The 55870-nt window shown below is 70.9% G+C and carries 52 protein-coding genes and 3 tRNA genes (2 of these 55 only partly in view); 21 read left to right on the top strand and 34 right to left on the bottom strand.

Going from position 1 to position 55870, the window contains the following annotated elements; translation table 11 throughout:
• From arc to CGQ25_RS07665, 4 genes are all read right to left on the bottom strand, one after another.
• Positions 1-1418: the 5' portion of a proteasome ATPase gene (gene arc / locus CGQ25_RS07680; RefSeq protein ID WP_208712536.1), read on the bottom strand. The gene continues 334 nt to the left of window position 1, outside the view; only the first 1418 of its 1752 coding nucleotides appear in the window; it begins with the start codon at positions 1416-1418; the stop codon falls past the left edge of the window.
• A 177-nt stretch (positions 1419-1595) separates the two neighbouring features.
• Positions 1596-2600, bottom strand: coding sequence for a tRNA (adenine-N1)-methyltransferase (locus CGQ25_RS07675; protein ID WP_208712535.1), 1005 nt, complete (start codon positions 2598-2600; stop codon positions 1596-1598).
• Between the two features lie 26 nt (positions 2601-2626).
• Entirely contained in the window at positions 2627-3766 is a 1140-nt protein-coding gene (locus CGQ25_RS07670; protein ID WP_208712534.1) for a site-2 protease family protein, read from the bottom strand.
• Positions 3763-4509 carry an HAD family phosphatase gene (locus CGQ25_RS07665; RefSeq protein WP_208712533.1) on the bottom strand — a complete coding sequence of 249 codons (747 nt, stop codon included), beginning with the start codon at positions 4507-4509 and terminating at the stop codon, positions 3763-3765. Before CGQ25_RS07665 ends, CGQ25_RS07670 begins: the two co-directional genes overlap by 4 nt.
• 59 nt (positions 4510-4568) lie before the next feature.
• Here CGQ25_RS07665 and CGQ25_RS07660 point away from each other — a divergent pair, with 59 nt between their 5' ends.
• Positions 4569-5474 carry a PAC2 family protein gene (locus CGQ25_RS07660; protein WP_208712532.1) on the top strand — a complete coding sequence of 302 codons (906 nt, stop codon included), beginning with the start codon at positions 4569-4571 and terminating at the stop codon, positions 5472-5474.
• 16 nt (positions 5475-5490) lie between these two features.
• Here the strand turns inward: CGQ25_RS07660 and mshC are convergent, their stop codons facing one another.
• The 3 genes from mshC to CGQ25_RS07645 all read right to left on the bottom strand — a co-directional run bounded on the left by mshC (position 5491) and on the right by CGQ25_RS07645 (position 7984).
• Positions 5491-6771 carry a cysteine--1-D-myo-inosityl 2-amino-2-deoxy-alpha-D-glucopyranoside ligase gene (gene mshC / locus CGQ25_RS07655; protein WP_208712531.1) on the bottom strand — a complete coding sequence of 427 codons (1281 nt, stop codon included), beginning with the start codon at positions 6769-6771 and terminating at the stop codon, positions 5491-5493.
• Between the two features lie 9 nt (positions 6772-6780).
• The gene (locus CGQ25_RS07650) at positions 6781-7620 is read right to left on the bottom strand and encodes an undecaprenyl-diphosphate phosphatase (RefSeq protein ID WP_208712530.1); all 840 of its coding nucleotides are present in this window, start codon (positions 7618-7620) and stop codon (positions 6781-6783) included.
• A gap of 64 nt (positions 7621-7684) precedes the next feature.
• Entirely contained in the window at positions 7685-7984 is a 300-nt protein-coding gene (locus CGQ25_RS07645) for a hypothetical protein (RefSeq protein WP_208712529.1), read from the bottom strand.
• Between the two features lie 111 nt (positions 7985-8095).
• On the opposite strand from CGQ25_RS07645, the gene CGQ25_RS07640 reads away from it, so the two are divergent.
• On the top strand, positions 8096-8329 hold the full coding sequence (locus CGQ25_RS07640; RefSeq protein WP_208712528.1) for a DUF5703 family protein: 234 nt from the start codon (positions 8096-8098) through the stop codon (positions 8327-8329).
• 32 nt (positions 8330-8361) lie between these two features.
• Here CGQ25_RS07640 and CGQ25_RS07635 read toward each other — a convergent pair whose 3' ends face one another.
• Together CGQ25_RS07635 and CGQ25_RS07630 are read right to left on the bottom strand one after the other, a co-directional pair.
• Positions 8362-9516 (bottom strand): acyl-CoA dehydrogenase family protein, encoded by a 1155-nt coding sequence (locus CGQ25_RS07635; protein ID WP_208712971.1) that lies wholly within the window; start codon positions 9514-9516, stop codon positions 8362-8364.
• A gap of 28 nt (positions 9517-9544) precedes the next feature.
• On the bottom strand, positions 9545-10885 hold the full coding sequence (locus tag CGQ25_RS07630; RefSeq protein WP_208712527.1) for a M20/M25/M40 family metallo-hydrolase: 1341 nt from the start codon (positions 10883-10885) through the stop codon (positions 9545-9547).
• 145 nt (positions 10886-11030) lie between these two features.
• Between CGQ25_RS07630 and CGQ25_RS07625 the strand changes: the two genes are divergently transcribed.
• From CGQ25_RS07625 to CGQ25_RS07615, 3 genes are all read left to right on the top strand, one after another.
• Positions 11031-11114: transfer RNA gene (locus tag CGQ25_RS07625), tRNA-Leu, on the top strand.
• A gap of 166 nt (positions 11115-11280) precedes the next feature.
• A tRNA-Leu gene (locus CGQ25_RS07620) sits at positions 11281-11364 on the top strand.
• A 126-nt stretch (positions 11365-11490) separates the two neighbouring features.
• Positions 11491-12444, top strand: coding sequence for a zinc-binding dehydrogenase (locus tag CGQ25_RS07615; RefSeq protein WP_208712526.1), 954 nt, complete (start codon positions 11491-11493; stop codon positions 12442-12444).
• A gap of 116 nt (positions 12445-12560) precedes the next feature.
• Here the strand turns inward: CGQ25_RS07615 and CGQ25_RS07610 are convergent, their stop codons facing one another.
• The 3 genes from CGQ25_RS07610 to CGQ25_RS07600 form a co-directional block, all read right to left on the bottom strand.
• Positions 12561-14057 carry an HNH endonuclease signature motif containing protein gene (locus CGQ25_RS07610; RefSeq protein ID WP_208712525.1) on the bottom strand — a complete coding sequence of 499 codons (1497 nt, stop codon included), beginning with the start codon at positions 14055-14057 and terminating at the stop codon, positions 12561-12563.
• A gap of 239 nt (positions 14058-14296) precedes the next feature.
• Positions 14297-14521, bottom strand: coding sequence for a hypothetical protein (locus tag CGQ25_RS07605; RefSeq protein ID WP_208712524.1), 225 nt, complete (start codon positions 14519-14521; stop codon positions 14297-14299).
• Positions 14522-14544: 23 nt separating this feature from the next.
• Positions 14545-15867 carry a hypothetical protein gene (locus CGQ25_RS07600; RefSeq protein WP_208712523.1) on the bottom strand — a complete coding sequence of 441 codons (1323 nt, stop codon included), beginning with the start codon at positions 15865-15867 and terminating at the stop codon, positions 14545-14547.
• A gap of 140 nt (positions 15868-16007) precedes the next feature.
• Between CGQ25_RS07600 and CGQ25_RS07595 the strand changes: the two genes are divergently transcribed.
• Complete coding sequence (locus CGQ25_RS07595; protein ID WP_208712522.1) at positions 16008-16616, top strand: dihydrofolate reductase family protein; 609 nt, start codon at positions 16008-16010, stop codon at positions 16614-16616.
• Positions 16617-16719: 103 nt separating this feature from the next.
• Here CGQ25_RS07595 and CGQ25_RS07590 read toward each other — a convergent pair whose 3' ends face one another.
• Genes CGQ25_RS07590 through CGQ25_RS07580 form a run of 3 tightly spaced genes read right to left on the bottom strand, consistent with a single transcriptional unit; the run spans position 16720 to position 20410 of the window.
• The gene (locus CGQ25_RS07590; RefSeq protein WP_255405654.1) at positions 16720-17646 is read right to left on the bottom strand and encodes a MaoC/PaaZ C-terminal domain-containing protein; all 927 of its coding nucleotides are present in this window, start codon (positions 17644-17646) and stop codon (positions 16720-16722) included.
• Complete coding sequence (locus CGQ25_RS07585; protein ID WP_208712521.1) at positions 17643-19046, bottom strand: 3-oxoacyl-ACP reductase; 1404 nt, start codon at positions 19044-19046, stop codon at positions 17643-17645. The genes CGQ25_RS07590 and CGQ25_RS07585 overlap by 4 nt, the downstream gene beginning before the upstream one ends.
• Before the next feature lie 26 nt (positions 19047-19072).
• Complete coding sequence (locus CGQ25_RS07580) at positions 19073-20410, bottom strand: acetyl-CoA C-acetyltransferase (protein ID WP_208712520.1); 1338 nt, start codon at positions 20408-20410, stop codon at positions 19073-19075.
• Between the two features lie 63 nt (positions 20411-20473).
• Here CGQ25_RS07580 and CGQ25_RS07575 point away from each other — a divergent pair, with 63 nt between their 5' ends.
• The 3 genes from CGQ25_RS07575 to CGQ25_RS07565 all read left to right on the top strand — a co-directional run bounded on the left by CGQ25_RS07575 (position 20474) and on the right by CGQ25_RS07565 (position 23851).
• Entirely contained in the window at positions 20474-21211 is a 738-nt protein-coding gene (locus CGQ25_RS07575) for a TetR/AcrR family transcriptional regulator (protein WP_208712519.1), read from the top strand.
• Positions 21208-23325 (top strand): acyl-CoA dehydrogenase, encoded by a 2118-nt coding sequence (locus CGQ25_RS07570; RefSeq protein ID WP_208712518.1) that lies wholly within the window; start codon positions 21208-21210, stop codon positions 23323-23325. The genes CGQ25_RS07575 and CGQ25_RS07570 overlap by 4 nt, the downstream gene beginning before the upstream one ends.
• Before the next feature lie 85 nt (positions 23326-23410).
• On the top strand, positions 23411-23851 hold the full coding sequence (locus tag CGQ25_RS07565; protein WP_255405652.1) for an Hsp20/alpha crystallin family protein: 441 nt from the start codon (positions 23411-23413) through the stop codon (positions 23849-23851).
• Between the two features lie 76 nt (positions 23852-23927).
• Here the strand turns inward: CGQ25_RS07565 and glgA are convergent, their stop codons facing one another.
• Positions 23928-25121: a glycogen synthase gene (gene glgA / locus CGQ25_RS07560; RefSeq protein WP_222703711.1), complete on the bottom strand. Its 1194-nt coding sequence runs from the start codon at positions 25119-25121 to the stop codon at positions 23928-23930.
• A 169-nt stretch (positions 25122-25290) separates the two neighbouring features.
• On the opposite strand from glgA, the gene CGQ25_RS07555 reads away from it, so the two are divergent.
• The gene (locus CGQ25_RS07555) at positions 25291-26670 is read left to right on the top strand and encodes a glucose-1-phosphate adenylyltransferase (RefSeq protein ID WP_369802306.1); all 1380 of its coding nucleotides are present in this window, start codon (positions 25291-25293) and stop codon (positions 26668-26670) included.
• Positions 26671-26751: 81 nt separating this feature from the next.
• Positions 26752-28215 carry an SDR family NAD(P)-dependent oxidoreductase gene (locus CGQ25_RS07550; protein ID WP_208712515.1) on the top strand — a complete coding sequence of 488 codons (1464 nt, stop codon included), beginning with the start codon at positions 26752-26754 and terminating at the stop codon, positions 28213-28215.
• 52 nt (positions 28216-28267) lie between these two features.
• Here the strand turns inward: CGQ25_RS07550 and CGQ25_RS07545 are convergent, their stop codons facing one another.
• The 3 genes from CGQ25_RS07545 to CGQ25_RS07535 form a co-directional block, all read right to left on the bottom strand.
• Positions 28268-29119: a transglutaminase family protein gene (locus tag CGQ25_RS07545; RefSeq protein WP_208712514.1), complete on the bottom strand. Its 852-nt coding sequence runs from the start codon at positions 29117-29119 to the stop codon at positions 28268-28270.
• Positions 29116-30042, bottom strand: a complete 927-nt coding sequence (locus CGQ25_RS07540; protein WP_208712513.1) for an alpha-E domain-containing protein — start codon at positions 30040-30042, stop codon at positions 29116-29118. Before CGQ25_RS07540 ends, CGQ25_RS07545 begins: the two co-directional genes overlap by 4 nt.
• Before the next feature lie 63 nt (positions 30043-30105).
• Positions 30106-31665 carry a circularly permuted type 2 ATP-grasp protein gene (locus CGQ25_RS07535; protein WP_208712512.1) on the bottom strand — a complete coding sequence of 520 codons (1560 nt, stop codon included), beginning with the start codon at positions 31663-31665 and terminating at the stop codon, positions 30106-30108.
• Between the two features lie 91 nt (positions 31666-31756).
• On the opposite strand from CGQ25_RS07535, the gene pepN reads away from it, so the two are divergent.
• Positions 31757-34369, top strand: coding sequence for an aminopeptidase N (gene pepN / locus CGQ25_RS07530; RefSeq protein ID WP_208712511.1), 2613 nt, complete (start codon positions 31757-31759; stop codon positions 34367-34369).
• Positions 34370-34418: 49 nt separating this feature from the next.
• Here the strand turns inward: pepN and CGQ25_RS07525 are convergent, their stop codons facing one another.
• Both CGQ25_RS07525 and CGQ25_RS07520 read right to left on the bottom strand, forming a co-directional pair.
• Positions 34419-35477 (bottom strand): biotin/lipoate A/B protein ligase family protein, encoded by a 1059-nt coding sequence (locus CGQ25_RS07525; protein ID WP_255405650.1) that lies wholly within the window; start codon positions 35475-35477, stop codon positions 34419-34421.
• 106 nt (positions 35478-35583) lie between these two features.
• Positions 35584-35841 carry a type B 50S ribosomal protein L31 gene (locus CGQ25_RS07520; protein ID WP_208712510.1) on the bottom strand — a complete coding sequence of 86 codons (258 nt, stop codon included), beginning with the start codon at positions 35839-35841 and terminating at the stop codon, positions 35584-35586.
• A 120-nt stretch (positions 35842-35961) separates the two neighbouring features.
• On the opposite strand from CGQ25_RS07520, the gene CGQ25_RS07515 reads away from it, so the two are divergent.
• Entirely contained in the window at positions 35962-37002 is a 1041-nt protein-coding gene (locus tag CGQ25_RS07515; RefSeq protein ID WP_208712509.1) for an AAA family ATPase, read from the top strand.
• Here the strand turns inward: CGQ25_RS07515 and CGQ25_RS07510 are convergent.
• From CGQ25_RS07510 to CGQ25_RS07500, 3 genes are read right to left on the bottom strand one after another with little or no spacing between them, the layout of a single operon-like run.
• Positions 36976-37848, bottom strand: coding sequence for an RNA methyltransferase (locus CGQ25_RS07510; RefSeq protein WP_208712508.1), 873 nt, complete (start codon positions 37846-37848; stop codon positions 36976-36978). The genes CGQ25_RS07515 and CGQ25_RS07510 overlap by 27 nt on opposite strands.
• A gap of 23 nt (positions 37849-37871) precedes the next feature.
• Positions 37872-38669: a sulfite exporter TauE/SafE family protein gene (locus tag CGQ25_RS07505; protein ID WP_208712507.1), complete on the bottom strand. Its 798-nt coding sequence runs from the start codon at positions 38667-38669 to the stop codon at positions 37872-37874.
• A 1-nt stretch (position 38670) separates the two neighbouring features.
• Positions 38671-39486 (bottom strand): ABC transporter ATP-binding protein, encoded by an 816-nt coding sequence (locus CGQ25_RS07500; RefSeq protein ID WP_208712506.1) that lies wholly within the window; start codon positions 39484-39486, stop codon positions 38671-38673.
• Positions 39487-39555: 69 nt separating this feature from the next.
• On the opposite strand from CGQ25_RS07500, the gene serB reads away from it, so the two are divergent.
• The gene (serB, locus tag CGQ25_RS07495; protein WP_208712505.1) at positions 39556-40431 is read left to right on the top strand and encodes a phosphoserine phosphatase SerB; all 876 of its coding nucleotides are present in this window, start codon (positions 39556-39558) and stop codon (positions 40429-40431) included.
• Positions 40432-40532: 101 nt separating this feature from the next.
• Here the strand turns inward: serB and CGQ25_RS07490 are convergent, their stop codons facing one another.
• Both CGQ25_RS07490 and CGQ25_RS07485 read right to left on the bottom strand, forming a co-directional pair.
• Complete coding sequence (locus CGQ25_RS07490) at positions 40533-41276, bottom strand: SDR family oxidoreductase (protein WP_208712504.1); 744 nt, start codon at positions 41274-41276, stop codon at positions 40533-40535.
• 56 nt (positions 41277-41332) lie between these two features.
• Complete coding sequence (locus CGQ25_RS07485; protein ID WP_208712503.1) at positions 41333-42058, bottom strand: beta-ketoacyl-ACP reductase; 726 nt, start codon at positions 42056-42058, stop codon at positions 41333-41335.
• Between the two features lie 132 nt (positions 42059-42190).
• Here CGQ25_RS07485 and CGQ25_RS07480 point away from each other — a divergent pair, with 132 nt between their 5' ends.
• From CGQ25_RS07480 to CGQ25_RS07465, 4 genes are read left to right on the top strand one after another with little or no spacing between them, the layout of a single operon-like run.
• Positions 42191-42658, top strand: coding sequence for a DUF3099 domain-containing protein (locus tag CGQ25_RS07480; RefSeq protein WP_208712502.1), 468 nt, complete (start codon positions 42191-42193; stop codon positions 42656-42658).
• A gap of 11 nt (positions 42659-42669) precedes the next feature.
• Complete coding sequence (locus CGQ25_RS07475; protein ID WP_208712967.1) at positions 42670-42894, top strand: acetone carboxylase; 225 nt, start codon at positions 42670-42672, stop codon at positions 42892-42894.
• A complete protein-coding gene (locus CGQ25_RS07470; protein WP_208712501.1) occupies positions 42894-43757 on the top strand; it encodes an SURF1 family protein in 864 nt (287 codons plus the stop codon). Before CGQ25_RS07475 ends, CGQ25_RS07470 begins: the two co-directional genes overlap by 1 nt.
• Complete coding sequence (locus CGQ25_RS07465; protein WP_208712500.1) at positions 43754-44236, top strand: YbaK/EbsC family protein; 483 nt, start codon at positions 43754-43756, stop codon at positions 44234-44236. Before CGQ25_RS07470 ends, CGQ25_RS07465 begins: the two co-directional genes overlap by 4 nt.
• Before the next feature lie 114 nt (positions 44237-44350).
• Here CGQ25_RS07465 and CGQ25_RS07460 read toward each other — a convergent pair whose 3' ends face one another.
• Together CGQ25_RS07460 and CGQ25_RS07455 are read right to left on the bottom strand one after the other, a co-directional pair.
• A complete protein-coding gene (locus CGQ25_RS07460) occupies positions 44351-45952 on the bottom strand; it encodes an ABC-F family ATP-binding cassette domain-containing protein (RefSeq protein WP_208712499.1) in 1602 nt (533 codons plus the stop codon).
• An 87-nt stretch (positions 45953-46039) separates the two neighbouring features.
• Complete coding sequence (locus tag CGQ25_RS07455) at positions 46040-47701, bottom strand: ATP-dependent DNA helicase RecQ (RefSeq protein ID WP_208712498.1); 1662 nt, start codon at positions 47699-47701, stop codon at positions 46040-46042.
• 191 nt (positions 47702-47892) lie between these two features.
• Between CGQ25_RS07455 and CGQ25_RS07450 the strand changes: the two genes are divergently transcribed.
• Positions 47893-48654, top strand: coding sequence for an energy-coupling factor ABC transporter ATP-binding protein (locus CGQ25_RS07450; RefSeq protein ID WP_208712497.1), 762 nt, complete (start codon positions 47893-47895; stop codon positions 48652-48654).
• Entirely contained in the window at positions 48654-49277 is a 624-nt protein-coding gene (locus CGQ25_RS07445) for an energy-coupling factor transporter transmembrane protein EcfT (RefSeq protein ID WP_208712496.1), read from the top strand. The genes CGQ25_RS07450 and CGQ25_RS07445 overlap by 1 nt, the downstream gene beginning before the upstream one ends.
• 52 nt (positions 49278-49329) lie before the next feature.
• Here the strand turns inward: CGQ25_RS07445 and selB are convergent, their stop codons facing one another.
• The 3 genes from selB to CGQ25_RS07430 all read right to left on the bottom strand — a co-directional run bounded on the left by selB (position 49330) and on the right by CGQ25_RS07430 (position 52592).
• Positions 49330-51126 (bottom strand): selenocysteine-specific translation elongation factor, encoded by a 1797-nt coding sequence (gene selB, locus CGQ25_RS07440; protein ID WP_208712495.1) that lies wholly within the window; start codon positions 51124-51126, stop codon positions 49330-49332.
• Between the two features lie 3 nt (positions 51127-51129).
• Complete coding sequence (gene selA, locus CGQ25_RS07435) at positions 51130-52461, bottom strand: L-seryl-tRNA(Sec) selenium transferase (RefSeq protein WP_208712494.1); 1332 nt, start codon at positions 52459-52461, stop codon at positions 51130-51132.
• A 36-nt stretch (positions 52462-52497) separates the two neighbouring features.
• A tRNA-Sec gene (locus tag CGQ25_RS07430) sits at positions 52498-52592 on the bottom strand.
• A gap of 62 nt (positions 52593-52654) precedes the next feature.
• On the opposite strand from CGQ25_RS07430, the gene selD reads away from it, so the two are divergent.
• Positions 52655-53659 carry a selenide, water dikinase SelD gene (gene selD / locus CGQ25_RS07425; RefSeq protein WP_369802323.1) on the top strand — a complete coding sequence of 335 codons (1005 nt, stop codon included), beginning with the start codon at positions 52655-52657 and terminating at the stop codon, positions 53657-53659.
• Positions 53660-53673: 14 nt separating this feature from the next.
• Here the strand turns inward: selD and nrfD are convergent, their stop codons facing one another.
• The 3 genes in view from nrfD to fdh are tightly spaced (each overlapping or abutting the next) and all read right to left on the bottom strand, a layout consistent with a single transcriptional unit that may run on beyond the window.
• Positions 53674-54765 carry an NrfD/PsrC family molybdoenzyme membrane anchor subunit gene (nrfD, locus tag CGQ25_RS07420; RefSeq protein WP_208712492.1) on the bottom strand — a complete coding sequence of 364 codons (1092 nt, stop codon included), beginning with the start codon at positions 54763-54765 and terminating at the stop codon, positions 53674-53676.
• Positions 54762-55772: a 4Fe-4S dicluster domain-containing protein gene (locus tag CGQ25_RS07415; protein WP_208712491.1), complete on the bottom strand. Its 1011-nt coding sequence runs from the start codon at positions 55770-55772 to the stop codon at positions 54762-54764. The genes nrfD and CGQ25_RS07415 overlap by 4 nt, the downstream gene beginning before the upstream one ends.
• Positions 55773-55870, bottom strand: partial view of a formate dehydrogenase gene (gene fdh / locus CGQ25_RS07410; protein ID WP_255405649.1) — the 3' portion only. 3247 nt of this gene lie beyond the right edge of the window; 98 of the gene's 3345 nt are visible here — the last part of the coding sequence; its start codon lies off the right edge, out of view — the gene reads right to left on this strand; it ends in the stop codon at positions 55773-55775. It lies immediately after the preceding gene.

Genomic DNA, 55870 nt, shown 5'->3' with positions numbered 1-55870 from the left:
TAGGTGACCTCGAGGTACTCGGTCGACTTGTCCGTCGCGTACATGGCCTCGACGGTGCGCTGGATCATCATCCCGACCGTGGCGTTGGCGTCGCCCCCGTGCTCGGCGAGGTCCTCGGCATGGATGGGCAGGTCGTCGGTCAGGTACTTCGAGAAGATGTCTGCCGCCGCCTCGGCATCCGGCCGGTGGATCTTGATCTTCACGTCGAGCCGCCCGGGCCGCAGGATCGCGGGGTCGATCATGTCCTCGCGGTTGGACGCGCCGATGACGATGACGTTGTCGAGCCTTTCGACGCCGTCGATCTCGCTCAGCAGCTGGGGCACGATGGTCGTCTCCACGTCGGAGGACACGCCCGTGCCGCGGGTGCGGAACAGCGAGTCCATCTCGTCGAAGAACACCACGACCGGGCTGCCGTCCGAGGCCTTCTCCCGGGCGCGGGAGAAGATGAGGCGGATGTGCCGCTCCGTCTCGCCAACGTACTTGTCGAGGAGCTCGGGCCCCTTGATGTTCAGGAAGTAGCTCTTGACGTCCTGCGCTCCAGGACGTTCCGAGGCCCGCACCGCCAGGGAATTGGCGACGGCCTTCGCGATGAGCGTCTTTCCGCAGCCCGGAGGGCCGTACAGGAGGATGCCCTTGGGCGCCTTCAGCCCGTGCTCACGGTAGAGGTCCGGGTGGAGGAACGGGAGCTCCACGGCGTCGCGGATCTGCTCGATCTGCGACGCGAGACCCCCGATGTCGGAGTAGCTGATGTCCGGCACCTCTTCGAGCACGAGGTTCTCGACCTCGGAGCGCGGCACCTTCTCGATCGCGCAGCCGGTGCGGTTGTCCACCGCCACGGCGTCGCCGACGCGCAGGCGCTCGAGCTGGAGCGGACCCGCCAGCCGGAGGACGCGCTCCTCGTCGCCGCGTCCGATCACGAGGACGCGGTCGTTGCCGAGGAGCTCCTTGATGGTCACGAGTTCGCCGGAGCGTTCGAAGCCGAGGCCCGCCACGACCTCGAAGGCCTCGTTGAGGAGGACTTCCTGCCCCACGCTGAGCTCGTTCAGGGAGACGAGGGGGCTGAGTCCCACGCGCATCTTGCGGCCCGAAGTGACGACGTCGACGCTCTCGTCGGTGACCGCGGTCGAGGCGCCCCCGGCCGGGCGCTTGCGGTTGAGCTGGACGATGCTGCCGAAGCTGTAGGGCGGCTGGCCCTCGTGCTCGAGCGCGGCCTTGAGCCGGACGATCTCGGCCTTGGCCGCTTGGAGCATCTCGGTCATGCGCGAGTTGTTCCCGGTAGCTGCGGCCAGCTGCCGGTCGACCGCCCGGAGCTTGTCGCGGAGCACGTTGATCTGCCGTTCCGCGATGCTCAGCTGCTCGGCATGTGCAGCCGGCGGGACGGGCTCGCGGCCCGGTCCGGCCTGTTCGTTGTCCACCATCGCGTCTCACATCCTCTTCGACACGGGCGGCTGGCTTGCGGCCACCCTGCACCCGGAACCTGCCCGGATGCACCCTCATGAAACGACACTAGCGCGCCTTTCCGCTCGCGCTGCGTCAGGGAGGCGCTTGGAACCGAAGAGTTACATCAGGGTTTCCGGATGGTGGACAGCGGGTGGTCAGGCTTCCGGAGATCCGGCCCTCGCGTCCCTCGCGGCGCGCCGGAGCTTGCGGTCGGAGACCTGCCGCTCCCCCACCGACTCGGGGGTCCAGGCGTTGAGGTCCTCCTCGCTGAACTCGGCCTTGTTCCGCTTCTTCCGCACGAGGGGCTCGACCCCCTCCGCGAGCCGACGGGTCACGAGGAGGAAGCCGGTGTGGCCCACCATGCGGTGCTCGGGCCGCACCGCGAGCCCCTCGAGGTGCCAGCCGCGGACCATGGACTCCCAGGCGTCGGGCTCGGTGAAGCGGCCGTCGGCCCGGATGGCCTCCGCGGTCCGGGACAGCTGGGTGGCCGTCGCCACGTAGTTGATCCAGACGCCTCCCGGCGCGAGGACCGTGGCCACGGCGTCGAGGCACTCCCAGGGCGCAAGCATGTCGAGCACCACGCGGTCCACGCTGCCGGGCTGCTCAGCCTTGACCACCTCGTCCTGGAAGTCGCCGAGGGAGATCCTCCACGCGGGGTGCGGGCCGCCGAAGATGGTCTCGACGTTGCCGCGTGCGATGTCGGCGAACTCCTGGCGCCGCTCGAACGAGTGGAGGTAGCCGCCGTCGCCCACGGCCCGCAGGAGCGAGATGGAGAGCGCGCCGGAACCGACGCCCGCCTCGACGACGCGCGCGCCGGGGAAGATGTCCGCCATGGTCACGATCTGCCCGGCGTCCTTGGGATAGACCACAGCGGCGCCGCGCGGCATCGAGAGGACGAAGTCGCTCAGCAGCGGCCGCAGGGCCTGGTACTGGTGCCCGGCCGTGTTCGTCACCACGGACCCGTCGGGCCTGCCGATGATCTCGGAGTGGTTGAGGAATCCCTTGTGGGTGTGGAACGCGCCGCCCTCAGCCAGCGTGATGGTGTTCATCCGCCCTCGCTCGTCGGTCAGCTGCACGCGCTCGCCGACACGGAACGGCCCGCGGCGCTGCGCCGCCCCCGTGGGTCCTTCCGCGGCGGTGTGCTGGGTGCTCAGGCTCATGGTGTCCTTTCTCAGAGGTGCCCGGACTAGCGGGCGGGACGGCCGGAGATGGCCGCGACGACGTCGCGCTGGTTCAGGAGCCCCACGACACGCCCGGCCCCGTCGACCACCGCGTACTCGGTGCCCGAGAGCTTGGCGAGGTACTGGATGAGCTCCTGGCCGCCCGCGGTGTCAGGGACGTACGCCCCCGGGGCCAGGGCGTAGCCGACGGCGGTGACCGGCGTCGTCGCCCATGCCGTCTCGGGGACGCGGGCGACCGCGCTCGGGTCGACCACGCCCTGGGGCTTCCCGTCCGGTGCGCAGAGCACGACGGCGGTCCCCGCCGAGGCGCCGGCCTGCAGGGCCTGCTCGACGGTGGCGAAGTTCGGCACGCCGACCGCGGGCACAGCCAGACGCCCGGCGACCACGGCGGGCAGGCGGGTGCGGAACCCCGCGTGCCGGATCGAGGCCGAGGCTCCCTGCCACAGGAACATGGCGACGAGGAGCGTGACCATCATGAAGGGCAGGTCCGGCGAGGCGCCGCTTGCCATCGGCACCACGACGGCGAAGAGCACGAGTCCGATCACGATCGCCCGGCCGGTCCAGCCAGCGGCGATGGTGCCCTTCTCCTGGGAGCCGGTGGTCTTCCACACGGCGCTCTCCACGATGCGGCCGCCGTCGAGCGGCAGGCCGGGCAGGACATTGAAGACCGCGATGAGGAAGTTGGCCCACAGGAAGATGTTCACGAGGATGTCGGCGACACCCGTCAGGTGCACGGTCGTGACCACGAGCCATCCCACGCCTGCGAGGACGAAGTTCGCGGCGGGTCCGGCCAGGGCGACGACGACCGACTTCCCCGGAGATGCTGTGAAGGACTCGAACTGCGTGTGGCCGCCCCACAGGTTGAGCACGATCTTCTGGCTCGGCCAGCCGAACGCCCGCGCGGTGATGGCGTGGGCGAGTTCGTGGACCAGCACCGACGCGAGCAGCAGGACGGCGTACGCGAAGGCTACGAGGTAGGCCGCCGCCCCGAGTTGCGGCTGCCGCGACTGCAGCGTCGGCCCGTAGGCCACCACCGTGAATCCGGCGATGAGGAACCAGGAGTAGGCGAGGACGATGGGAACGCCCGCGATGCGTCCGAGGGGAATCCCCTCGCGCCGGTTCTCGGCCTCGTGGCCGCCGCTCACGCGGGGTCTCCGACGGACGCCGCCTCGATGGCCGCCCGGAGGGTCCTCGCGAGGTCGGCCGGGGTGCGGTCCGCGAGGGTCTCCCAGTGCTCCACGCCGAGGTGCACGGGAACCGCGAGGGCGTTCGGCACGACGACGGTGGCCAGGTTCGCGGCGGTCGCGGAGGTCGCGCCGGGGGTCGAGTCCTCGATGGCCACGCATTCGGCCGCCTCGAGGCCGCCGAGCTCGGCGTCGAGGAGCTCGATCCCCCGCAGGTACGGCTCGGGGTGGGGCTTGCCGTTGGCGACGAGGTCGCCGGTCACGACAGCCGAGAAGGTTCCCTCGGGCAGGTGGTCGACGATGCGGTGCGCCATGGGCGCCTCGGACATCGTCACCAGGGCGCACGCTACGCCGGCCTCTCGGAGCCCAGTCAGGAGCTCGCGCGCACCGGGGCGCCAGGGCACGGCGCTGCCGAGCTGCTCGACGACCCGCCCGGTGAGCGTGTCGATGATCTCGCGGACGTCCATCCGGACGCCCCCGTCCTGCAGGAGGCGGGCGGACGTCGGGAGCGCCTGGCCGACAAGGCGCATGGCCTGTTCATGGCTCCACTTCCCGCCGAACCGCTCGACGAGCTCTCGCTCGGCCGTGATCCAGTAGGGCTCGGTGTCGACGAGGGTGCCGTCCATGTCCCACAGGACGGCACGGAGCGGCGCGAGCTGGCTGGACACAGGGCTGTCGGCGGAGTTGTCGGCAGGGAGACGCATATGCACCAGTCTACGGTGGCTTCCGATGGCCCTCCGGCGGCTGGCGCTAGTCTGGTGCGATGAACGAGTTCGACGCCGATGCACCGGCCCCGCACCCGGGCCTCTTCGCGCCCCCGGCCGAGGGCGAGCGCGTGACCGTCATGCTCGCAGCCTTCGAGGGCTGGAACGACGCCGGCGAGGCCGCGAGCGACGCGCTGAGGTTCCTGCGTCGGCAGTTCGATGCCCAGAAGGTGGGCGCGACCGAGGCCGACGACTACTACGACTTCCAGTTCACCCGCCCGACCGTGCGCCGCTCGGGTTCGGGCCGGCGCCGGATCAAGTGGCCCACCACGAAGGTCTCGACCGCCCGCGTCCCGGGACACCCGGTGGATCTGGTGTTCGTGCAGGGCACCGAGCCCTCGTACCGGTGGCGCGCGTTCACCGAGGAGCTGCTGGAGTACGTCGAGGACCTCGAGGTGGACTACCTCGTGGTGGTCGGGGCGCTGCTGGCCGACGTCCCGCACTCGCGGCCCATCCCGGTGACGGCGACCAGCGAGAACGACGAGCTGCGCGAGCGGCTCTCCCTCGAGGCGTCCCAGTACGAGGGACCGACGGGGATCGTCGGCGTGTTCGCCGACGCCGCGGACCACCACGGCACGCCGACCGTGTCCCTGTGGGCGGCCGTGCCGCACTATGTCGCCCAGGCGCCGTCCCCCAAGGCGCAGCTGGCCCTGCTCCACCGGATCGAGGAGATGCTCCAGATCCCGCTCGACACGAACGAGCTCGCCGAGGACGCCGAGGCGTGGGAGCGCGGCGTCAACGAGCTCGCGACCGAGGACCCCGAGGTTGCCGCCTACATCCACCAGCTCGAAGAGGCCAAGGACACGGCGGACCTCCCCGAGGCCACGGGCGAGTCGATCGCCCGGGAGTTCGAGCGGTACCTCAAGCGCCGCGGCAAGGAAGGCCCCGGGCGCGACCTCGGCTGAGCGCGCTCCGGCGCGGCTAGAGCGCCACGCCGAGCAGCGCGTCGACCGCCGCGCTGACCAGCGCGCCGTCGTCCGTCTCCGCGCCGCCCGGGGTGCTGGCCGCGCAGTCGTCGGCCCACTTGTCCACGGCCGCGAGGGCGCGCGGTGCGTCCAGGTCGTCGGCGAGGGCACCGCGGATCTCCGCCAGCAGCGGTTCGGCGGAACCGGGCAGGGCGCGCACGACGGCGCCGCGCCAGTTCTCGAGCCGGCGCACCGAGGCGTCGAGCAGCTCGTCGGTCCACTCCCAGTCGGAGCGGTAGTGGTGGGCAAGGATCGCGAGGCGGATCGCGGCGGGGTCGACGCCGGCGGCGCGCAGCTTCGACACCAGGACGAGGTTTCCGCGGGACTTGCTCATCTTCTCGCCCTCGTAGCCCACCATGCCCGTGTGTGCGAAGTGCTGGGCGAGGGGCACGTGATCCATGCTCCAGGCGTGGCCCGCCCCCATCTCGTGGTGCGGGAACGCGAGGTCGGAGCCGCCCCCCTGGACCGTGAACGGGGCGGGGAGGAACCTGCGTGCGATCACCGTGCACTCGATGTGCCATCCGGGGCGGCCGGGGCCGAGCGTGCCGCCGTCCCAGTGCGGCTCGCCGAGGCGCGCCTCGCGCCAGAGGATCGGATCGAGCGGGCTGTGCTTGCCGGGCCGCTCGGGGTCGCCGCCGCGGTCGCCGAAGACCTCGATCATCTCGGCGACGGTCAGGTGCGAGACGTGGCCGAGCCTCCAGGCGTCCGGCGAGTCGGCACGGCGGGTGGCCTCGGTGACGTCGTAGTAGACGTCGCCGTCCGGCTCGCCTTCGGCTCCGGCGAGCTGGTATGCGAGGCCCGCATCGAGGAGCTTCTCGACCTCGGGAATGATCCACGGGATCGACTCGACCGCGCCGACGTAGTGGTCGGGGGCGAGCACATGCAGCGCTTCCATGTCGGACTGGAACAGCGCGATCTGCTGGCGCGCGAGCGTCCGCCAGTCAACGCCGGTGGCGTCGGCCCGCTCGAGGAGCGGGTCGTCGACGTCGGTCGTGTTCTGCACGTACTTAACCGTGCTTCCCGCGTCGCGCCACACGCGGTTGAGGAGGTCGAAGGCCACATAGGTGGAGGCATGGCCGAGATGCGTCGCGTCGTAGGGCGTGATGCCGCAGACGTAGAACGACTGCTCCGGGGCGGCAGGGATCTCGACCGTGTCCCGTAGCCGGGAATCAAACAGCCGGATCGAGCCGCTCGTCCCGGGCAGCTGTGGAACGGGGGTCTGCCTCCAAGTTTTCACCTCACCAGCCTAGTGCCCGGCCGAGATGACACCGAAACCGAGGAGCACGTACAGGGCGGCACCGAGACCGATCCGGTACCAGACGAACAGGCGGTACGAGCGCGAGGAGATGTAGCGCATGAACCAGCCGATGATGACGAACCCCACGACGAAGGCGATCACGGTGGCCACGGCCGTCTCACCGAGGCCGTAGGGACCGCTGCCGAAGCCGTCGCGGAGGCTCTTGGCAAGCTGGTACAGGCCCGAGCCGAAGACAGCCGGGATCGCGAGCAGGAACGAGTACCGCGCGGCGGCCTCCCGCGTGTAGCCCATGAACAGGCCTGCGGTGATGGTGCCGCCCGAGCGGGACACGCCGGGGATGAGAGCGAGGGCCTGGGCGAAGCCGTAGATCACGCCGTGGCGGGTCCCGAGGCGGTCCAGGGTGCGCACGTGCCGGCCGAGGGCGTCCGCCGTCGCGAGGATGAGCCCGAAGACGATGAGGGTCGTCGCCGTCAGCCAAAGGCTCCGGAACACCGTTTCGATCTGGTCCTGGAAGAGCAGGCCGAGGATGACGATCGGCACGCTTCCGATGATCACGAGCCAGCCCATGCGGGCATCGGGGTCGTTGCGCGGGATCCTGCCGGTCAGGGAGGCGAACCAGGCGCCGATGATGCGGACGATGTCCCGCCAGAAGTAGATGATGACGGCCGTCTCGGTGCCGAGCTGGGTGATCGCGGTGAACGCCGCCCCGGGGTCCTCCGCGTTGGGCAGGAACTCCCCCACGATGCGCAGGTGCGCGCTCGAGGAGATGGGGAGGAACTCGGTCAGCCCTTGGATGAGGCCGAGGAAGGCGGCTTCGAGGTAATTCACGGGGCCACTCTAGTGGGCCGCCGCTCCCTCGCCCCTCAGGCGGTGCCGCCGCACGGCGAGGCCGTCAGGCGCCGCCACCTTCGCGCGCGGCGTCCTCCTCGGCGTCCTCGTCCTCCTCGGTGGACTCGTCGTCGTCCTCATCCTCGTCGTCATCGTCGTCGTCCGAGTCGAGGAGGTCGATGGGGAGGTCTTCCCCGTAGGCGTCGTAGAGCGCGTCCGCGTAGGCCTCGAAGGCGTCGGCGATGGCGAAGAAGGCGGACTCCACCGCCGGGTCGTCGTCGCCGCGGCGGGATGACGCCGCCACCAGGTGCTCCTCCAATGCAGCCGTCAGCGAACCGAGGGCCACGCGCGGGTCAATGCTCATGGGTGCCACGGTAGTCTGAATGGGAGGGCGTGCCTAGGGACGTGTCCGGGGACCTTCCGGGGACCTGACGCGAGGTTCGCCCAGTCGACCCAGCAGGAGGAAGCGAGGGCCATGAAGGAACGGATCCTCACCACCACGCCCGACCGCGCAGCGGGAGCGGGGAGGCAGTACGAGTACCTGGTCCTCTCGGTCGCGCCGGGGGATTCCGTGGCGGACGCCCGGCAGCGCGTGCGCGAGCACTCCGAGTACGGACGATGGGAACTCGAGCGCAGCCGCCTCTACATGGGCGGCGGGCGCCAGTACTGGCTGCGCCGGAAGATCATGCTCGTCGAGCGCACCGCGTAGGGCGGGCCGCGGGCGTCGGCCCCGCGCCGGCGTCAGTCCTCGAGGGGTCCCAGCAGCGCGGCGGCGACGCTCGCGTGCGCGGACTCCGGGTCGGACGGGTGGTACACGCCTGCGGCCGCGTCCCGGTAGAGCCGTTCGAGCTCGCTTCCCCTGAAGTAGGCCGCTCCTCCCCCGACCCTCATGGCGCCGTCAAGCACCGTCCGGGCGGTCTCGGTGGCCCGGTGCTTGAGTCCGCTCAGTGCCGGGAACCAGCGCGGACCCCTGTCGACGAGGGCGTCGACGTCGGCCGCTACTGTGCCCAGCTGCGGCAGGATCGCGTCGACGGCGAGGCCCATCTCGGCCACCTGCCAGCGGATGTCCGGGTCCTGCGCGTAGGGCCGGCCGCCGTTGCGGGCTGACTTCCGGCGATGCGCGGCTGCGACGGCGAGTTCGAGCCCGCGCTCGGCGATGCCGGTGTAGACCGCGGCCAGGAGCGTCTCGAAGCACGCGAAGATCGCGAAGATCAGCAGATCCGGGCTCGGACCCACGGGGATGCGCCGGATGACGCGCTCGGGGCGGAGCACAGCGCCCTCCAGGACCGTCGAATAGGACTGGCTGGCACGCATGCCGAGCGTGTCCCAGTCCTCGACATGGCGCCAGCCGGGGGCGTCGCGGTCCACGAACCCGTACACGAGGCGGGGCTCGTCGCCGCTCGCATCCTTGCCGAAGGTGCCGAGGCGGGTCCACACGGGGGCCAGGGACGTGAAGATCTTCGTCCCCGTGAGGAGGTACCCGCCGTCGTGCGTGGGCTCGGCGACGGTGTTGGCGTCGAAGAGCACGGAGTCGTTGCCGGCCTCCGAGATCCCGAACGCGAAGACCTCGCCGCCTGCGGCCTCGCGCAGGACGAAGTCAAGGCTCGTGTCGCCGCGGTCGGCGAAGACCTTGGCCACGCCCGTCCACACGAGGTGCATGTTGACCGCAAGCGCCGTGGCGGGCGCTGCGGCGGCGAGGCGACGCTGGAGGCGCACGACGTCGGCCAGGCCCGCTCCCAGCCCGCCCTCGGACTCGGGGACGAACGCCTTGAGGTAGCCGGCCAAGACGAGGGCGTCGAAGTCCTCGTGCGGGAACTCGTTGCGCTCGTCGTAGCCCGCCGCGCGCGAGCGGATCTCCTCCAGCAGGGTGTCGGGGAGGACGGCCTCGGGGTCCAGCGGCATGGTTCTCTCCCTCTGGCGGGTCTCAGTAGGTGGTGAGCAGGCGGCGGAGGACCCGGGCGCCGAAGCGGAGCGATTCGGCGGGGACGCGCTCGTCGACGCCGTGGAACATCGCCGGGAAGTCGAGGTCCGAGGGAAGCTGGAGCGGGGCGAAGCCGTAGCCGGTGATGCCCAGGCGGCTGAGGGACTTGTTGTCCGTGCCGCCCGAGAGCGTGTACGGGAGCACGACCGCGTCCGGGTCCTCGGCCTCGAGCGCGCCCACCATCGCCTCGACGAGCGGGCCCTCGAAGGGAGTCTCGAGCGAGACGTCGTGGTGGACGTAGCTGAACTCGACGCCCTCGCCGGCGAGCTCCTTGAGCTTGGCAAGCAGGAGCTCGTCCTGACCCGGGAGGGTACGGGTGTCGATGCGGGCTTCGGCAGCCCCCGGGACGACGTTGTCCTTGTAGCCGGCCTTGAGGACGGTGGGATTCGAGGTGTTCTGCAGGGTGGCACCGACGAACCTCGCCACGGTGCCGAGCTCCTTGAGGAGGATCTCCGGGTTGTCCGGGTCGAACTCGACCCCGGTGAGCTCGGAGACGCCGTCGAGGAACCGGCGGGTCGTGTCGGTGAGCTCGATGGGCCAGGTGTAGTCGCCGATCCTGGCCACGGCGCGGGCAAGCCGGGTCACCGCGTTGTCATCGTTGACCTGCGATCCGTGGCCGGCGCGGCCGCTGGCCTTGAGGCTCAGCCACCCGAGGCCCTTCTCCGCCGTCTGGAGGAGGTAGGCGCGTTTGCCGCCGATCTGGGCGGAGAAGCCGCCGACCTCGCTGATCGCCTCGGTGGCGCCGTCGAACAGTTCGGGGCGGTTGTCCACGGCCCAGCGCGCGCCGTAGGCTCCCCCGGCCTCCTCGTCGGCGAACATCGCGATGACGAGGTCCCGCTTGGGCCGGGTGCCGGTGCGCTGCATCTCGCGGACCACCGAGAGGATCATGGCGTCCATGTCCTTCATGTCCACCGCGCCGCGGCCCCACACGAGGCCGTCCTTGAGCTCGGCCGCAAAGGGGTCGACGCTCCAGTCTTCCTTCTGGGCGGGGACGACGTCGAGGTGGCCGTGGACGACCAGCGCGCCCGCGCCCGGGTCGGTCCCCTCGATGCGGGCAACCACGGAGGCCCGACCCGGTGCCGACTCGAAGATCTCCGCCTCGAGCCCGACCTCAGCCAGGAGGCCCGCGGTGTACTCGGCAGCAGCCCGCTCGCCCGGCCCGGCGCCGTCGCCGTAGTTCGAGGTGTCGAATCGGATGAGGTCCTGGCAGATCTGCACCACCTCGTCCTCGGCCGCTACGGCGTTCGAATCGACGGCAGGGCTCTGGGTGGGGCGGTCAGTCATGGGTCCTCCTCAGCGTCTCCGGTGGTCCCAGCCTAGACCCGTGGCGAAACGCCCCCGGATTTCGGCAAATGCCCGATCTCGTGTAGAGTCTTACTCGCTGCCCGGGAGGGAAACACACGATGTTTTCGGTTCTCGGCGCCCACCTGCGCGGGTGGCGGAATGGCAGACGCGCTAGCTTGAGGTGCTAGTGCCCGAATAGGGCGTGGGGGTTCAAGTCCCCCTCCGCGCACACTGGGAAGCCCCGGTCTTCGGACCGGGGCTTCCGTGCTTTCCGGACCAGCGCCGCGACCCCCCGGGCCCCCGCGCCGTGGTCATCAGCGGCCCTGAGATGGTGTATGGTTGTATATCGCTGCCGGGGACGGAAACACTCCATCTGGAGACCTCGGAAGCCGCCTGCGCGGGTGGCGGAATGGCAGACGCGCTAGCTTGAGGTGCTAGTGCCCGAATAGGGCGTGGGGGTTCAAGTCCCCCTCCGCGCACAGATAGAGCGCCCTCGGTCCGATGACCGAGGGTGCTTTTGGTTTTGGGTCCTCGGCCCTTGGCGTGTCCTCCCCTCCCGGGCGTAGTGTCCGGAAGTGTCAATGGCACTGAGAGGAGACTGAGGCATGAAGGCGTGGCAGTTCACCGGCACGAACAAGGCGCTCGAGTTCAATGAGGTTCCGGAGCCGCACGCGGGTCCCGGGACGGTGGTCGTCGAGGTCAAGGCAGCGGGCGTCTGCCACTCCGATGTGACCGCACTGGACGATCCGGGCTGGATGCCCCTGTTCCCGCACCCCCCCCGCACGATGGGCCACGAGAACGCCGGCGTCATCACCGAGGTCGGCGAGGGGATGGAGCAGTGGAAGGTCGGCGACCGCGTCGGCCTCGCGCCCGTCATGAGCGACGGCGACGCTCTGGGCTACGGCAAGTGGGACGGCGGATTCGGCCCGAAGCTCCTGGCGACCTCGGACAATCTGGTCCGGCTGCCGGACGAGGTGCCGTTCGACCTCGGCGCCATGGCCACCGACGCGGGCCTGACCGCCTACCACGCGATCATGGCGGTCGGCGGCGCGAAGGCGGGGATGAAGGTCGGGGTGATCGGCCTGGGCGGCCTCGGGTACATCGGCGCCCGCGTCGCCGCGCTCTCGGGCGCGGAGGTCTACGGCGCGGAAATCAACCCGGAGACGCAGAAGCTGGCCGGCGAGATCGGGCTCGCGGACGTCGCCGACTCGATCGACGCCTTCAAGGACAAGAAGCTCGATCTCATCGTCGACTACGCCGGCTTCGGCACCACGACCGCCGCCGCGATCGAGACTCTCGGCGAGTTCGGCACGCTCGTCCAGGTGGGCATGGGACGCCTCGAGGCGACCATCAACACCTATCCGATCATCATCAACCAGCTCACGATCAAGGGCTCGAAGTCCGGCACCCGTGAGGACCTCGAGGGCATCTACGAGCTCATGAAGTCCGGCGAGCTGAACCCGCCCATGAACCTCATCACCCAGGCCGACATCCCCGACGCGATCGACAAGCTCCGCGCCGGCGGAGTGGTCGGCCGCTTCATCGCCCTCTACGAATAGGACCGCCTTCCGCTCCGACGCACGACGGCGCCATCGCCCACCTCTCGCTGTGGGCGGCGGCGCCGTCGCGTCGGCGCATACCCAACGGCGCACGATCCCCCGGAAGCGGGAACGGATCAGGCCGCCGTGTGGAAGACGTACTCTCCGCCGGGGAACTCGACGCGGTGGCCGATGGTCTCCCGGGTTCCAGGCAGCGGAGGCGCGGTCGAGGTGTAGCAGTGGCCGGTCGGCGTCGTGACCGCGACGGTGTGCCGGGTGGCAGCGATGGTGCCCTCGGTCCATCCGGGCGCTTCTTTCGCCTGATTGCACCGTTCGCACAGGCCTTGGCCGTTTGCCGCGGAGGTAGGGCCGCCCCGGGCGGAAGGAGTGATGTGGTCAGAGTGGCGGATCGGAGCCTCGCACCAGGGGTTCCGGCACGTCTGGTCGCGCAATGCGATGAACTCCCGGAGCCCTGTCGGGAAGGTCCGCGAGCGCGAGTCCATCGCCGTCAGGGAACCGGCAGCGGGTGCGACATAGAGGCGCCGGAGGACCGCCCCAGCCCCTGAGCCGAGTGAGCTCAGGATGAGGTCCCTCGCAATCTGGGCCGGAAGGACGCCGTATCCGGAGAGAACCGCGGGTTCGGCGGAACCGGCGACAAGCGCGGAATCCGCCATCACGACGTTCACTGCGATGCGTACGTCTTCCGCGCGCTTCTGGCCGGTCACGCGCTCGATGAGCGTGTCGGCCATGATCTGATCGCGGGTCCTGCGCTCGTGCTCGCCCTCCCCCGCGACGCGGCTCGAGTCGGCGGCCAGAGTCAGCGCCTTGTAGGCGGCAACCCCCTGCGCGGCAGGCACAAGGCACGAGAGTATTGCCATAGAGTCCGGTGCTGGGCGCAGGGTGACGCGTCGCTCGGCCATAGCCCGCCGAGACCGTTTGACCGCCGCTGCCGGATCAAGTCGCTGGGCGTGCTTGCGCGCCTCGGCGGCGAGCTGCCGGTCTCCAACGCCTCCCTGGGCGTAGAGCGGCACCATTGCTTCATCGACGCGGGTCCTGTCCTCGAGGTCGAGGCACGCCGTCTCGCGGACGACGAGCGTGGCCCGCCACTCGTTGATCCGGCCTGCGGCAAGCGCATTGAGCGTGTGCGGCATCTCGTTGACTAGCGCCTTGGCCAGTCCGAGGAGACGGCCGCCTTTGGAGGGCGACTCGCCTCGGGCCAGTGCGACGGCATGGCCGGCCTCAACGGCCGGGTCCACCGGGCGCGGACCGATCCCCACTCGCTCGGCGTCGCCCTCGGTTCCATACCTCACTGCCGCATCGTCAGCGCGCCGCTCCCTGATGCGCTTCTCGAGGAGCACGCTGCAGCGGGCTTGGCTCGCCGAAGCCGCTGCCGTGAGCCGCTCAAGGGAGGCGATCTGCTCTATCAACGCAGCCTCGCTCAGCGAAGCGTCGCTCCCAGAACCGGCACCAAGCGCTGTTGCCCACGACGCGATCTCCGAAGCTGTCGGGGCCACCGACTCCCCGACTTCTGCCAGCACCGCCGCGAGGACCCGGGAGAAGTCGACAGGCTCGTGCTGCAGGCGAGTGCCTGCAGCGCTGTCGAGAACCTTCACACTCCCGGACAATTCGAACATGTATTCGATTCTAGCGGCACTGGCCGGTGCTGCCCACCCTGTGGAGGACCAATGGAGTCTGTCCGCGGCGGACGCTGCGGCCGCTACCGTTTACGTGACGAGCTGCACCGCGGTGAGTGACGCCGTCGTGTGTCACCAGCCAGCACTGCGCGCCTGCTTGACCAACCTTGCCCGCCTTGAGCAAACGAAAGGGACCAGCCTCAGGCTGGTCCCTGCCTTCTCCGCCCGTCGGCGTCAGCTCACGATGCTGCCGCGCGGGGGTTCGAAGCCTTGGTTCCACTCGGCTGCGCGCCCATGCCGCCGATACGGGCGAGGATCGTCTGCATGCCCTTGTCAGCCTGGGCTCGGCTCAATCCGCTGTTCTTGCCGATGAGCGAACCGGCGCCGAGGTCGATCCGGGCATCGGATAGGACCGACCGGCGCGGTGATTCGTGACGGCTGCTCTTCTTGCGGTTCAGTGCCATGGCGACCTCCCTCTGCCCCGAGTCTACTGTGAGCGGGCCCGTTTCCACAGGGACCTGGCCATCCGCCGCGCGTTCACGAGGTACAGGACAAGCCCGATGAGGTTCGCCACCGCGACGACCACGACGACGAGCCAGAGAAGGTCCCACCACCACGGCTCGAGCGGAACCCCGACGCCGATCCCAGCCGTGAGCAGCACTCCGGCACACGCGATGAGCAGCAGCCTAAGCGGAAGCAGCATGGCTGCCAGCGCTCGGTGTTCGGGAGCGCGCGCCATCCACGACAGGAACAGGGCTGGCCCCACGAGGAGCAGCGAGACCGCCTGTGACGGCACCGTGAAGCGGGGCGAGACGATCGGAGCGCTGAAGAACTTCTCCGCGGCCACCGCCACGGCGAACAGGAGCACGACCAGCACGCCCACGACCGTGAAGGTGAAGACGCCCGAAGCCGCCGGGACGAGCTCGACGCTCACCTCCGCCCCCGAATAGGTCTCCGACGGCGCGAACGCGACATGGGCGGTGCTCCGCGGCTTGGCGGGGACGTCCTCGCGAGGGTCTGCGACATACTCGTCGCCAGCCGTCTCCTGCACGCTGAGCCGGCGGACGACCAGACCGGCCGGCGCACTGAACTCGACATGCTGGCTGTGCGCCAGGCCCGCGTCGGGGAGGTCGAACTCGATGATGCCGACCCTGTTGCCGAGATCCGGGATCGGCAGGCTGCGGTCATAGGAGAACTTGACCACGGTCCTCTTCCCGACGAGGTCTCCCTCGACCTCGACCACGAGGAGGAACTGGTCCAGAAACCCCTTCACCATCCGCGCGACCACCGCCCTGCTCTCCGGGTCGGCGATGCCGCTCCAGGGCATGAGGTTCCCGTCGACCTCGTCCTCGATTGCCCTCCTCGCCTCGGCGGACGCCTCGGCGGGGTTGAACCCGACGACGCGGTGTATGAGGTCCCGCATCTGCTCGGACTCCTCGGTCGGGCGGGGCATCCCGGGGCTCGTGATCTGGACCAGCATCTCGACGGCGAGCTGCGTGTTGTCGTCACGGCCGAGCACGGGCATCGGGTGGTCGGCCGGGCCGGTGGCCGACACCCGGCGAAGCGCGCCCTTCTCGATCAGGGCGAGCGGCACCAGGATGCCCCCGTCGGACCCAGGCACTGCCACGTCCGAGGGAAGCGTGAAGTCGAAGGAGATTGCGCGACGAGTGGTGCCAGTGGCACCGAGGCTGATCGCGTCAACCCGCCGGTGCACCCAGAGGGGCGCCCCGAACAGCAGCGCGGCAATGCGCCTGCCCCTGTCTGGAGAGTCGCCCAGTCCTGGCCAGTTGATCTCGTCGCTCTCCACCACGCCCCAACCCTATCGACCGCGAGTAGGTGAAAGACCCGGCGAACGTGAGGAGCGGCCGAGAACGGACTGTCCATGGGCCCCTTGACCGGTCGGTCGAAGGGGCCGAACCATGGAGCCGGGATGAAGAGGAGGACCACCCGGTGACCCGTTCCGTGCTGTACATGTCGATGTCTCTGGACGGCTTCATCACGGGCCCCGATGACGGGCCGGAGAACGGCCTCGGCACCGGCGGTGAGGCACTGCATGCCTGGCTGTTCGATGGCGACAACGAAGTACGCGGCGGAGCCGGCGTCCCAGTCATCCGCACCAGCGCGGCCAGCCTTCCCGTGGTCCACGAGATGCTGGCCACGGGCGCAGTCCTGTCGGGACGGCGCACGTTCGACGCCGCCCGCGGCTGGGGCGGCGACCACCACAACGGCGTCCACATCGAGGTGCTCACCCGCACCGAACCGGGTGCCGACGACGTCCAGGGCCCCAGGATCCGCTACGCCACCGACGGCATCGAGGCGGCGATGGCACGCGCCAAGGCCGCCGCCGGAGACCGCGACGTGATGGTCCATGGAGCGACGACCGCGCAGCTCGCACTGCAGGCAGGCGTGCTGGACGAGATCCAGATCCACCAGGTCCCCCTGCTGCTCGGAGCCGGCCGGTCCCTGTTCGGCACGCTGGGCTCGCCCCACCCGCTCGAGCTCCTACGCGTCATCGACGCCCCGGGTGTCACGCACCTGCGGTACCGCGTGCTCCGCTGACACGCCTGCCGCTCTCCGGGAGCAGATCCTCGACGCCAGGCTCCGCGTCACGGCGCCGCCCACCACGAAGGTGAGCGGCGCCGTCGAGCGTCAGCCGATGGGCTCACTCGAGCCGGGACACCGACCCCACAAAGTGCCGCCGGCCCGACTTCGCGTTCCAGCCGACGAACTCCGACCGCTCCCAGACCTCCTCGGCATCAGGGATGTCTGTGATGTTCACGGCCACCCGAGCGGGCAGGAACACGGGTGCCTCGAACTTGATGTCCCACGCGAACGCGTCGCCCTTGGCCGTTCCGACCTCCGCGAGCGCGCGCGAGGCGAGGTACATCCCGTGCGCGATCGACCGCTGCATGCCCAGCGCCCGGGCGGAGAGGGAGCTGAGGTGGATCGGGTTGAAGTCGCCAGACACCGCTGCATACTCTCGGCCGGTCTCAGACCCGAGCTGCCAGAGCGCCGTCGGCAGCGGGGGCCGGAAGTCCTCCCGCGGCGGGGCGGCAGCGGGCTTGTCGACGCCGGGCAGGAAGACGCCCTTCGCGATCGAAGTGGCTACCCCGCGCCACACGGGCTCGCCTCCCCCGGGCCGCCGGATCTCGACCACGCTGTCCACGAGGGTCCCCGCCCGGTGCCCGGCCAGGTTCTCTGCCCAGGCCACGACCTCGAGCTCGTCGTCATACGACACCGGCTCGCGGTACTCGATGTGGTTGCGCACGTGCACCATGCCGAGCAGCGGGAGCGGGAAGTCCTCGCGGGCCAGAACGCTCATCGCCACGGGGAACGCGAGGGTGAACAGGTACCCCGCGGGCACGACGTCGCGTGCGGCCTCCCCGAGCAGGTGCTGGTATGCCGTCAGCTTGGCCAGGTCAGGACGCACGACGGCGACGCGGTGCCTCGCGCGCGGCAGCCGCCTCGTGCCGTTGCGCTTGGCGATCAGCAGGCGCGCTGACGCGGCGGCTGCTCCCGCGAAGAGCTTTGCGAGGCTCGGCACCTCGGCAAGCTCGACCGTCTCGATCCCCCGCGCCGGCGCGCTCACTGCCCCATCCAATACTGACCGCACACGCGCAGGACGTTACCGGAGACCCCTCCCGCCGCATCAGAGGCCAAGAACCCTATTGCCTCCGCGACGTCCACGGGCTGGCCCCCCTGCTGGAGCGAGTTGATCCGGCGCCCGACCTCGCGCATCCCGAGGGGAATCCGGGCCGTCATCTCGGTCTCTATGAATCCCGGCGCCACCGCGTTCGCGGTCCCTCCCGTCGCGGCGAGCCGCGCCGCCGTGGAGCGGACCATGCCCATGACCCCGGCCTTGGAGGCCGCGTAGTTCGTCTGCCCACGGTTCCCCGCAATGCCCGACGTCGACGCGACCGAGACGATCCGGAAGCCCTCGCCGAGGTTTCCCGAGGCGAGGAGCGCGTCGTTGATCCGCAGCTGGGCCGCGAGGTTCACCGCGATGACCGCGTCCCACTTCGCCGCGTCCATGTTGGCCAGGAGCTTGTCCCTCGTGATGCCGGCGTTGTGCACGAGGATGTCGAGACCGCCGTGGCGGTGCAGGGCGTGCTCGAGGATCCGCTCCCCCGCGTCCGGTTTGGTGATGTCCAGCTGCAGCGCCGTGCCCCGGACCTCGTTGGCGACCTTTACGAGCGCATCTCCGGCGGCCGGAACGTCGACGACGACGAGCTTCGCGCCGTCGCGCGCGAGCGTCCGGGCGATCGCCGCGCCGATGCCCCGCGCCGCTCCGGTCACCACAGCGACCTTCCCTGCAAGCGGCTTCTCGGGATCGGACGGGAGCTCGCCCTTGGCCGTGCCGACGGTCAGGAACTGCCCGTCGACGTAGGCGGCCCGTCCGGACAGGAGGAACCTCAGCGCTCCGAGCGCGCTCGGCGCATCGACGGGAACGCCCTCGGCCAGCAGGATCCCGTTGCCGGTCGCCCCGTTGCGGAGTTCCCGTGCCAGCGAGCGCAGCGCTCCCTCGACGCCGGAGCGCGCCGCCGCGAGAGCGGGCTCGTCGGCAGTGGAGGAGCGCCGCGAGACCGTCACGACCCGCCCGCTCGGGGCAAGGGAGCGCAGGGGGCGCCCCGCTGCGAGGAATAGCCCTGAGAGGTCCTCCGGCCGGGCGATCCCGTCGAGCGCCAGGACAATCGCGCCCAGGCGAGCGCCGCCCTTCCCCGCCCCGGCGGCAGGCACGCCGGACGACGTCGCCGCCGCACCGCCGTCGTGCGTCTCGCCGAGGTTACGGAGGACCTCGACGTCCCAGCCCTTGAGCGCGGTCTCGAGCGCGTCGGCGCCCGGACCGGCGCCGATGAGGAGCACGGGCCCCGGCACGAGCGGCGCGCCGGGCTCGTGCCGCCGGAGCGTCACGGGCTGCGGCAGGCCCAGCCGCTTGGCGAGGTCGCGGCCCCAGCCGCGCGAGACGAAGTCGGTGTACTTGTCAGCCATGTCTGCTCCTCGTTCCCCGGATCCGCTCAGCGTCCCTCGAGGACGGCCACGACGCCCATCCCGCCCGCGGCGCACACGGAGATGAGGCCGCGCGCCGGCCGGTCGAGGTCGCCGGCCTGGGTGCGCTCGTGCAGCTGCTTCGCGAGCGTGGCGACGATCCGGCCGCCGGTCGCCGCGAACGGGTGTCCGGCAGCGAGGGAGGAGCCGTTGACGTTGAGCTTGGCCCGGTCCACCTTGCCGAACGCGCCGTCGAGGCCGAGGCGCTCGCGGCCGAACTCCTCGTCCTCCCACGCCGCCAGCGTGGCGAGGACGGTCCCGGCGAAGGCCTCGTGGATCTCGAAGTAGTCGATGTCCTCCAGGGTGAGCCCCAGCCGGCCCAGCAGACGGGGAACAGCGAACGCGGGCGCCATGAGGAGCCCGTCCTTGCCGTGCACGAAGTCCACTGCGGCGGCCTCGCCGTCGACCACCTCGGCGAGGACAGGCAGGTCGCGCTCGGCGGCCCAGTCCTCCGAGGCCAGCAGGACGGCGGCGGCGCCGTCGGTGAGCGGCGTCGAGTTGCCGGCCGTCATCGTCGCCTCGCTGCCGAGGTGCTTGCCGAAGACCGGCGAGAGCTTGGCCATCTTCTCCGGCGTCGTGTCCGGCCGGAGGTTGCCGTCCTTGGCGAGGCCCCGGTACGGGGTCACGAGGTCGTCGAAGAAGCCGCGCTCGTAGGCGGCTGCGAGGTTGCGGTGGGACGCGAGCGCGAGCTCGTCCTGGGCCTCGCGCGAGATGCCCCACTGCTTGGTGGTCAGCGCCTGGTGCTCCCCCATCGAGAGGCCTGTCCGCGGCTCGGCGGTGCCGGGGGCGTCCGGCACAAGGTCCTTGGGCCGCAGCCTGAAGACAGCCTTGAGCTTCTGCTGGAGCGTCTTGGCGCGGTTGAGCTCGAGGATGGCGTCGCGGAGGCTCTCGCTCACCACGATGGGCGCGTCCGAGGCCGAGTCGACGCCACCGGCGATGGCCGACTCGATCCGGCCGAGCTTGATCTTGTCGGTGAGCTGCAGGACCGTCTCGAGGCCTGTGGCGCAGGCCTGCTGCACGTCGTAGGCCGGCGTCTCGGGGCTGAGCGCGGAGCCGAGGACCGCCTCGCGCGTGAGGTTGAAGTTGCGGGGGTGCTTGAGGACCGCGCCCGCAGCGACCTCGCCGATCCGCTCGTCCTGGAGCCCGAAGCGGGCGACGAGCCCGTCGAGGGCGGCCGTGAGCATGTCCTGGTTGGAGGCCTTGGTGTAGGCGCTGTTCGCGCGGGCGAAGGGGATGCGGTTGCCGCCGACGACGACGGCCTTGCGGACGGTCGGTGCGGGGGCAGTCGGGCGCGGGGTCGTGGGCATGGCGTCCTCCGGTGGATGTGACCTTGATTACCGATACCTAGCGTACCTGATACGCTGGGTATCGTGAACTTCCCCACACCGCCTCCCGAGGGCGCCGCAGCGCACGACGTAGGCGCCGCGCCCGCCGTCGACGGCCGCGCCGCCCGTTGGGCGAACCACCGCGAAGAGCGCCGGGCCGAGCTCATCCGCTCCGCCCGCAAGGCGATCCACCGGCTGGGGGCCGACGTCCCGATGGAGGACATCGCTGCCGCGGCGAGCACCTCGAAGTCCGTGTTCTACCGGTACTTCCGCGACAAGTCAGGGCTCGCCGCCGCCATGGGCGAGCTCGTCCTCTCCCAGATGCAGGAGCGCATCGCCCAGGCCGCTGCCTCGGCGGAGTCCCCCTACGAGGGCCTCCGCGCCATGGTGCGCGCATACCTGGCCATGGCCGTGCGCTCGCCGAACGTCTACGAGTTCGTCACCCGGGTTCCAGCGGGCGCCGCTGCAGCAGGGACGAACGCGGCCGCGCAGGAGGCGGGAGCCGCGTTCGGGACGTTCTTCGACGCCGTGGGCGCCATGATCGAGGCGCCCATGCGCCGCCACCTCGCCCCCGGGACCCAGGCCACCCTCGACTACTGGCCCCCCGCGGCCATCGGGCTCGTCCGCGCGGCCGGCGAGCGCTGGCTCACCGCACCCGACTCCCCCGCCAAGCCCTCCCTCGAAGACATGGCCGGGATGATCGCCGACTGGCTCTTCGCCGGGATCGCCGCCCAGGCCGCACCCCTCTCCCCCGCCCTCTCCCCCGCAAAGGAGCTCTCATGACACAGTCCACCGATTCGCTCTCCGCCACCGGTGTCGGCCCCTCCGACCCCGCTGCCGTCGCCGCTGACGGCAGCAGTGCCGACCTTCCAGACGTCGCCGACACCGAGGAGGCGCCCGCCGTCGACGTCGCCGCCCTCGGCGAGCTCCTGCTGGGAACCTGGGCCGACGTGCGCCGAACCGCGCGGGAGCTCGCGGCCCGGCCCGAGCTGCACAAGGTCGAGGGCCTGACCCATACCGAGCACCGCGAGCGCGTCTTCGGCCAGCTCAAGATCCTCGTCGACGAGGGAGCCATCAAGCGGGCCTTCCCGAAGGAGCTCGGCGGCGAGGACAACCACGGCGGCAACATCGCCGGGTTCGAGGAGCTCGTCACCGCCGACCCCTCGCTGCAGATCAAGTCCGGCGTCCAGTGGGGCCTCTTCGGCGCGGCCGTGCTCCACCTCGGGACAGCCGAGCACCACCGGCGGTGGCTGCCGGACATCATGGACCTGACGGTGCCCGGCGCCTTCGCCATGACCGAGATCGGCCACGGCTCCGACGTCGCATCCATCGCCACCACGGCGACCTATGACGAGACCACCGGCGAGTTCGTCCTCAACACCCCGTTCCGTGCGGCGTGGAAGGAGTACCTCGGCAACGCCGCGAAGGACGGGACCGCCGCCGTCGTGTTCGCCCAGCTCATCACCAAGGGCGTCAACCACGGCGTGCACGCGTTCTACGTCCCCATCCGCGACCCGCAGACCAAGGACTGCCTCCCCGGGATCCGCAGCGAGGACGACGGCGTCAAGGGCGGCCTCAACGGGATCGACAACGGCCGGCTCGCCTTCGACCACGTCAGGGTCCCCCGGACGAACCTGCTCAACCGCTATGGCGACGTGGCCGAGGACGGCACCTACTCGTCGCCGATCGCGAGCCCGGGACGCCGCTTCTTCACCATGCTCGGAACGCTCGTGCAGGGCCGCGTCTCGCTCGACGGCGCTGCCGTCGCCGCGGCGAAGGTCGGCCTCGCCGCCGCCATCCGCTACGCGACTGAACGGCGCCAGTTCAACGCCTCCTCCGACACGCACGAGGAGGTGCTCCTGGACTACCAGCGGCACCAGCGCCGGCTGCTCCCCCTGCTCGCCTCGACCTACGCGATGGGCTTCGCCCACGAGGAGCTCCTGGCCAAGTTCGACGGCGTCTTCTCCGGCGCGCAGGACACGGACGAGGACCGCCAGGACCTCGAGACCCTCGCGGCGGCGCTCAAGTCGCTCTCCACCTGGCATGCGCTCGACACGCTCCAGGAGTGCCGCGAGGCGTGCGGCGGGGCAGGCTTCATGATCGAGAACCGCTTCGCGTCCCTGCGCGCGGACCTCGACATCTACGTCACCTTCGAAGGCGACAACAACGTGCTGCTGCAGCTCGTGGCCAAGCGGCTCCTGAACGACTACGCCAAGGAGTTCCGCACCATGAACGTCGGGGCGCTGGCGAAGTTCGCGCTCGGGCAGGCCCGCGGCATGGCGTACAAGACCGGCCTCGGAGCCGTCGGCCAGTTCGTCGCGGATTCCGGACGCGCCGAGCGCTCGGCACTCGCGCTGCGGGACCCGGACATGCAGCAGTTCCTGCTCGCAGAACGCGTCCAGGCGATGGTCGCCCAAGCGGCCCAGGCCCTCGCCGGCGCCAACCGCCTCCCCCAGGCCGAGGCCGCGGCGCGCTTCAACGCCCACCAGGACGAGCTCATCGAGGCCGCCCGCGCCCACGGCGAGCTCCTGCAGTGGGAGGCGTTCACGGCCGCGCTCGAGAAGGTCCAGCACCCGGGCACGAAGCAGGTCCTGACCTGGCTCCGCGACCTCTTCGGCCTCACCCTCATCGAGAAGCACCTCGCCTGGCACCTGATGAACGGGCGACTCTCCATGCAGCGCGGCCGCACCCTCGGCGAGTACATCAACCGGCTCCTGGCGAAGCTCCGGCCGCACGCCCTCGACCTCGTCGACGCCTTCGGCTACACCCAGGACCACATCCGCGCGACCGTCGCCAGCGGCGTCGAGACCGCCCGCCAGGCCGAGGCCGCGGCGTACTACGCGGAGCTGCGCGCCTCGGGTGCGGCGCCGGTGAAGGAGAAGAAGGCCGGGAAGTAGGGCCCCTTCCCCCACCGGTGCGGCCGGACTAGCCTGAAGGCAAGCCCGGCCGCACCGGTGCCGGGGGGCACTCCAGGAGGAACGCATGGCCGAAGGATGGGGCCGCCGAGGACCGTGGGACATGATGCCGGACTTCCGCCGCTTCGGCATCCCGGATTCATTCAAGCGGTTCGTCGACGAATGGGAGACGGCGTGGCTGCGCGTTGAGGAGTTCCGCGAGCCGGACGCCCTCGTCGTGCGCGCGGAGCTTCCCGGCATCGACCCTGAGAAGGACGTGGACATCACCGTCCAGGAAGGCGTCCTCTCGATCAAGGCCGAACGCCACGAGAACGCCGAGAACAAGAGCAAGAACAGCTACCGCAGCGAGTTCCGCTACGGCTCGTTCGCACGCACCCTCGAGCTCCCGCGCGGGGCTCGGGGCGAGGACATCACCGCCTCCTACCACGACGGTGTCCTCGAGGTCCGCGTCCCGACCGTCTCGGAGACCGGGCCCGGGCCGACGAAGGTCAACGTCAGCCGCAGCTGATTCCGCACGGGGTGACGGAGGACGGCGGCGACGCACCCAGCTCGGGTGCGTCGCCGCCGTCGTGCGTTGGAGAGATCTAGAAGACGCTGCGGTAGACCTCGATGGTGCTCGCGCCGATGGTCTCCCAGGAGAAGTTGGCCTCGGCCCGGACGCGGCCGGCCTCGCCCATCTCGCGGGCGCGGGCGGGGTCGGAGACGACCTGCTCGAGGGCTGCCGCGAAGTCGGCGACGAACTTCTCCGGGTCGAGCGGGGTGCCGGTGCCGTCGGTGACCTGCTCGATGGGGACCAGCAGGCCGGTGGTCCCGTGGTCGACGACCTCGGGGATGCCGCCCGTCGCCGTCGCGACCACCGCTGCGCCGCAGGCCATAGCCTCGAGGTTCACGATCCCGAGCGGCTCGTAGATGCTCGGGCAGGCGAACGCCGTCGCATGGCTGAGCACCTGGATGAGCTCGGCGCGGGGCAGCATGCGCTCGATCACGACGACGCCCTCGCGCTCGGCCTTGAGCCCGTCGATGAGGGTCGCCGTCTCCGCGGCGAGCTCGGGGGTGTCAGCGGCCCCGAGGCACAGGACGAGCTGCACGTCCGCCGGCAGCTTCGCCGCGGCGCGCAGGAGGTACGGGACGCCCTTCTGGCGCGTGTTGCGGCCCACGAACACGACCGAGGGCTTCGCCGGGTCGATGCCGAGGGCGGCAATGTGTTCTGTGCCCTCGTCGCGGCCCCAGAGCGACACGTCGATGCCGTTGTGGACCACCTGGACCTTCGCCGGGTCCACCTCTGGGTAGCAGCGCAGGATGTCCGCGCGCATGCCGTGGGAGACGGCGATGATGGCGTTGGCCGCCTCATAGGCGGTCTTCTCGACCCATGAGGAGAGCCGGTAGCCGCCGCCGAGCTGCTCGGCCTTCCACGGCCTCAGCGGCTCGAGGCTGTGGGCGCTGAGCACGTGCGGGATGCCGTGCATGAGCGAGGCGAGGTGCCCGGCCATGTTGGCGTACCACGTGTGGGAGTGGACGAGGTCGGCGCCGGCCACGTCCGGCACGATGCCGACATCGATGCCCAGGGTCTGCAGCGCCGCGTTCGCCCCCGACAGGTGCTCGGGCACCTGGTAGGAGGTCACGGTGGCGCCGTTGACCTGCGCCTCGCGCGGCGCCCCGAACGCGTGGACGTGCAGATCGACCTCGCGCGCGAGGACCCTGCTCAGCTCTGCCACATGCACCCCGGCGCCGCCGTAGATCTCGGGGGGGAATTCCTTGGTCACAATGTCGATTCGCACGTTTTCAACGTAGTCCGTCATCCGAACGTGATCTAGTGTGAAGGAGACGCCGTCCCGGTCGGGACGGGCAGTCGCCTGCAAGGCGGAATGACGGGAAAACGGGGGTTGCGCAGTGGCACCTAAAAAGGTATTGGCGATCGTCCTCGCGGGCGGTGAAGGGAAGCGCCTGATGCCCCTGACGGCGGACCGGGCCAAGCCCGCGGTGCCGTTCGCTGGCGGATACCGCCTCATCGACTTCGCGCTGTCCAACTTGGTCAACTCGGGCTATCGGCGCATTGTCGTGCTGACCCAGTACAAGTCGCACAGCCTCGACAAGCACATCTCCGAGACCTGGCGCCTCTCGACCCTCCTCCAGAACTATGTCGCCTCGGTGCCCGCCCAGCAGCGCATCGGCAAGAGCTGGTTCCTCGGCTCGGCCAACGCCATCTACCAGTCCCTCAACCTCATCCACGACGACCAGCCCGACATCGTCGTCGTGGTCGGCGCGGACCACGTGTACCGCATGGACTTCGACCAGATGGTCGAGGCTCACATCGCCTCCGGGGCGAAGGCCACCGTCGCCGCGGTCCGCCAGCCGCTGAACATGGCGAACCAGTTCGGCGTGATCGAGACCGACGACGCCGACCCCGCCAAGATCGCCGCCTTCGTCGAGAAGCCCGCCACCACGCCTGGTCTCCCGGACGACCCCGACGCGTTCCTCGCCTCGATGGGCAACTACGTGTTCGACGCCGACGCCCTGGTCGAGGCGCTCAAGCGGGACGCCGAGCGGCTCGACACGAAGCACGACATGGGCGGGGACATCGTGCCCTACTTCGTCGGCCGCGGGGAGGCCGGCGTCTACGACTTCACGAAGAACGAGATCCCGGGCTCGACCGAACGCGACCGCACCTACTGGCGCGACGTGGGCACGCTCGACTCGTTCTACGACGCCCACATGGACCTCATCTCCCCGCTGCCGGTCTTCAACCTGTACAACTCGGAGTGGCCCATCTACACGCGGCAGAGCATCTCGCCGCCCGCGAAGTTCGTCCGCGGCGAGGGCGGGACCGTCGGGACCGCGCTCGACTCCATCGTCGCCAGCGGCGTGGTCATCTCGGGCGCGGTCGTCGAGGGGTCCGTGCTGTCCCACGACGTGCGGGTCAACACGGCGGCCCGCGTCCTCGACTCGGTGCTCATGGACTGCGTGCAGGTCGGCGCGGGGGCGGTGATCCACCGGGCGATCCTGGACAAGAACGTCGTCGTTCCCGCCGGGGCCACCATCGGTGTCGATGCGAAGCTCGACAGGATGCGCGGCTTCGAGGTCACCGAGTCCGGGATCACCGTGCTCTCCAAGGGCCAGATCGTCCCGGAGCCCGCCGAGGACGAGCGCAGGCTGGCCGCCGCCTGGTCCGCCAAGGTGCCTGCCGCCCTCGAGGAGGCCGCCGCCGATATCCCGGAGGTGGTGGAGCGGATCCAGGAGGTCCATGCAGCCGCTGCGGCACGGAACCCCAGCGGAGCGGCTGACGACGGCGGCGGCTCGCCGTCGTCCGCGGACGGCGCGGCAGGCTGACCCCACCGGGCACCAGCGGATGGCGCGGGGCCGGGAGTACCCGGCCCCGCGCCGTCGTGCGCGCCGGTAGAATTGGAAGCCATGAGCTCCCCCGAAACGCCCGCCGAACTGACCCCTGAGGAGATCCAGGCGGCCCTCAAGGTCCTCGGCACGATCCACACGTACGACGAGGAGCACCCCGACTACGTCGCGGTGCGCCGAGCGACGGGCAAGATGTTCAAGGCCCACCGGCGGTTCACCCGCACCCAGAAGCGGGATGCGATCGCGGAAGCGGACAAGGCCGTCATTGCGCAGACCGCCACGGCCGCTCCGGACCGGATCGACGACGAGACCCGCGGCAACAAGCTCAAGCCCTCTGCAACCGGGGCCGTCGCAGGCCATCTCATCCGCTCGCGCCCCTGCTACATCTGCAAGCAGCACTACACGCAGGTCGACGCGTTCTACCACCAGCTCTGCCCCGAGTGCGCGGCGATGAGCCACGCCAAGAGGGACGCGCGCACGGACCTCACCGGACGGCGGGCCCTCCTGACCGGCGGGCGGGCCAAGATCGGCATGTACATCGCCCTGCGGCTCCTGCGCGACGGCGCGCACACGACCATCACCACGCGGTTCCCGAAGGACGCCGCGCGGCGCTTCGCCGCGATGGAGGACTCGGCCGAGTGGCTCGACCGGCTCACCATCGTGGGCATCGACCTGCGCGACCCGTCGCAGGTCATCTCGCTCACGGACGCGCTCGACGCCGAGGGCCCGCTCGACATCATCATCAACAACGCCGCCCAGACGGTGCGGCGGTCCGGGAACGCCTACGCCCCTCTCGTGGACGCGGAGTCCGAGCCGCTTCCGGCCGCGCTGCTGCCGGGCAACGGCGGCCCTGAGCTGCTGACGTTCGGGCATGCGCACGACAAGCACCCACTCTCGATCGCGAGCTCTGTGTCGGCGCATCCGGCGCTCGCCGGGGACGCGGTGACGGCGCTCGCGCTCTCGACCGGCTCTGCGTCCCTGGAGCGGATCGAGGCTGGGACGGCGATCGACGCCGGCGGCCTCGTGCCGGACCTGGCCACCATCAATTCGTGGACGCAGGTCGTGGACCAGGTGGATCCTCTCGAGATGCTCGAGGTCCAGCTCTGCAACGTCACGGCGCCGTTCCTGCTCGTCTCGCGGCTGCGGGAGGCCATGCGGCGCTCGACCGCGAGGCGGAAGTACGTGGTCAACGTGTCCGCGATGGAGGGGCAGTTCGGGCGGAAGTACAAGGGCCCGGGGCACCCGCACACGAACATGGCGAAGGCCTCGCTGAACATGATGACCCGCACGAGCGCCGGCGAGATGTTCGAGACTGACCGCATCCTCATGACGGCCGTGGACACGGGGTGGATCACCGACGAGCGGCCGCACTACACGAAGGTCCGGCTCGCCGACGAAGGGTTCCACGCGCCGCTGGACCTCGTGGACGGGGCGGCGCGCGTGTACGACCCGATCGTCATGGGCGAGGCTGGCACCGACCTCTACGGCGTGTTCCTGAAGGACTACAAGCCCAGCCCCTGGTGATGTAGCTCTCCCCCTCGGTTGCGGGGTCCCGTCCCGGGACGGGACCCCGCAATCAGGCGAGGCGCGTGATCTCCACCGAGACGTCGAGGTGCGACCCACCCCCGCCGGACAGGATGCCCTTCAGCGGCGGCACGTCCCGGTAGTCTCGCCCGCGCGCCACGGTCACATGGAAGTCCCCCGCTGGCTTGTGGTTGGTCGGGTCCCATGAGCGCCACTCGCCGTCCCACCACTCGAGCCACGCGTGCGACTGGCCCGCGACCGCCTCGCCGATGCCCGCCGTCGACCGCGGGTGGAGGTACCCCGAGATGTAGCGGGCCGGGATGCCCAGGCTGCGCAGCGATCCGATGGCGAGGTGTGCCAGGTCCTGGCAGACTCCCTGGCGCTGGTTCCAGGCCTGCTCGGCGTCGGTCGTGACACCGGTGGAGCCGGGCATATACCGCATCTCGCCGCGCATCCAGTCGAACACGGCGTGGGCGGCCTGGTTCGGGTCGAGCCCCTCGACGAGCCCGGGCACAATGCCGAGCACCTCGGTCCCCGGGCCGGAAAGCCGTGACTGAGGCAGCCAGTCGCTGAACTGGTTCTCGACCTCGGCGCTGCGGAGCCGGTCCCACGACACGATGTCGCCCTCCACCGGGACCCGCTCGACCCGGTGCACCTCGACGGTGGTCGAGGAGACGACCTCGAGGTACTCGTGCGGAATCTGCATGTCGAAGGCCGTGACCCGGCTGCCCCAGTAGTCCTTGTAGGAGCTGATGGCCGCCTGCGACGGCGCCACCCTGACCTGCGATTCGAGCACCACCTGCTGCGGCTCCGTCAGGGGGGTCATGCGCGCCTCGTTGTACGAGAGCGTGACCCGCTGGTTGTAGCGGTACGCAGTGCGGTGCAGGATCCTCAGCCGGGTCATGAAACCTCTCCCACCCAGGCCTGCTCGTCGGCCTTGTTGAAGTACTTGCGCGAGACCGCGTCGGAGGTCTGGGCCACCGCCTTCTGCACCCGCTCCATGTGCTCGGGGAGCTCGACCATGAGGTCGTCCGTCCGGTGGAACTCGAGGAACGTGCGGGCCTGCCCCACGATCCTTCGTGCGTCGTTGATGAAGCCCACCCGCGTGTCGGACGGGTCGAGCTTGGCCAGCGCCTCGTCGGCGTCGCGGAGCGCGTACACGATCGACCGCGGGAAGAGCCGGTCCATGAGCAGGAACTCCGCCGCGCGCCGCTCGTCGAAGGCCGCTCGGCGCGTGCGGAGGAAGGACTCGTACGCGCCCGCGCAGCGGAGCATGTTCACCCACGACATGCCCGCCGTGTGCACCTCGCGGGTGGAGAGCATGCGCGCGGTCATGTCCGCCCGCTCGAGGGAGCGTCCCAGAAGCATGAACAGCCAGCCCTCATCGTGGCTCATCGTCGTGTCCGCGAGGCCGCGCACCATGGCGGTGCGCTCGAGGACCCAGTTGCAGAACCTGTACGTGCCCACGACATCCTTGCGGTGCTGGCTCAGCCCGTAGTAGGTCGTGTTGAGGCACTCCCACAGGCTCGATGACACGGTCTCGCGGGCCCGGCGCGCGTTCTCGCGCGCGGCGCCGAGGGACCCGGCGATCGACGTCGCGTTCGAGCGGTCGTACGCGAGCGCGTGCAGCAGCTCGGTGAGCCCGAAGTCCTCCTTGTCGGGGCGCGCGCCCATGACGCCGAGCAGCTCCTGGGCGACGCTGTGCTGCTCAGAGGGCGGCAGGTGGTTGAGCCGCTCGAGGTGCACGTCGAGGATGCGGGCGGTCCCGTCGGCACGCTCCACGTAGCGGCCGATCCAGAACAGGGATTCAGCGATGCGGCTGAGCAAGTCGGCCTCCAGACGTTGGGGGGACAGACGGACGACGGCGACGGCTCGCCTGGGCGGGCGCGCTCACTGCTGCTGCTGCTCCGCCTGGCGGTCGCGCCAATTGCTCTCGACGGGCCAGACGCTCGTGCGCTCGCGGATGCTGATCGAATGGCGCGGCTCGGCCTCCACCGGGACGTCGGCCGACTGCGCGAGCACCCAGGTGTCCTTGGACCCGCCGCCCTGGCTCGAGTTGACGATGAGGGAGCCCTCCTTGAGCGCCACCCGGGTGAGGCCCCCGGGGAGGACCCACACGTCGTCGCCGTCGTTGAGGGCGAAGGGGCGCAGGTCCACGTGCCTGGGCCCGAACTTGTCCCCGGACAGGGTGGGAACCGTGGAGAGCTGCAGGACCGGCTGGGCGATCCAGCCGCGCGGGTCGGCGATGACGCGGCGGCGGAGGGTGTCGAGCTCCTCGCGGGTCGCGTCGGGGCCGATCACGAGGCCCTTGCCGCCGGAGCCGTCGACGGGCTTGACCACGAGCTCGTCGAGCCGGTCCAGGACCTCCTCGCGCGCCTCGTCCTCCTCGAGCCGGTACGTGTCCACGTTGGCCACGATCGGATCCTCGCCGAGGTAGTACCGGATCAGGTCGGGGACGTACGAGTAGACCAGCTTGTCGTCCGCGACGCCGTTGCCCACGGCGTTGGCGATCGTCACCCCGCCCGCACGCGCCGCGTTGACCAGGCCGGGGCAGCCGAGCATGGAGTCGGAGCGGAACTGCAGGGGGTCGAGGAAGTCGTCGTCGATCCTCTTGTAGATGACGTCGACGCGCTGCTCGCCCGCCGTCGTGCGCATGTAGACCCGGTTCCCGCGGCAGATGAGGTCGCGTCCCTCGACCAGCTCGACGCCCATGAGGCCGGCCAGGAGCGTGTGCTCGAAGTAGGCCGAGTTGAAGACGCCCGGGGTGAGCACCACGACGGTGGGCTCATCGACGCCGGCGGGCGCGGTCTTGCGGAGGGCCGAGAGGAGGCGGCGGGGGTACTCCTCGACGGGGCGGATGGGCTGCTGGCTGAACGCCTCGGGCAGGCCCTTCGCCATGGCGCGCCGGTTCTCGAGGACGTAGCTCACGCCGGAGGGCACGCGCACGTTGTCCTCGAGCACGCGGAACGTCCCGGCGGCGTCGCGCACGACGTCGATGCCCGAGATGTGCACGCGCACGCCGCCGGCCGGCTCGAAGCCGTGGACCTGGCGATGGAAGTGCTGGCTCGTGGTGATGAGGCGGCGGGGCACGACGCCGTCCGCCACGACGGCCATCTTGGAGTAGACGTCGTTGAGGAACGCCTCGAGGGCCCTGACCCGCTGCGCGACCCCCTTCTCGAGCACCGCCCACTCCGCGGCGGAGATGACCCGCGGCACGATGTCCAGGGGGAACGGGCGCTCCTCCCCGGCGAAGTCGAACGTGACGCCCCGGTCAAGGAAGGTCCGCGCCATCGAGTCGGCGCGGGAGCTCACGTCGGTCAGGTCCAGGCCGTCCAGCGCCTCCGCGAGCTGGCGGTAGCTGGGGCGCGCCACCTGGTCTGGGGCGAACATCTCGTCGTACGCGCCAGTACGGGCGGCGGCGACGGAGTAGTCCTCGAAGAGATCCGACATAGGGGACAGCTTTTCACCTATCCCCCGCTGACGCATAACGGGGCCCTCCCCGAGCCCGTGGAGTGTCGGGGCACCGTGGTTGAATGGCCGCGTGCACACCCAGAACCTGCGCCGTGAGGAAGCCGCCGCCCGGGCCCGCGTGATCTCGGTCGACTCGTACCACGTCACGCTCGATGTCAGCGATGCTGAGGACCCCTCCGCGACGTCGTTCGGCACCACGAGCGTGATCCGCTTCAGCGCCGAACCGGGGGCGGAGACGTTCGCGGACTTCCTGGGCGAGGCGGTGACCGAGGTCCGGCTCAACGGGCGCCTCCTCGACGAGGCCATGGTGTACGACAGCGCGCGGCTCCGGCTGGCGGGTCTGGAGGCCGAGAACCGGCTCGAGGTGACGGCGCTGGGCCGCTACTCGCGCTCCGGCGAGGGCCTCCACCGGTTCACCGACCCCGCCGACGGGAAGACGTACCTCTACACCCAGTGCGAGCCCGCCGACGCCCGCAGGTACTTCGTGAACTTCGAGCAGCCCGACCTCAAGGCGACCATCGCCTTCACGGTCCTCGCCCCCGAGGGGTGGCACGTGAGCGCGAACGGCGCCCTCGCCGCAGTCGGCGCGGCCGGCGGGGACGCCGGCGTCGTGCGCTGGGACTTCTCCCCCACCGAGCGGATGTCGACCTACCTCGCCGCCGTCGTCGCCGGTCCCTACCACCGCGCGACCGACGAATGGACGGGCACGACGCGCGACGGCGAGCGGCTCACCATCCCGCTCGCGGCCTACTGCCGCGCGTCGCTCGCAGCCACCTTCGACGCGGACCGCGTCTTCGACCTGACCAAGCGCGGCCTCGACTTCTACCATTCCGTCTTCACGCCGGGATACCCCTGGGGCAAGTACGAGCAGGCGTTCGTCCCCGAGTACAACCTCGGGGCAATGGAGAACCCCGGCCTCGTGACCTTCACCGAGCAGTACGTCTTCACCTCCCGCGCCGCCGATTCCCAGTACGAGGCCCGCGCGAACACGCTCCTGCACGAGATGGCGCACATGTGGTTCGGCGACCTCGTGACGATGCGCTGGTGGGACGACCTCTGGCTCAAGGAGTCGTTCGCGGACTTCATGGGGACCTTCGCCGTGGACCGGGCCACCGACTGGCGGACGGCGTGGGTGAACTTCGCGAACCGGCGCAAGGCGTGGGCGTACGTCCAGGACCAGCTGCCCACCACGCATCCCATCGTCGCCGACATCCCGGACCTCGAGGCCGCCGAGCAGAACTTCGACGGCATCACCTACGCGAAGGGGGCCTCGGTCCTCAAGCAGCTCGTCGCCTACGTGGGCGAGGACGTCTTCTTCGACGCGGCGCGCTCGTACTTCCGGGCGCACGCCTACGGGAACACGAGCCTGACGGACCTGCTCGCGGCCCTCGAGGAGGCCTCGGGCCGCTCGCTGCGCGAGTGGGCGGAGCGGTGGCTGCAGACGTCCGGGCTGAGTGTCCTGGAGCCGGTGGCGGAGCACGACGGCGACACGCTGGCCCGCGTGGTCGTCCGGCAGACCGCTGTGGACCCCGTGACCGGGCGCGAGGCGCTGCGCCCCCACCGGCTCCGGGTGGGGCTCTACGCGCACGACGCCGCGGGCCGCCTCGTGCGCACGGCGTCGGCCGACGTCGAGGTCACCGGCGCACTCACCGAGGTGCCGGAGCTCGTGGGCCAGCCGGTCCCAGAGCTGGTCCTGGTCAATGACGAGGACCTCACCTACGCGAAGGTTCGCCTGGACCCTGCGTCCGAGCAGACGGTGCGCGCGTCGCTGGGCGACCTCGACGACCCCTTGGCCCGCGCCCTGTGCTGGACGGCCCTGTGGCACGCCGCCCGCGACGCCGAGGCTCCCGCGCGCGAGTACGTGCGCGCCGTCGAGCGCTTTGCCGGCGCGGAGACGACCGTGGGGGTGCAGCTGACGGTGCTGGACAACGCCCGCACCGCGATCGAGAGGTACACGCACGGCGAGGGCCGGCCCGAGCTCCGCGAGAAGTACCTCGCTGCGATGGCTTGCGAGCTCCGGGCGGCCGCGCCGGGCTCGGACCAGCAGCTCGCGTGGGCGCGTGCGCTCGCGGCCGGGAGCCGGTACGGGGGCGGGCAGCTCGGCCTCGTGCGCGGCCTCCTGACCGGCGGTGAGCAGGTGCCGGGCCTCGTCGTCGACCAGGACCTTCGGTGGCCGCTGTGGCAGGCGCTCGCGGCGCAGAGCCAGGCAGGAGCCGCGGAGCTCGACGCCGAGCTCAGCCGCGACCGCACGGCCAAAGGGCGCGTGGGCCATGCGCTCGCCATGGCGGCCCGTCCGGACCCGAAGGTCAAGGAAGCGGCTTGGATGGCGGCGGTCGAGGGCGAGGGCCTCACCAACGAGCTGCTGAGCGCCACAGTCGAGGGCTTCATGGCGGGACCGGCGGCCCTCCGCCAGCACTTCACGGAGCGCTATTTCGCCTCCCTCACCGGGCTGTGGGCAGACCGCTCGCAGGAGATCGCCACCCGGCTCGTGCGAGGCCTCTTCCCTGCCGACGCGGTGCTCGCGGTGGACCAGCTTCCCGACGAGGACCCGGTGCTGACGCGCACCGACGCGTGGCTCGACGAGAACGCCCACGCCCCGGCCGCGCTCCGCAGGCTCGTCGTCGAGGCGCGGGACCACCTGCACCGGTCACTGAGCGCGCAGTATTGCTCGCGGCGCGGCTGAGGAGGAACCGCAGGTCGGCCACGCTGAGGGTGCTGGGCGCCTCACACGCCTAGGGCACTCGGTGGAGCCACTCGCGGGTGGCGAACTTGCGCTCCGCGAGGGCCCTTGCGTCGGCGAGCGACTCCTGGGACAGCGCCACCCGCCGGGCGCCGTAGCGCGCCTCGAACGTGGACATCATGGCTTCGAAGAGGTCCTCGCGCGCGAGGCCGGTCTGGCGCTTGAGCGGGTCCACGCGCTTCTTGGCGCTCGCGATGCCCTTGTCGGAGATCTTCTCGCGCCCGATCCGCAGGACCTCGGTCATCTTCTCGGCGTCGATGTCATAGCTCATGGTGACGTGGTGGAGGAGGCCGCCGTTGGCGAGCCGCTTCTGCGCGGCCCCGCCGATCTTGCCGGCCTCGGTCGCGATGTCGTTCAGGGGCTTGTAGAACGCCTTGACGCCCACGGACGCGAGGGCCTCCATGACCCACGCGTCGAGGAAGGGGTAGGAGTCGGCGAAGGAGAGCCCGTCGACGAGGGACGCCGGGAGGTACAGGGAGTAGGTGATGCAGTTCCCGGCCTCCATGAACATCGCGCCGCCGCCGGAGATCCGCCGGACCACCGTGACGCCGTGGCGCGCGACGCCCTCCGGGTCCACCTCGTTCCGGTAGGACTGGAAGCTGCCGATCACCACGGCGCGCTCGTCCCAGTCCCACAGCCGCAGCGTCGGGTTGCGCCGCCCCTCGCCGACCTCCCGGGTGAGCACCTCGTCGAGGGCGACATTCTCGGTGATGGAGAGGGTGCTGGGAGGGATGACCTCCCAGTCGTGGTCGGCCCATGTGGTCGCATGGCCGAGGGCGCGTCGCACGGCGACGGCGACAGCATCGGCGTCGAACCCGAACATCACCGTGGTGGGGCCCACGGCGTCGGCCACGGCGGCGCTGATCGCCGTGTTCGGGGCGAGCACCGACAGGCCGACGAGTGCGCCGTTGATGTCTGCGAGGGCCTCGTCGGGTTCGAGGAAGAAGTCCCCGTTGATGCTCGCCGCGGCGATCTCGCCGTCCTCGGTCATGAGGTCCGCGACCACGAGCTTTCCCCCGGGCACCTTGTATTCGCCGTGATGTTCAGCCACGGCTCAAGACTAGACCTGCCGACTGCCCAGACCGGGCCGCTTGGTCCGCAGACGGCAAAGGCGCCGCCCCGGTGCGGGACAGCGCCTTCGAGCGGCAGGGCCTGGGTCAGGCCTTCTTGCCGAAGTTCTTGAAGCGGGCGTTGAAGCGCTCGACACGGCCAGCCGAGTCCATGATGCGCTGCTTGCCCGTGTAGAACGGGTGCGACTCGGAGGAGACCTCGACGTCGATGACGGGGTAGGTCTTGCCGTCCTCCCACTCGATGGTCTTGTCCGAGGAGACCGTGGAGCGCGTGAGGAACTTCTTGCCGGAGGCGAGGTCGTTGAAGACCACGTACTCGTACGACGGGTGGATATCAGACTTCACAATAGGCCCTTTGCTTATGCCCCTGGATTTTGCCAGAGGCCAGGTGTGAACGCCCTCCCGATTGGAGGGCCAGCAGTCAATGCTACCAGCTCCGCCGGCCTCGAGTACTACAGTGGATGCATGGCTTCCAGCCGCCATCCGCTCGACGACCTGCGCGAAACCATCGGCCGGCTGGCCGATCAGCTCAAGCTGCCCGGCTCGGAGCGCGTGGACGACCTGGTCGGCGATCTCATCGGTACGAGGCCCGGGCCCGCCAGGCCGCTGTCCGAGGTGCAGGCCGAACTCGACGCGCTGGTCGGACTGGAGACTGTGAAGGAACAGGTCCGGGCCCTCGTCGCCCTGCTCCAGGTCCAGGCCCGCCGCAAGGCGCACGGCCTGCCGGAAGTGGCCACATCACAGCATCTGGTGTTCCTTGGAAACCCCGGCACGGGAAAGACCACCGTAGCGCGACTCCTGGCCGAGATGTACCGCGCGGTCGGCCTGCTGCAGAAAGGCCACCTGGTCGAGGTTGACCGCTCGGGCCTCGTGGGGCAGTACGTCGGCGCGACGGCCATCAAGACGGACCGGGTGATCCGGCGCGCGCTGGACGGCGTCCTGTTCATCGACGAGGCCTACGCGCTGGCCCCGGAGGACGGCCGCACGGACTTCGGCCCCGAGGCGATCGAAGTCCTGCTCAAGCGGATGGAGGACCACCGTCACCGTCTGGTCGTGATTGTGGCCGGGTATCCGCGGCTGATGGAGTCCTTCCTGCTCTCGAACCCCGGACTGCGCTCCCGCTTCGCCCGCGAGATCACCTTCCCCGACTACTCGGTCGACGAACTTCAGACGATCTTCCACCAGATGCTGGCGCAGCACGAGTACACGCTGGAGCCGGGCGCGGACCAGATGCTGCGCCGCATCCTCGCCGGGCTCCATACCGACGAGGACTCCGGCAACGCCCGGTTCGCACGCACGCTGTTCGAGCAGGCGCTCAACCGTCAGGCGCTGCGGCTGTCGCTCGACGAGGGACAGAGCCTCGACGCGCTCGATCGCGAGGCTGTCATGACGCTCACCGCGGACGACATCGTCGAGGCCGCGCTTGCCTTGGGCGAGCAACCGGAGCCGGAGCCGGAACCGACGCCGGAGCCGGAGCAGTCACGCTGGTGGCGCTGGCTGGCCTGACCGCGTCGCGTAGAAGGCAACAGCCGACGACGCCGCGACGTTGAGCGAGTCGACGCCGTTCATCATCGGGATGGTGACCCGCCGGTCGAGCACCCGGTCCGTCTCCGTTGTCAGTCCTTCACCCTCGGTGCCGAAGACCAGGGCGAGGTTCTCATGGTCCTCGGCGACCAGCTCGTCGAGCGTGATCGCCCCCTCCCCCAGCGTCATCCCCGCCACCACGTACCCCGCCTCCTTCAGCAGCCCGACGTCCTCGGGCCACGACTCGATCCGCGTCCACGGCACCTGGAACACCGTGCCCATCGACACGCGGATCGAGCGGCGGTAGAGCGGATCGGCGCACTGCGGCGTCACCAGGACCGCGTCGACGCCGATCGCTGCGGCGCTTCGGAAGACCGCGCCCACGTTCGTATGATCGGTCAGGTTCTCAAGCACCGCGATCCTCGAACGTCCTGTCTCAGGATCGGCGCCCGGTTCCCGACGGGCTCCGGCGAGCAGCTCGGCGACGGGCACCGGGGCGGGCCGGTGCATTGCGGCCATCGCGCCGCGGTGCAGGTGGAAGCCGGTGATCTCCTCGAGGAGCTCGGGCGGGCCGACGAACGCGGGAACGTCCGGGTGCTCCGCGAGGACGTCGGCGAGGCCCTCGAGCCATTTCTCGGCGAGGAAGAACGAGCGTGGCCGGTGGCCCGCCGCGAGCGCCCTCCGCAGCACCCGCGACGATTCGGCGATGTAGAGGCCCTCCGCGGGCTCGCGCACCTTGCGCAGGTGCACGTCGGTGAGCTGGGTGTAGTCGGCCACGCGCGGGTCGTCCGCGGAGGCCAGCCGGACGATCTGCGAAGACTCTGCCATGGATGCTCGGACCGTGACGGCGCTCAGCCGTTGACCAGCTTGCTGACCATGTTGATCAGCGCCATCACGCCGAGGAGCACGATGACGACCCGCAGCACCCCGGGCTTCATGCGCCGGCCGATTCCAGCGCCGAGGAAGCCGCCGATCGTGGAGCCGACCGCGATCAGCAGCACGACGAGCCAGTTGATCCGGTCGAACGCGAACAGCAGGTAGGCGACCGCCGCGACCAGGTTCACGACGAGGCTCAGGACGACCTTGATCGCGTTCGACTGCTGGAGGGTGCCGTGGAAGAAGATCCCGAGGACGCCCATGAGGAGGACGCCCTGCGCGGCCGTGAAGTAGCCCCCGTACACGCCGATGAGGAACGTCAGCACGTAGAGGATCATCGGGACCTTCTGGTGGTCCGCCTCCTCCGGCGTGATGTGCTCGAGCGACTGCCTCGCCTTCGCCCACGCCGACAGGCGGGGCTGGAAGATGACCAGGAAGATCGCGATCACGATCAGGATCGGGGCCACGATGCCGAAGACCGTCTCGGGCAGGTGCAGGAGCAGGAACGCGCCCACGAGGCCGCCCACGAGCGAGGCCGGGAGGAGCCGCAGCAGCGTCCGCTTCGCGCTCACCGCCTCGCGCCGGTACCCGTACGCCCCCGAGAAGCCCCCGGCCACCAGACCCATCGCATTCGAGATGATCGAGTTCACGGGGCTGTAGCCGAGGGCCACGAGGATGGGGAACGTCACGAGGGAGCCGGAACCGACGATCGTGTTGATCGTCCCGGCCCACAGGCCCCCGAGGAAGACGAGCGCTTCGCGCCAGAACTCCACGTCAGGACGCCGAGGCGGCGGCCGAGATCGCGCCGTCCTTCGCGGTGGCCGTGTAGCGGCCGTCCCGTGAGACGACGTTCAGGGGCATGCCGAAGGTCTCGCTCAGGTTCGCCTCGGTCAGGGTCGAGGTGATCGGGCCTGAGGCGACCACGCCACCGTCGCGCAGCAGGAGCGCGTGAGTGAAGCCCGGCGGCACCTCCTCGAGGTGGTGCGTGACGAGCACGAGGGCGGGAGCGTCGTCGTCGGACGCGAGCTCCGAGAGCCGCTGCACGAGCTCTTCGCGCCCCGCGAGGTCGAGGCCGGCGCCGGGCTCGTCGAGGAGGAGGAGCTCGGGGTCCGTCATGAGCGCCCGGGCGATCTGCACGCGCTTGCGCTCGCCCTCGGACAGCGACGCGAACACGCGGCCCAAGAGCGGGCCCATGCCCCACTCGTTCAGGAGGCGGAAGGCGCGGCGCTCGTCGTCCTTCTCGTACTCCTCGTTCCAGCGGCCGGTCACGCCGTAGGCAGCGGTCACGACGACGTTGAGGACCTTCTCGTCCTCGGGGATCTGGTTGGCCAGGGCTGCGGAGGCCAGGCCGATGCGGGGCCGGAGCTCGAAGACGTCGACCTTGCCGAGGGTCTCGTCCAGGATGCCGACGGTTCCGCGCGTGGGATGCATGCGCGCCGCGGCCAGCTGGAGGAGCGTGGTCTTCCCCGCCCCGTTCGGTCCCAGGACAACCCAGCGCTCCCCTTCGCGCACCTGCCAGTCGATGCCGCCCAGCAGCGTCTTCCGCCCCCGGACGACGCTGACCCCGGACAGCTGGAGTACATTGCTCATGACTTCTGACCCTAGTGCAGAAAGTTCGCCCGCCGCGAACCATCGCCCCGCTGGCTAGAATCCTGAACTATGCCTTCCTCCTTCGCCGCCGTACTGCATGCCCTCTCGCTCTCCCCCGAGGACGCCGACGCGGCGACCCGGGCCCTCGAAGGCGCCGGCGCCGCCGTCGGGCCTTTCGAGGCCTCCGGCGACGGCCGCTACGAGATCATGACGGCCCCGGTGGAGCTCGACGACGCCCGGCTCACCGAGGCGCGCGAGGCGCTGGCGGGCCTGCGCGCCGGCGCCGGCCTGATCCCGGCCAGCCTGCTCTCCGCGGAGCGGAAGCTGCTCATCATGGACGTCGACTCGACCCTCATCCAGCAGGAGGTCATCGAGCTCCTGGCCGACTACGCCGGCAAGCGCGAGGAGGTCACCGCCGTCACCGAGGCCGCGATGCGCGGCGAGCTGGACTTCGCCCAGAGCCTCGTGGCCCGTGTCGAGACCCTCGCGGGGCTGCCGGCGGAGGTCATCGACAAGGTGCGCGGCGCCGTCGCGCTCTCCCTCGGAGCGGACGAGCTCATCAGGGCCTTCCACGCCGCCGGGCATGTGGTGTGCGTGGTCTCCGGGGGGTTCACCCAGATCCTCGATCCGCTCGCGGAGGCGCTCGGGCTCGACCATGCCCGGGCCAACGACCTCGAGGTCGTGGACGGGAAGCTCACGGGCCGGGTCCTCGGGGAGATCGTGGACCGCGCCGTGAAGGAACGGATGCTGCGCACGTGGGCCGCCGAGCACGCCATCCCGCTCGAGCACTGCATCGCGGTGGGCGACGGCGCCAACGACCTCGACATGCTCGGCGCGGCCGGCCTCGGGGTCGCGTACAACGCCAAGCCGAAGGTCCGGGCAGCGGCCGACGCCGCCGTCGACATCCCCTACCTCGACGTGGTGCGCCACCTCGCGGGGGTGTGACCCCGCGAGGGGATGCCAGGGACCCCGCAACCGAACGGCAGAGACCCCGCAACCATGCTCATGGTTGCGGGGTCTCTGCCGCATTCTTGCGGGGTCCCTGATCAGGCCTGGAAGTGCTCGGCCCCGCCGACGTACTCGGTATGGCCGGTCGGGACGTCGGCCGTCACCATCTTGGCGACCTCGGCAGCGAACTCCTCGACCGAGTAGAGCTTCCCTGCGGCCTCGCGGCGGGAGGCGATGGCGCCCGGCGCCGCGCGCTCGAGGAGCGTCGCCGTGATGGTGCCCTCGATCATGTCCCCCGAGACGACGACGAACGTGATGCCCTTCTCCTCGAGCCACGGGACCAGCTCGCGCAGGGCGGTCTCGCCGGCGCGCTTGGACCGGGCCACGGGCTCGTACGCGTCCATCGTGTCCACGGAGTCGATGAAGTGCGCCTGGTGGCTCGTGACGAACACCACGCGCGAGCCGGGCTCCATGCGCTCGGCAGCGGCCTTGAGCATCGAGACCTGGGCGTCGCGGTTGAGCTTGAGCGCGTAGTCCTCGCCGAGGCCCGACTCCATGCCGCCAGAGGCGTTGAGCACGAGGACGTCGAGGGAGCCGAAGGTGTCCACAGCGGCCTGCGCGAGCGCGTCGACATCCGACGGGTTGGTAAGGTCGCCGCCGACGGCGGTCGCGCGGCCGCCGGCCGCCTCGATCTCGGCCACGACCTTGTTGGCGCGCGGCGCCTTCTGCCGGTAGTTCACGACGACGGCGGCGCCCTCGCCCGCGAGGATCTTCGCCGTGGCGGCCCCGATCCCCCTCGACGACCCCGTCACGATCGCCGTCTTGTTGTCCAGAAGTCCCATGCGCGTTCCCTTTGTGTCTGAGTTCGTCTGTGTCTGATTCGCCGACGGGCTGGCCGTCAGTGTCCCATGCCGAGGCCGCCGTCGACCGGGATGACGGCCCCCGTGATGTACGCGGCCTCGTCGCTCGCGACCCAGCGGACCACGTTCGCCACCTCCTCGGCCTCGGCGAAGCGTCCCGCGGGGACGCGCGAGAGGTAGTCCTTCTGCGTCTCCTCGGGCAGCTCGGCCGTCATGTCCGTGTTGATGAAGCCCGGCGCGACGACGTTGGCGGTGATGCCGCGGGAGCCGAGCTCACGCGAGTACGAGCGGGCGAGGCCCACGAGGCCGGCCTTCGACGCCGAGTAGTTGATCTGCCCCGGCGCGCCGTAGAGGCCCGAGACGGACGAGATGAGGATCACGCGCCCCTTGCGGAGGCGGATCATGCCCTTGGCGGCGCGCTTGACGACCCGGAAGGCGCCCGTCAGGTTGGTGTCCAGGACGGAGGTGAAGTCGTCCTCGCTCATCCGCAGCAGGAGGGTGTCCTTCGTGATGCCGGCGTTCGCCACGAGCACCTCGACAGGGCCGTTCGCCTCCTCGACCGCCTTGAACGCGGCGTCGATCGACGCCTCGTCGGTGACGTCGGCCTGGACGCCGAGGACGCCCTCGGGAAGGTCCGTCGGCGTCCGGTAGGTGACGGCGACCTTGTCCCCGTTGGCGAGGAACGCCTTGGCGATCGCGAGGCCGATGCCGCGGTTGCCGCCGGTGACGAGGACGCTGCGCGGGGAGGTTGCTTCCGGGCTCACAGTGCTCCTTGGGAAGAAGTGGATGGGAGGCGCCGCTCGACGGCGCCGGTTCACGCTGCATCCTAGCGGCTGGCCACCCCGCTTGGACCGCCCGCGGCAGCGGTGGGACAATAGAGGGTGCTTGGGAGTGTGATGACGAAAGAATCTGAGGGCCGCACCGGCCGGGCCGAGGGCCAGCCGCAGGGCATCGACGATGCCGTGGTGCACAGCATCACGACCGCCGCGCCCGGGCACAGCGTCGACATGCACCAGCGCATGGTCCGCTACTCGCTGGCGATGGGCATCCGCATGGTGTGCATCATCGCGCTGTTCTTCCTGGACGGCTGGTTCAAGCTGATCGCCGTCGCGGGCGCCGTGTTCCTCCCGTGGGTCGCGGTCGTGATCGCGAACGCCCAGACCAAGGCGGAGACGTTCGAGAGCGATCTGTACGATTCCGTCCCGATCGCCGAACTGGGCACCGGCTCCTGGCAGCCTGCGGATCCGGGTTCCGAGACCATCGCCGGCGAGACCGTCGACGAGGCGCCAGGCGACCAGGCGCCGGGTGACGCCGACGGCGAGGGTGGCGGTGGCCGGTCGTCTGCGGCTGGAGGGGCCGCGTGAACCTGCTGGACATGATCCCGGACCCAGCAGGGACCCCGGAGACCCCAGTGTGCTCCCGCAAGGGCTGCCGCAGCGACGCGGCCTGGCGCCTGCTCTGGAACAACCCCAAGATCCACACCCCGGAACGCCGCAAGACCTGGCTCGCCTGCGACGAGCACCGCGCGTGGCTCGAGGACTACCTCCGGCAGCGCCTCCTGTGGCGTGAAACCCTGCCGCTGACGGAGGCCGCCAGCTGATGTACCGTTTCCTGATCTCCCGGCGCTGGCTCACCTACCTGGGCCTCGCCATCCTCTTCGCCATCGCCTGCGTGCTGCTGAGCCGGTGGCAGATGGCACGCCTCGACGAGGCCAAGGCCAACATCGACCTGGTCACGCGCAACTACGACGCCGCGCCCGTCCCGTTCGCCCAGGCGGCTGGCCAATTCGCCGCGCTGGATCCCCAGCGCGAGTGGATGCAGGTGGAACTGCGCGGTTCCTACGACGTCGAGCAGACCCGCGTGGTCCGCAACCGGCCCAACGCCGGGCAGCCGGGCTACGAGGTGGTCGTGCCCTTCCGGCTCGCCTCCGGACAGGCCGTCATCGTGGACCGCGGCTGGCTGCCGATCGGCAACAGCGAGGCCGGGCGCCCCGACGTTGTGCCCGCGCCCCCGGCCGGGGACGTGACCGTCGTCGTGCGAGTGCGCCCGAGCGAGCCGACCCTCGACCGCGGCGCGCCGGAGGGCCAGCTCGCCTCCATCGACCTGCCGGCCTACGCCCAGCAGCTCCCCTACCCGGTCCTGACCGGCGCCTACGGGCAGCTGGCGAGCGAGACGCCGGCGGCCGCCCAGACCCCCGCCCCGCTGCCCAAGCCCCAGCCCGACGAGGGCATGCACCTCTCGTATGCCCTCCAGTGGCTCGCCTTCGCGGTGCTGATGTTCATCGGCTTCGGGTACGCGGCGCGCCAGCAGGCCCGCAATGACGCGATCGACAGGGCCGCGGACGCCGCGCGGTCCGGCGAGGATGCGCACGACGCCGCCCCCGCACCGCCGCGGAAGCGGCGCCGCGGCCCCACGGCGGAGGAAGAGGAGGACGCCATCCTCGACGCGCAGGGCTACCGGTGAGCGACGCCCCGCACAGCGACCCCTCCGCCGTTGCGCGGGTCCGGGCCGCCCTGACGGCGGCGGGGCTCGCGGACACGGTCGTCACGTTCGACGACGCCGTCCCCACCGCGGTGGCCGCCGCCGGCGTGCTCGGGTGCGAAGTCGGCGCGATCGCGAACAGCCTCGTGTTCGAGGTCGACGGCGCGCCGCTCCTCATCCTCGCCTCCGGTGCCGCGCGCGTGGACACGAAGCTGCTCTCGCGCCGGCTGGGCGGGAAGGTGCGCCGCGCTGCGCCCGAGTTCGTGCTCGAGCACACGGGCCAGCGCGTGGGCGGGGTGGCGCCGGTCGGGCATCCCGAACGCCTCCGCACGCTCCTCGACGTCCACCTCGCGGCCCACCCGCTCCTGTGGGCGGGCGCCGGGGACCACCTCTCGATGCTGTCGATCAGCTACGCGGACCTCGCCCGGGTCACCGGAGCCGAGGAGCTCGCGGTGCGGTAGGTTTCGACTCCGCTCAACCGCCGGATTGCCTCCGCTCAACCGCCGGATTGCCTCCGCTCAGGCGCCGGATTTCCTCCGCTCAACCGCCGGATTGCCTCCGCTCAGGCGCCGGCGCTAGGCGAGCGTGATGAGGTCGAGGTAGTCGGCGCTCCACAGGTCCTCCACGCCATCCGGCAGCAGCACGACGCGCTCGGGGTTGAGCGCCTCGACGGCGCCCTCGTCGTGGCTGACCATGACGACGGCGCCCTTGTAGGTCTTCAGGGCCCCGAGGATCTCCCGGCGGCTCGCGGGATCAAGGTTGTTGGTTGGCTCGTCCAGGAGCAGGACGTTCGCGCTCGAGGCCACGATGGTCGCGAGGGCGAGGCGGGTCTTCTCGCCGCCGGAGAGGACGCCGGCGGGCTTGTCGACGTCGTCGCCCGTGAAGAGGAACGAGCCCAGGATCCCCCGCACGTCGGCGTCGCCGAGGTGGTCGGGGGCGGCGCTGCGCATGTTCTCGAGGACCGTCCGGTCCGTGTCGAGGGTCTCGTGCTCCTGGGCGTAGTAGCCGATCTTCAGGCCGTGGCCCGCCACGACCTCTCCGGTGTCCGGCGAGTCGACGCCCGCGAGCATGCGCAGGAGGGTCGTCTTGCCCGCGCCGTTTAGGCCCAGGATCACCACGCGGGACCCCCGGTCGACCGCGAGGTCCACGTCCGTGAAGATCTCGAGGGAGCCGTAGGACTTGGACAGGCCCTCGGCCGTCAGGGGGGTCTTGCCGCAGGGAGCGGGCTCCGGGAAGCGCAGCGCGGCCACGCGGTCCGAGACGCGCTCCTCCGCGACCCCCGCGAGGAGCCGCTCGGCGCGCTTGGCCATGTTCTGCGCGGCGACGGCCTTGGTCGCCTTCGCGCGCATCTTGTTCGCCTGGTCCATCAGGACCTGGGCCTTCTTCTCGGCGTTGGCGCGTTCGCGCCGTCGTGCGCGCTCGTCCGTCTCGCGCTGGGTGAGATAGCGCTTCCAGCCCATGTTGTAGATGTCGATCACGGCCCGGTTCGCGTCGAGGTGGAACACCTTGTTCACGGTCGCCTCGAGGAGCTCGACGTCGTGGGAGATGACGATGAGGCCGCCCTGGTGCGACTTGAGGAAGTCCCGCAGCCACGCGATCGAGTCGGCGTCGAGGTGGTTGGTCGGCTCGTCGAGGAGGAGCGTGTCGGCGCTCGAGTACAGGATGCGGGCCAGCTCGACGCGGCGGCGCTGGCCGCCCGAGAGGGTGCGCAGCGGCTGGTTGAGGATGCGGTCCGGGAGGGCGAGGTTCGCCGAGATCGCCGCCGCCTCGGCCTCGGCGGCGTACCCGCCGCCCGCGAGGAACTCGGCCTCGAGCCGGTCGTAGCGCCCCATCGCCTTGCGCTGGACCTCGGCGTCCTCGCTGGACATGTCCGCCTGGGCCTCGCGCAGCTTGCGCACGACGACGTCGAGCCCCCGTGCGGACAGGATGCGGTCCCGCGCGAGCTGCTCCATGTCGGGCGTCCGCGGGTCCTGCGGAAGGTAGCCGATCTCGCCGGAGCGCGTGACAGTGCCCGCCGCCGGGAGCCCCTCCCCCGCGAGCACACGGGTGAGCGTGGTCTTGCCCGCCCCGTTGCGGCCCACGAGGCCGATCTTGTCTCCCTTGTCGATCCGGAAGTTCACCTCGTCCATGAGCAGGCGGGCGCCGGCGCGCAGTTCGAGGTTGGAGACAGTGATCACGTCAGTCGGGTGCCTTTCGGGGGATGCGGCCCGGACCTGGGCCTCATCCCATGGTATCGGCCCTGACGGGGGCCTCCTGACCCGGCGTCAATCCGACGCGGGCTCCCTGACGAGCAGGCCCTCGTTGTCCTCGATCGCGGACAGGGCGAGCTCGCGGTAGCCCACGGAGTCGAAGAGGACAGTGATCCGGTCCGGTTCCACCCCCATGACGAGCCCCGAGCCCCAGTCCCGGTGGCGGACCGGGTCCTGCATCGACCACCCGCCCGGCGTCGCTTCCTCCCGCTCCTGGGCCTGCTCTCGGCTGCCCGCCTCCTCGCAGCGGTCGCAGTTGCCGCACCAGGCGGGGGCCTCCTCGCCGAAGTAGTTCAGGAGCCACTGCCGGCGGCACAGGTCGGTCTCCGCGTACCCGCGGGCCATCTCCACGCGCGAGGTGTCCACGCGCCGTCGTGCGTCCTCCTCTGCCACGGCGCGCTCGACGGCGTCGGCCCGCCCTACGCCGTCGACCGTCTGGAAGCCGCGCCGGCCACCACGGATGGCCCCGCTCCCCTCGAGGAGGGCGAGGGCGCGGGACTGGGCGCGGGTGCTCAGTCCCGTCTCGGCCCGGAGGGCCGCCGGCCGCGCAGGACCAGCCCGGCGCACGGCGTCGAACACCGCCGCGAGGTGATCCTCTGCGACTGATCCCCCCGCGAAGAAGCGCTGGAGGCCGAGATCCTCGGACCGATAGTGGAGGACCGCGAGCGCCGGGTCGCCGTCCCGGCCGGCGCGGCCGATCTCCTGGTAGTAGCTGTCGAGGGAGTCGGGGATGTGAGCGTGGACGACGAACCGCACGTCGGGCTTGTCGATGCCCATGCCGAAGGCGGTGGTGGCCACGACGACGTCGAGCTCGTTGCCGAGGAAGCGCGCGTGGACGGACGCACGGTCTGCCGCACGTCGCCCGGAATGGTAGGCCTCGGCGCGCAGCCCGCGCTCGGCCAGGGCAGCCGCGTAGTCCTCGGAGGCACGGCGGGTGGCGGCGTACACCAGCCCGGGGCCACCGAGCTCGGCGACCTCGTCGAGCACTGCGGCCCGCTTCTCGGCATCGGTCGCGTGCCGGGTGACGCGGAGGGCGAGATTGGGCCGGTCGAAGCTCTGCACCAGTACGAGCGGGTCCACGAGGCCGAGCCTGGCGACGATCTCCGCGCGCGTCTGCGGTGACGCGGTGGCGGTGAGGGCCACGGTCGTCGGATGGCCGAGCCGTTCCACCGCTCCCCCGAGGGTGAGGTAGTCGGGACGGAAGTCGTGGCCCCACGCTGAGATGCAGTGGGCCTCGTCCACGACGAAGAGGGCCGGACGGAGGCCCGCGAGCCGCGCGAGGGTGTCCTCGCGCGCAAGCTGCTCCGGAGCCAGGAACACGAATCTGGCCTCCCCGTCCTCGAGCGCCTCCCACGTGCGGCGCTCGGCCCGCACCCCCAGAGTCGAGTTGAGGGCGACAGCGCGCCCGGCGCCCAGGGTCTCGTTGAGGGCGTCCACCTGGTCGCGCTGGAGGGCGATGAGCGGGCTGACGACCACGGTCACCGCGTCCAGCGCCGCCGCGGGGACCTGGTACACCGCCGACTTTCCGTGCCCCGTGGGCATCACCGCGAGCACGTCGCGGCCGCCTGCGGCGGCCTGGACCGCCTCGAACTGGCCCTCCCGCCACTCGTCGAATCCGAAGCGCCCTGCGGCGGTCCGGCGGAGCTCGTCATCGGTCGGAGGCTGGTTCGCTGTCATCGTGGATGCGCCTACCCGTCGCGGCGGCAGCGGAAACGACGGCAGCGGAAACGACGCCAGGCCCACCCGGTTGTCGGCCCCCGCCAAAGCCAGCCCGGCGGCGTCGTGGGCCGCCCACAAAACGGAGCGTCGCCGCGGTGCGTAGCCTTCTGAGGCAGAGGGCCGCGTCCGGCGGCAGCACAGGAGGAACCATGGCCTGCATCGAGATCGACGGCGTCTCCGTCGCCGTCCCCATCGACGGGCCGACGGGCGCGCCCTCCGACGCCGCCTCGAAAGTGCTGCTCGACGGCGTCGGCGTCACGCTCACGGAGCCGCGCATCGCCGTCCTGGGTGCCAACGGGTCCGGCAAGTCCACACTCCTCCGGCTGTTCAACGGGCTCGTCGAGCCGACCTCGGGGAGTGTGCGCATCGACAGCCTGGACACCGTCCGCGACGGGCGCGCGGTCCGCCAGCGCGTGGGGTTCGTGTTCACGGACCCGCTCTCCCAGCTCGTCATGCCCACGGGGCGCGAAGACGTCGAGCTCTCCCTGCGCCGGAGTCACCGCAACCGCGCGGAGCGGGCCGCGGCGGCGCAGGCCGTCCTCGACAGGTTCGGGCTCGGGGCGCTCGCCGACCAGAGCGTGTACGAGCTCTCAGGCGGCGAACGGCAGCTCATGGCACTCGCCGCCGTGCTCGCCGTCGACCCCGAGGTCCTCATCCTCGACGAGCCGTCCACTCTCCTCGACCTGCGCAACCGCGAACTCCTGCGCCGCACACTGGCCGGACTGAGCCAGCAGGTGATCCTCTCCACCCACGACCTCGAACTCGCCCTGGACGCCGACCGGGTCCTCGTCGTCGAGGGCGGCCGGATCGCCTACGACGGCAAGCCCGCCGCCGCCGTGGGCTTCTACCGTGAGCTCTGCGCCGCGCCTGCCGGGATCGGCGGTCCGCGCACGACGGCGGAGGGCAGCTGATGCGCGCCCGCTCGGCCGGCGGCCTGCTCGCCGGATACGTCCCGGGCGACTCGTGGCTTCATCGGGCGCCGCTGTGGGCCAAGTTCCTCGGCGTGGTCGCGGCAGGTGCGGCGAGCTTCGTGCTCCTGGACTGGCGTGTCTCCGTGGGGGTCCTGGGGCTGGCAGTCGCAGCCTGGCTCTCGGCGGGGCTCGGAGTCCGCCGCCTGGCGGCGTCGTGGAAGCTGGTGCTGCCGTTCGCCGTCGTCCTCTTCGCGTTCCAGTCTTGGCAGCAGGGGCCGGAGACGGCGACGCGGATCGTGGCCAATCTGCTGCTCTGCTTCGTGGCAGCGGGACTCCTCACGGCCACGGTGCCGCTCGAGCGGCTCCTCGACGCCGTCGCGTCGCTCGCTCGGCCCCTCCAGCGCTTCGGAGCGGACCCCGAGCGGTTCGCCCTCGCGATCGCGATCATGCTGCGGAGCATCCCGGTGCTCGCTGGCGCGTTCGCGGAAGTGGGCGATGCTGCCCGTGCGCGCGGGCTCGAGCACAGCGTGCGGGCCCGGACTGTTCCTGTGGTGCTCTCGGCGGTGGCCTACGCGCGGCGGACCGGCGACGCCCTCGCCGCCAGGGGCCTCGGGGACGACTGACGCCGCCGCCCTCGGCGCGGTGGCCCTGCCCAGGGTCTTCGAAGCCTCGGGGCTAGCGGACCACCGCGCGGTGGCCCGCGTCCAGACGCCGGGTCCAGCCGCGCGAGTCGAGATGCTCCAGCAGCGGAACGGCAATCCGCCGCGTGGTGCCGAGCGCCTGGCGCGCCTGGCTCGTGGTGAAGGGCTGCTCGAGGCGGGCGAGGACGCGCATCGCGAGGGCTGGCGCCGTCGGGAGGAGAATCACCCCATCGCGCAGCCGCAGCACACGCCCCATCCGCTCGGCCGCGGCCAGCTCCCGGGCCCCGAGCTTGAGGGCGGCCAGCTCGTCGGCCTCCGGGGCGCGGAACGGGTCTGCGGTGAGCCGTCGCTCCAGGTCGGCAACCGCCGACTCCGCAGCACCGAGGCTGCCGTGGCCGCCGGGCAGCCGGACGCGGCCGCCCTCCTGTTCGAGGCCGGCCTCCCGGACGATGTGCGCAAGGAGCCTCTCGTCGGGCAGCGTGAGCAGGTCACGGGCTGCACCCATGGACAGGCCCGGGGTCAGGGGGTCGCTCTCCTGAAGCGCCTCAAGCGCGGTGCGCAGCCGTTGCTGCCACGCCTCGAAGACAGGGGCATGCACCCACCACTCGCGCAGGACGCGAACCCCGGGGGGCGCTGCCCCAGGGTCCTCCGAGAGCAGCCCGAGCCGGCGGAGATGCTGTTCCTGGACCGCGCCCCGCGCTGCCACTTCGCCCAGCACGTCACCTGCCGGGTCCATGCCCGCGAGGCGCTCCGCCCATCGGGTGCTGTCCCCGCGCCGGCGCAGTTCCGGCGGATCGGCATCGAGGACGCGTGCGCCGCCGAGGACCGAGCGGCTCCCCGGGTCACGCAGCACCAGGCGGTCGCCGAGGACGAGCGGCAGGTGCCGGTCAAGGACGAGCCTGGCATGGTCGGCCCCGAAGGGACGCAGCCGGGCCGGTACGGAGGCGGTGCCCACGTGGACCATGAGCTGCTCCGGCGCCTCGGTGTAGGGCGCGCCCGTCGTCCTGCGGACGCCCAGGACACGCGTGGAGGGCCACGCATCGGGAGTGACGAGTGCGTCGCCGCGGCGGACCTCCTCGGCGGCCACGTCGCGGAGGTTCACGGCCACGCGGCTGACCGGCCCGACGGAGGCACACGAGGCGTCCCGGCTCTCCAAGGCCCGGACCACTGCCGGCCGGGGATCCCCGTGGCCGAGCAGCTGGAGCTGGTCGCCCTGGACGATGGTTCCCGCGCCCAATGTCCCGGTCACCACCGTTCCGGAGCCGGTGATGGCGAAGGAACGGTCCACCCACAGCCGGACCCGGCCGGTGGGCGCGGGGGACGGCACGCCGGCGAGGACGCCGTCGAGCGCGTCGCGGAACTCATCCAGGCCCGTGCCTTCGGTCGCCGACACCGCGACGGCGGGGGCGTCCCGCAGGCCTGTCCCGGCCAGCTCTCTGCGGGCCTGTGCGAGGACGTCGCCGATCTCGCGCGCGGACGCCCGGTCGGCGCGGCTCAGGACCACGACGCCGTGCTCGATGCCCAGCGCCGCGACGGCGTCGCGGTGGTCGCCGGACTGCGCCTGCCAGCCCTCGTCGGCGGCAACGACGAAGCAGACGACGGGCGCGGGACCGATCCCGGCAAGCATGTTGCCGAGGAAGCGCTCATGCCCGGGGACGTCGACGAAGGCGACCTCCCGTCCCGACGCCAGAGTGGTCCAGGCATAGCCCAGATCGATGGTCAGCCCGCGGCGCCGTTCTTCCTCCCAGCGGTCCGGCTCCATGCCCGTGAGGGCGCGGACCAGGGTGCTCTTGCCGGAATCGACGTGTCCGGCGGTGGCCACGACGTGCATCGCTCAGCCCGCCCTGCCCGCACCCGCGCCGTCGAGGGCCGCCAGCGCCCGTCGCACTGCGGCGAGGACCCGGTGGTCGTCGTCTTCGGGCACGCAGCGCAGGTCCACGAGGCACGAGCCGTCGTGGACGCGCGGCAGCACGGCGGGCTCGCCGGTGCGCAGGAGGGCCGCGATCCCCTCGGGGAGTTGAAGCGCCCATCCAGGCAGGGGAACACCGGGGGCACCGCCGCCGCCAACCCGACCGTCGTGCGGCACGACAAGTACGCCGAGGGCGCGGGCGAGCGTGTCCGTTCGGCGCCGCAGCTCCCCCGCGTCGGCATGCAGCGCCCGAACCACCGGCGGCGGGTCCCCCGCAACCGTCGCCTCGAGGGCGGCGAGGGCGAGCTTGTCCGCCCGGACGGCCCGCGCGAGCGGGTGGCGCGCCAGCCGCTCGATGATCTCCCTGCCGCCCAACAGCAGGCCCGCCTGGGGGCCGCCGAGCAGCTTGTCGCCGCTGGCGATGACGACGTCGGCACCGTCGCCCAGCGCGGTCGCAGCATCGGGCTCGTCCGGCAGGTACGGGTCGGGTGCCAGCAGCCCGCTCCCAAGATCAGCCACGAGCGGTATCCCGTGCCCGGCCGCCAGAGCACTCAACTCCCCCAGCCCGACGGCGGAGGTGAAGCCGTCCACCCGGAAGTTGCTCGGGTGGACCTTGAGCACGCAGCCCGTCTCGGGGCCGACGGCGCTGGCGTAGTCGCGCAGGTGCGTCCGGTTGGTCGCCCCCACCTCGCGGAGCACTGCGCCGGTCGACTCGATCAGGTCGGGCAGGCGGAAGCCTGCTCCGATCTCGACGAGTTCCCCGCGGCTCACCACCACCTCCCGGCCGGCGGCGAGAGCTGTGGTCGCCAGGACCAGGGCCGCGGCCCCATTGTTGACTGCCAGTGCGTCCTCGGCAGCCGGGCAGGCGGCGAGCAGAGCGGCGCGGGCGCTCGCGCCGCGGCGTGAGCGGGTGCCGTCTGCGAGGTCCAGCTCCACGTCGACGTAGCCGCTGGCTGCCACGAGGGCTTCAACCGCACGAGCGGAGAGAGGGGCGCGGCCGAGGTTGGTGTGGACGATGACGCCCGTCGCGTTCAGCACCGGGCGGAGGGATGCCGCACTGCGCGCAGTCAGAGCGCCGACCAAGGCCGCCTCCACATCGCTGGGCGGGAGCTCGCCGCGCCGTGCCCGCTCCTGAACCTGCCGGACGGTGTCCCGGATGACGCGCTCGTTCAGTCGGCTTCGGGCCTGATGGACAGCCGGCAGGGCCAGTAGGTCATTCGTGCGGGGGATGAGGCGGCGAGGGTCGACGTCGTCCACATGCCCTCCTCAGTGCCGGCAGCACCTGCCGATGGTTGGCGGTGGCGGACGGGAATCGAACCCGCCAGACCGAGATGCTCGGTCTCACCGGTTTTGAAGACCGGGGGGCCCACCAGGACCCGGACGCCACCGGAGCCCAATGTAGCAGGTGGCTGGAGGGTAGGCTGGGCGGGTGAATGAGGCTCGTACGTCACTGACCCAGCTCGACGACGACGCGGTCGGCGCGCTCCGGCTGACCGGCTATGCCCACGGCGGCGGTTGCGCCTGCAAGATCCCTCCCGGCGAGCTCGAAGACGCGGTTCGGGGTCTGATGGGCCAGCCGGCTGCCGACGTACTCGTGGGCCTCGACAGCGGCGACGACGCCGCCGCGGTGCTCGTGCGCGAGGACCTGGCCGTGCTCTCCACCGCGGACTTCTTCACTCCGGTCGTCGACGACGCCTATGACTGGGGCCGGGTCGCCGCCGCCAACGCGCTCTCCGACATCTACGCGATGGGAGGCACCCCCATCATGGCGGTCAACCTCGTGGGGTGGCCCCGCGAGGTGCTCCCCACGGAGCTGATGACCGAGGTGCTCCGCGGCGGTCTGAGCATCGCCGCAGAGGCGGGCTGTCCGGTGATCGGCGGCCATTCGATCGACGATCCGGAGCCCAAGTACGGCATGGCGGTGACCGGCGTCGCCCATCCCGACCGGCTGCTGCGCAATGATGCGGCGCAGCCCGGTCTGCCGATCACGCTCACCAAGCCGCTCGGCGTCGGACTCCTCAACAACCGGCACAAGCGGACCGGCGAAGTGTTCCCTGAGGCGGTGGCGACGATGACGGCACTGAATCGCGACGCAGCCGAGGCAGCGGTGGCGGCGGGGGTCCGTGCGGCGACGGATGTGACCGGGTTCGGCCTGCTGGGACACCTGTACAAGATGTGCCGCGCCTCCGGAGTTGGCGCGGTGATCGACCTGGCGTCAGTGCCCGTGGTCGAGGGGGCCCGGGAGTCGCTTCGGGAAGGCTTCGTCTCCGGCGGGACCCGGCGCAACCTCGACTGGGTGCGGCCACATCTGGGGTTCGGTTCCGGGGTCACGGACGACGATCTGCTCCTCCTTGCCGACGCGCAGACCTCGGGCGGCCTGCTCGTGGTCGGAGAAGTGCCCGGGCATCCCGTGGTCGGCCACACCGTGGTGGGCGGGGGCATCGAGGTCCGCTAGACGGAGCTGGCGTATCAGCGCGCCGTGGTGATCGAATCGTTCGTGACGCCGGCCGCGCGGCGGGCCGCGAGCCGCTTCTTCTGCGGTTCGATCGTGTAGCGCGGGTCCTTGGCCGAAGCAAGGCCTGCTTCGAAGAGGCCGAACCTGGTGAGGGCGGAAGCGGCCAGCAATGCGAGCCCCGAGGCTGCGGCTACAGCGCGGCTGCGGCCAGCCAGCAGTGTCCCCACCCCGCCGGCGATCGCCAACCGCTCGCTCCATTTCAGCATGGCACCGGGCTTGCCCTCGTGCAGGGGCTCGGCTTCCACCGGGTCCATCCGGTGCTCCATGACCCGCGTCGCCACGAGATCGCCGACGACGCCGATCGCGCCGAGCGTCCGGGCCGGACCGGCCTCGTGGATTGGAGTCGTGATCATGGCGAGCCCGGCTGAGGCGAGCGACGCCGAACTCACGAAGACGAAGGGCAGCTCCTCATGGGCTGCGTTCCAGGTCGGCGTGGCAGTGTCGCCGAGCAGGACCGCTGTGTATGCCGCCAGCGGACCGGCGAACAGCGCCGCCTCGAATCCGGCCGGCCCCTCGACAGCCTGCAGTACCGGCCGCAGCGGGCCCAGCGGCAGCCGCCTGCCACTCATGCGGTCGATCTCCGCGACCGCCGCCACGCCTGCGCCGGCACTGAACGCGCTGAGGATCCAGGAGCCGACACTCATCGGCGAGGTCAGCTTGAAGGTGCGGAGCATATGCAGGAAGCGTTCCGGCCGGCCGAGGTCCTTCACAAGTGCAGCCGCGCCGAGGCTGACCGCTGCGAGGGCACTCAGCCGCGCGTTCCGGCGCAGCGTCTCGCGTCCGGTCAGCTGGCCGCCCAAGCCGAGCAGCGCGGACCCTCCCGCGACGCCGCCAAGGAACAGGTAGGCGGCAACGTCGTCGCCCCACGGCGCGGGCTTGACCACAGGACGGCCGTAGTAGGAGGTGAACTCGGGCTCCGGCACCATCGGCATTTCCCGAGATCCGTCGCCACCGTCGCGACGGCGTACACCACGCTTGGGGCCGCCCCGGAAACCGCGGCGGGGAGGCGCCGGTGGCCGGAAACTGTCAAAATCCGAGTGGGTCACGCACGTCCTCTCACGAAAGCCAACGCGGCCGCGGCCACCATTCCGGCCACGGCGCTGCCCGCACGCCGGTACATCCGGGGCAGATCAGCCGTGGGAACCTTCGGGTCCGGCGGAAGCCCGTAGACCTCGGGCTCGTCGAGCAGCAGGAAGACTGAGCCGGTTCCGCCGACGCCGTCGAGCTCGTTCGCGCCGTAGAGCCTCGCCTCCGTCAGGCCCTGCTCGTGCAGGGCGGCGACCCGCTCCCTCGCCGTCTCCACCATGTCGTCGTGGTCGCCGAACTTGATGGACGTCGTCGGGCAGGCTTTGGCGCACGACGGCGTCTCGTCGGCCACCAGGCGGTCATAGCACAGCGTGCACTTCTGGGCGATGCCCACGTTGGGGACCGCGGGGTGCTCGGCGTGCCGGTCCTCCCGCTCGGCAGCCACCGCGACAGTCCCGTCGCGGCGGCGTTCGATCACTCCGAAGGGGCAGCCTGCCACGCAGGTCCCGCAGCCGTTGCACACGTCGTCCTGCACAACGACGGTGCCGAACTCGGTGCGGAAGAGCGCTCCGGTGGGACAGACGTCGAGGCATCCGGCGTGGGTGCAGTGCTTGCAGACGTCGGAGGACATCAGCCACCGGAAGTCGGCGGTGTCCGGCGGCGTCGTATCTGCCTCCGCGAGGTTCGCCGTCATCTCCGCGGCAGCCGCTGGAGGGCCGACCCGGGGCATCCCCAGATTGACGAGCGCACGTCCGGACTCGCGGGCTTCGACGATCCGTTCCCTGCCCTGCTCGACGAAGGCGACGTGGCGCCACGTGCTCGCCCCCAGTGCCCCGGTGTTGTCGTACGAGGATTCGAGCAGCTCGAGGTTCCCGTCCTGGGGATTGTGGTTCCACTCCTTGCACGCAACCTCACAGGCCTTGCAGCCGATGCAGATAGAGGTGTCGGTGAAGAACCCCTTCCGGGACTGGGCGTTCTCCCAGTGAGCATCGGCAGTGGGATCGGTCGGTCCGGACAGCTGGCCCATCTAGTCCTCCACCCTCGAGTCGGTGCCCGCCTCGCCGCTCTGGCCGGGTCCGGGAGCGAAGCCTTCGGCAGCGGGATCGGTGACCGCGCTGTTCCCGG

The organism is Sinomonas sp. R1AF57 (genome assembly GCF_002224485.1).
GTDB classification, from domain to species: Bacteria; Actinomycetota; Actinomycetes; order Actinomycetales; family Micrococcaceae; genus Sinomonas; species Sinomonas flava.
The sequence above is the reverse complement of the archived record's forward strand: the minus strand, read 5'-3'. Positions and strand labels throughout refer to the sequence as shown.

Coding starts and splice junctions, on each gene's coding strand:
- CGQ25_RS07445 (WP_208712496.1), top strand. CDS start 48,654: ATGCGCGCCCGCTCGGCCGGCGGCCTGCTCGCCGGATACGTCCCGGGC.
- CGQ25_RS07550 (WP_208712515.1), top strand. CDS start 26,752: ATGAGCTCCCCCGAAACGCCCGCCGAACTGACCCCTGAGGAGATCCAG.
- CGQ25_RS07640 (WP_208712528.1), top strand. CDS start 8,096: ATGAAGGAACGGATCCTCACCACCACGCCCGACCGCGCAGCGGGAGCG.
- CGQ25_RS07515 (WP_208712509.1), top strand. CDS start 35,962: ATGGCTTCCAGCCGCCATCCGCTCGACGACCTGCGCGAAACCATCGGC.
- CGQ25_RS07675 (WP_208712535.1), bottom strand. CDS start 2,600: ATGAGCCTGAGCACCCAGCACACCGCCGCGGAAGGACCCACGGGGGCG.
- CGQ25_RS07455 (WP_208712498.1), bottom strand. CDS start 47,701: ATGACAGCGAACCAGCCTCCGACCGATGACGAGCTCCGCCGGACCGCC.
- CGQ25_RS07490 (WP_208712504.1), bottom strand. CDS start 41,276: ATGGGACTTCTGGACAACAAGACGGCGATCGTGACGGGGTCGTCGAGG.
- CGQ25_RS07545 (WP_208712514.1), bottom strand. CDS start 29,119: ATGACCCGGCTGAGGATCCTGCACCGCACTGCGTACCGCTACAACCAG.
- selB (WP_208712495.1), bottom strand. CDS start 51,126: ATGCACGTCGTGGCCACCGCCGGACACGTCGATTCCGGCAAGAGCACC.
- CGQ25_RS07665 (WP_208712533.1), bottom strand. CDS start 4,509: ATGCGTCTCCCTGCCGACAACTCCGCCGACAGCCCTGTGTCCAGCCAG.
- CGQ25_RS07615 (WP_208712526.1), top strand. CDS start 11,491: ATGAAGGCGTGGCAGTTCACCGGCACGAACAAGGCGCTCGAGTTCAAT.
- CGQ25_RS07510 (WP_208712508.1), bottom strand. CDS start 37,848: ATGGCAGAGTCTTCGCAGATCGTCCGGCTGGCCTCCGCGGACGACCCG.
- CGQ25_RS07415 (WP_208712491.1), bottom strand. CDS start 55,772: ATGGGCCAGCTGTCCGGACCGACCGATCCCACTGCCGATGCTCACTGG.
- CGQ25_RS07610 (WP_208712525.1), bottom strand. CDS start 14,057: ATGTTCGAATTGTCCGGGAGTGTGAAGGTTCTCGACAGCGCTGCAGGC.
- CGQ25_RS07645 (WP_208712529.1), bottom strand. CDS start 7,984: ATGAGCATTGACCCGCGCGTGGCCCTCGGTTCGCTGACGGCTGCATTG.
- CGQ25_RS07470 (WP_208712501.1), top strand. CDS start 42,894: ATGTACCGTTTCCTGATCTCCCGGCGCTGGCTCACCTACCTGGGCCTC.
- CGQ25_RS07450 (WP_208712497.1), top strand. CDS start 47,893: ATGGCCTGCATCGAGATCGACGGCGTCTCCGTCGCCGTCCCCATCGAC.
- CGQ25_RS07580 (WP_208712520.1), bottom strand. CDS start 20,410: ATGCCCACGACCCCGCGCCCGACTGCCCCCGCACCGACCGTCCGCAAG.
- CGQ25_RS07480 (WP_208712502.1), top strand. CDS start 42,191: ATGACGAAAGAATCTGAGGGCCGCACCGGCCGGGCCGAGGGCCAGCCG.
- CGQ25_RS07555 (WP_369802306.1), top strand. CDS start 25,291: ATGCCCCTGACGGCGGACCGGGCCAAGCCCGCGGTGCCGTTCGCTGGC.
- CGQ25_RS07500 (WP_208712506.1), bottom strand. CDS start 39,486: ATGAGCAATGTACTCCAGCTGTCCGGGGTCAGCGTCGTCCGGGGGCGG.
- CGQ25_RS07535 (WP_208712512.1), bottom strand. CDS start 31,665: ATGTCGGATCTCTTCGAGGACTACTCCGTCGCCGCCGCCCGTACTGGC.
- CGQ25_RS07475 (WP_208712967.1), top strand. CDS start 42,670: ATGATCCCGGACCCAGCAGGGACCCCGGAGACCCCAGTGTGCTCCCGC.
- CGQ25_RS07605 (WP_208712524.1), bottom strand. CDS start 14,521: ATGGCACTGAACCGCAAGAAGAGCAGCCGTCACGAATCACCGCGCCGG.
- CGQ25_RS07660 (WP_208712532.1), top strand. CDS start 4,569: ATGAACGAGTTCGACGCCGATGCACCGGCCCCGCACCCGGGCCTCTTC.
- serB (WP_208712505.1), top strand. CDS start 39,556: ATGCCTTCCTCCTTCGCCGCCGTACTGCATGCCCTCTCGCTCTCCCCC.
- CGQ25_RS07630 (WP_208712527.1), bottom strand. CDS start 10,885: ATGACTGACCGCCCCACCCAGAGCCCTGCCGTCGATTCGAACGCCGTA.
- CGQ25_RS07585 (WP_208712521.1), bottom strand. CDS start 19,046: ATGGCTGACAAGTACACCGACTTCGTCTCGCGCGGCTGGGGCCGCGAC.
- CGQ25_RS07565 (WP_255405652.1), top strand. CDS start 23,411: ATGGCCGAAGGATGGGGCCGCCGAGGACCGTGGGACATGATGCCGGAC.
- CGQ25_RS07570 (WP_208712518.1), top strand. CDS start 21,208: ATGACACAGTCCACCGATTCGCTCTCCGCCACCGGTGTCGGCCCCTCC.